At 61.3% G+C, this 57,671-nt stretch carries 45 protein-coding genes; 26 read left to right on the forward strand and 19 right to left on the reverse strand.

The genetic code is table 11. The features are described from left to right. The coding region (locus K8U03_13370) for a hypothetical protein (protein MCE9605880.1) at positions 1-297 on the forward strand (297 nt) is incomplete at its 5' end. 1,843 nt (positions 298-2,140) lie between these two features. Here K8U03_13370 and K8U03_13375 read toward each other — a convergent pair. After that, on the reverse strand, positions 2,141-2,482 hold the full coding sequence (locus tag K8U03_13375; GenBank protein MCE9605881.1) for a hypothetical protein: 342 nt from the start codon (positions 2,480-2,482) through the stop codon (positions 2,141-2,143). A gap of 2,420 nt (positions 2,483-4,902) precedes the next feature. Here K8U03_13375 and K8U03_13380 point away from each other — a divergent pair. Then, on the forward strand, positions 4,903-5,943 hold the full coding sequence (locus K8U03_13380) for a MoxR family ATPase (GenBank protein ID MCE9605882.1): 1,041 nt from the start codon (positions 4,903-4,905) through the stop codon (positions 5,941-5,943). A gap of 88 nt (positions 5,944-6,031) precedes the next feature. Here the strand turns inward: K8U03_13380 and K8U03_13385 are convergent, their stop codons facing one another. Both K8U03_13385 and K8U03_13390 read right to left on the reverse strand, forming a co-directional pair. Next, the gene (locus K8U03_13385; protein MCE9605883.1) at positions 6,032-6,349 is read right to left on the reverse strand and encodes a P-II family nitrogen regulator; all 318 of its coding nucleotides are present in this window, start codon (positions 6,347-6,349) and stop codon (positions 6,032-6,034) included. Positions 6,350-6,405: 56 nt separating this feature from the next. Further along, complete coding sequence (locus tag K8U03_13390) at positions 6,406-6,792, reverse strand: (2Fe-2S)-binding protein (protein ID MCE9605884.1); 387 nt, start codon at positions 6,790-6,792, stop codon at positions 6,406-6,408. A gap of 313 nt (positions 6,793-7,105) precedes the next feature. Between K8U03_13390 and K8U03_13395 the strand changes: the two genes are divergently transcribed. The 5 genes from K8U03_13395 to K8U03_13415 all read left to right on the forward strand — a co-directional run bounded on the left by K8U03_13395 (position 7,106) and on the right by K8U03_13415 (position 11,127). Continuing rightward, entirely contained in the window at positions 7,106-7,375 is a 270-nt protein-coding gene (locus tag K8U03_13395; protein ID MCE9605885.1) for a hypothetical protein, read from the forward strand. A 162-nt stretch (positions 7,376-7,537) separates the two neighbouring features. Then, positions 7,538-8,515 (forward strand): ABC transporter ATP-binding protein, encoded by a 978-nt coding sequence (locus K8U03_13400; protein ID MCE9605886.1) that lies wholly within the window; start codon positions 7,538-7,540, stop codon positions 8,513-8,515. Next, positions 8,505-9,395: an ABC transporter permease subunit gene (locus tag K8U03_13405; GenBank protein MCE9605887.1), complete on the forward strand. Its 891-nt coding sequence runs from the start codon at positions 8,505-8,507 to the stop codon at positions 9,393-9,395. The genes K8U03_13400 and K8U03_13405 overlap by 11 nt, the downstream gene beginning before the upstream one ends. Beyond that, a complete protein-coding gene (locus K8U03_13410; GenBank protein MCE9605888.1) occupies positions 9,392-10,348 on the forward strand; it encodes an ABC transporter ATP-binding protein in 957 nt (318 codons plus the stop codon). The genes K8U03_13405 and K8U03_13410 overlap by 4 nt, the downstream gene beginning before the upstream one ends. Next, on the forward strand, positions 10,345-11,127 hold the full coding sequence (locus tag K8U03_13415; GenBank protein MCE9605889.1) for an ABC transporter permease: 783 nt from the start codon (positions 10,345-10,347) through the stop codon (positions 11,125-11,127). The genes K8U03_13410 and K8U03_13415 overlap by 4 nt, the downstream gene beginning before the upstream one ends. Here the strand turns inward: K8U03_13415 and K8U03_13420 are convergent. Further along, the gene (locus tag K8U03_13420; GenBank protein ID MCE9605890.1) at positions 11,124-12,122 is read right to left on the reverse strand and encodes an endonuclease/exonuclease/phosphatase family protein; all 999 of its coding nucleotides are present in this window, start codon (positions 12,120-12,122) and stop codon (positions 11,124-11,126) included. The genes K8U03_13415 and K8U03_13420 overlap by 4 nt on opposite strands. A gap of 136 nt (positions 12,123-12,258) precedes the next feature. Here K8U03_13420 and K8U03_13425 point away from each other — a divergent pair, with 136 nt between their 5' ends. After that, the gene (locus K8U03_13425) at positions 12,259-13,476 is read left to right on the forward strand and encodes an iron-containing alcohol dehydrogenase (GenBank protein ID MCE9605891.1); all 1,218 of its coding nucleotides are present in this window, start codon (positions 12,259-12,261) and stop codon (positions 13,474-13,476) included. Positions 13,477-13,632: 156 nt separating this feature from the next. Then, complete coding sequence (locus K8U03_13430) at positions 13,633-20,085, forward strand: hypothetical protein (protein MCE9605892.1); 6,453 nt, start codon at positions 13,633-13,635, stop codon at positions 20,083-20,085. 104 nt (positions 20,086-20,189) lie between these two features. On the opposite strand, the gene gatB is transcribed toward K8U03_13430, so the two are convergent. Genes gatB through rpmB form a run of 4 tightly spaced genes read right to left on the reverse strand, consistent with a single transcriptional unit; the run spans position 20,190 to position 24,065 of the window. Further along, entirely contained in the window at positions 20,190-21,671 is a 1,482-nt protein-coding gene (gene gatB, locus K8U03_13435; protein ID MCE9605893.1) for an Asp-tRNA(Asn)/Glu-tRNA(Gln) amidotransferase subunit GatB, read from the reverse strand. A 44-nt stretch (positions 21,672-21,715) separates the two neighbouring features. Then, positions 21,716-23,248, reverse strand: coding sequence for an aspartyl/glutamyl-tRNA amidotransferase subunit A (locus K8U03_13440; GenBank protein MCE9605894.1), 1,533 nt, complete (start codon positions 23,246-23,248; stop codon positions 21,716-21,718). Between the two features lie 42 nt (positions 23,249-23,290). Then, entirely contained in the window at positions 23,291-23,611 is a 321-nt protein-coding gene (gatC, locus tag K8U03_13445) for an Asp-tRNA(Asn)/Glu-tRNA(Gln) amidotransferase subunit GatC (protein MCE9605895.1), read from the reverse strand. Between the two features lie 43 nt (positions 23,612-23,654). Then, positions 23,655-24,065 (reverse strand): 50S ribosomal protein L28, encoded by a 411-nt coding sequence (gene rpmB, locus K8U03_13450; GenBank protein ID MCE9605896.1) that lies wholly within the window; start codon positions 24,063-24,065, stop codon positions 23,655-23,657. A 273-nt stretch (positions 24,066-24,338) separates the two neighbouring features. Here rpmB and K8U03_13455 point away from each other — a divergent pair, with 273 nt between their 5' ends. The 3 genes from K8U03_13455 to K8U03_13465 all read left to right on the forward strand — a co-directional run bounded on the left by K8U03_13455 (position 24,339) and on the right by K8U03_13465 (position 28,164). Then, entirely contained in the window at positions 24,339-25,703 is a 1,365-nt protein-coding gene (locus K8U03_13455; GenBank protein ID MCE9605897.1) for a TlpA family protein disulfide reductase, read from the forward strand. Positions 25,704-25,924: 221 nt separating this feature from the next. Next, positions 25,925-27,037, forward strand: a complete 1,113-nt coding sequence (locus K8U03_13460) for a hypothetical protein (protein MCE9605898.1) — start codon at positions 25,925-25,927, stop codon at positions 27,035-27,037. A gap of 203 nt (positions 27,038-27,240) precedes the next feature. Continuing rightward, positions 27,241-28,164 (forward strand): hypothetical protein, encoded by a 924-nt coding sequence (locus tag K8U03_13465; protein MCE9605899.1) that lies wholly within the window; start codon positions 27,241-27,243, stop codon positions 28,162-28,164. Between the two features lie 114 nt (positions 28,165-28,278). On the opposite strand, the gene K8U03_13470 is transcribed toward K8U03_13465, so the two are convergent. Next, positions 28,279-29,115, reverse strand: coding sequence for a TatD family hydrolase (locus K8U03_13470; GenBank protein ID MCE9605900.1), 837 nt, complete (start codon positions 29,113-29,115; stop codon positions 28,279-28,281). Between the two features lie 88 nt (positions 29,116-29,203). Continuing rightward, positions 29,204-29,461: a hypothetical protein gene (locus K8U03_13475; protein MCE9605901.1), complete on the reverse strand. Its 258-nt coding sequence runs from the start codon at positions 29,459-29,461 to the stop codon at positions 29,204-29,206. 224 nt (positions 29,462-29,685) lie between these two features. On the opposite strand from K8U03_13475, the gene K8U03_13480 reads away from it, so the two are divergent. Further along, entirely contained in the window at positions 29,686-31,410 is a 1,725-nt protein-coding gene (locus tag K8U03_13480; GenBank protein ID MCE9605902.1) for a hypothetical protein, read from the forward strand. Beyond that, on the forward strand, positions 31,400-31,885 hold the full coding sequence (locus tag K8U03_13485) for a hypothetical protein (protein ID MCE9605903.1): 486 nt from the start codon (positions 31,400-31,402) through the stop codon (positions 31,883-31,885). Before K8U03_13480 ends, K8U03_13485 begins: the two co-directional genes overlap by 11 nt. 42 nt (positions 31,886-31,927) lie before the next feature. Here the strand turns inward: K8U03_13485 and K8U03_13490 are convergent, their stop codons facing one another. Beyond that, a complete protein-coding gene (locus tag K8U03_13490) occupies positions 31,928-33,367 on the reverse strand; it encodes a hypothetical protein (GenBank protein ID MCE9605904.1) in 1,440 nt (479 codons plus the stop codon). A gap of 488 nt (positions 33,368-33,855) precedes the next feature. Between K8U03_13490 and polA the strand changes: the two genes are divergently transcribed. The 8 genes from polA to K8U03_13530 all read left to right on the forward strand — a co-directional run bounded on the left by polA (position 33,856) and on the right by K8U03_13530 (position 43,846). Then, entirely contained in the window at positions 33,856-36,747 is a 2,892-nt protein-coding gene (gene polA, locus K8U03_13495; protein ID MCE9605905.1) for a DNA polymerase I, read from the forward strand. A 24-nt stretch (positions 36,748-36,771) separates the two neighbouring features. Then, positions 36,772-37,401, forward strand: coding sequence for a dephospho-CoA kinase (gene coaE / locus K8U03_13500; protein ID MCE9605906.1), 630 nt, complete (start codon positions 36,772-36,774; stop codon positions 37,399-37,401). 310 nt (positions 37,402-37,711) lie between these two features. After that, positions 37,712-39,181: a transcription termination factor Rho gene (gene rho, locus K8U03_13505; GenBank protein ID MCE9605907.1), complete on the forward strand. Its 1,470-nt coding sequence runs from the start codon at positions 37,712-37,714 to the stop codon at positions 39,179-39,181. A 27-nt stretch (positions 39,182-39,208) separates the two neighbouring features. Further along, positions 39,209-39,676, forward strand: coding sequence for a 6,7-dimethyl-8-ribityllumazine synthase (ribH, locus tag K8U03_13510; GenBank protein MCE9605908.1), 468 nt, complete (start codon positions 39,209-39,211; stop codon positions 39,674-39,676). Positions 39,677-39,749: 73 nt separating this feature from the next. Beyond that, positions 39,750-40,163, forward strand: a complete 414-nt coding sequence (nusB, locus tag K8U03_13515) for a transcription antitermination factor NusB (protein MCE9605909.1) — start codon at positions 39,750-39,752, stop codon at positions 40,161-40,163. A 90-nt stretch (positions 40,164-40,253) separates the two neighbouring features. Beyond that, positions 40,254-41,177: a signal recognition particle-docking protein FtsY gene (ftsY, locus tag K8U03_13520; protein MCE9605910.1), complete on the forward strand. Its 924-nt coding sequence runs from the start codon at positions 40,254-40,256 to the stop codon at positions 41,175-41,177. 593 nt (positions 41,178-41,770) lie between these two features. Then, positions 41,771-42,991 carry a porin gene (locus tag K8U03_13525; protein MCE9605911.1) on the forward strand — a complete coding sequence of 407 codons (1,221 nt, stop codon included), beginning with the start codon at positions 41,771-41,773 and terminating at the stop codon, positions 42,989-42,991. A 507-nt stretch (positions 42,992-43,498) separates the two neighbouring features. After that, a complete protein-coding gene (locus tag K8U03_13530; GenBank protein ID MCE9605912.1) occupies positions 43,499-43,846 on the forward strand; it encodes a P-II family nitrogen regulator in 348 nt (115 codons plus the stop codon). 92 nt (positions 43,847-43,938) lie between these two features. Here K8U03_13530 and K8U03_13535 read toward each other — a convergent pair whose 3' ends face one another. The 4 genes from K8U03_13535 to K8U03_13550 all read right to left on the reverse strand — a co-directional run bounded on the left by K8U03_13535 (position 43,939) and on the right by K8U03_13550 (position 47,630). After that, positions 43,939-45,258: a 6-phosphofructokinase gene (locus tag K8U03_13535; protein MCE9605913.1), complete on the reverse strand. Its 1,320-nt coding sequence runs from the start codon at positions 45,256-45,258 to the stop codon at positions 43,939-43,941. A gap of 519 nt (positions 45,259-45,777) precedes the next feature. Next, positions 45,778-47,118 (reverse strand): acetyl-CoA carboxylase biotin carboxylase subunit, encoded by a 1,341-nt coding sequence (gene accC / locus K8U03_13540; protein MCE9605914.1) that lies wholly within the window; start codon positions 47,116-47,118, stop codon positions 45,778-45,780. A gap of 147 nt (positions 47,119-47,265) precedes the next feature. Next, a complete protein-coding gene (locus K8U03_13545) occupies positions 47,266-47,385 on the reverse strand; it encodes a biotin/lipoyl-binding protein (GenBank protein ID MCE9605915.1) in 120 nt (39 codons plus the stop codon). Next, complete coding sequence (locus K8U03_13550) at positions 47,382-47,630, reverse strand: hypothetical protein (GenBank protein MCE9605916.1); 249 nt, start codon at positions 47,628-47,630, stop codon at positions 47,382-47,384. The genes K8U03_13545 and K8U03_13550 overlap by 4 nt, the downstream gene beginning before the upstream one ends. A gap of 366 nt (positions 47,631-47,996) precedes the next feature. Between K8U03_13550 and larB the strand changes: the two genes are divergently transcribed. Both larB and K8U03_13560 read left to right on the forward strand, forming a co-directional pair. Continuing rightward, positions 47,997-48,770, forward strand: coding sequence for a nickel pincer cofactor biosynthesis protein LarB (gene larB, locus K8U03_13555; GenBank protein ID MCE9605917.1), 774 nt, complete (start codon positions 47,997-47,999; stop codon positions 48,768-48,770). 14 nt (positions 48,771-48,784) lie between these two features. Next, positions 48,785-49,657 carry an NAD(P)H-hydrate dehydratase gene (locus tag K8U03_13560; GenBank protein ID MCE9605918.1) on the forward strand — a complete coding sequence of 291 codons (873 nt, stop codon included), beginning with the start codon at positions 48,785-48,787 and terminating at the stop codon, positions 49,655-49,657. Positions 49,658-49,667: 10 nt separating this feature from the next. Here the strand turns inward: K8U03_13560 and K8U03_13565 are convergent, their stop codons facing one another. The 4 genes from K8U03_13565 to K8U03_13580 all read right to left on the reverse strand — a co-directional run bounded on the left by K8U03_13565 (position 49,668) and on the right by K8U03_13580 (position 55,162). Beyond that, positions 49,668-51,044, reverse strand: coding sequence for an ABC transporter permease (locus tag K8U03_13565; GenBank protein ID MCE9605919.1), 1,377 nt, complete (start codon positions 51,042-51,044; stop codon positions 49,668-49,670). Next, positions 51,044-51,760 carry an ABC transporter ATP-binding protein gene (locus K8U03_13570; protein ID MCE9605920.1) on the reverse strand — a complete coding sequence of 239 codons (717 nt, stop codon included), beginning with the start codon at positions 51,758-51,760 and terminating at the stop codon, positions 51,044-51,046. The genes K8U03_13565 and K8U03_13570 overlap by 1 nt, the downstream gene beginning before the upstream one ends. Positions 51,761-51,802: 42 nt before the next feature. Next, entirely contained in the window at positions 51,803-53,158 is a 1,356-nt protein-coding gene (locus tag K8U03_13575; GenBank protein MCE9605921.1) for an efflux RND transporter periplasmic adaptor subunit, read from the reverse strand. A gap of 183 nt (positions 53,159-53,341) precedes the next feature. Next, positions 53,342-55,162 carry a Ppx/GppA family phosphatase gene (locus K8U03_13580; protein ID MCE9605922.1) on the reverse strand — a complete coding sequence of 607 codons (1,821 nt, stop codon included), beginning with the start codon at positions 55,160-55,162 and terminating at the stop codon, positions 53,342-53,344. A gap of 235 nt (positions 55,163-55,397) precedes the next feature. Here K8U03_13580 and K8U03_13585 point away from each other — a divergent pair, with 235 nt between their 5' ends. Both K8U03_13585 and K8U03_13590 read left to right on the forward strand, forming a co-directional pair. Then, positions 55,398-56,363: a bifunctional riboflavin kinase/FAD synthetase gene (locus K8U03_13585; GenBank protein ID MCE9605923.1), complete on the forward strand. Its 966-nt coding sequence runs from the start codon at positions 55,398-55,400 to the stop codon at positions 56,361-56,363. A 43-nt stretch (positions 56,364-56,406) separates the two neighbouring features. Then, a complete protein-coding gene (locus tag K8U03_13590; protein MCE9605924.1) occupies positions 56,407-57,387 on the forward strand; it encodes a DHH family phosphoesterase in 981 nt (326 codons plus the stop codon). The last annotated feature ends 284 nt before the right edge of the window (positions 57,388-57,671 follow it).

Consider the following 57,671-nt stretch of genomic DNA (forward strand, 5'->3'; position numbering starts at 1 on the left):
GACCGAAGCGGCGACGAACACCGTGCCAAGGCCGCGAGCGAGCCGTTTACGCTCGAAGTGACCGACGAGCAGGGCCTTTACGAAGCAATGGCGGAGACGGACCAGCGCTCGGCACGTAAGATGGACGAGATCATTCAGAAGCAATTGTTGATGACCGGTCGCCCCGCCGGCACCGCGACCCCCGCTCCGCAACCTACTTCGACGAAGCCGGGGACATCCCCCACGGCCTCGCCGTCTGCGACTACTGCTCCCCCTGCAGCGACCCCCACATCCCAAGGAACGGGAGGAACGCCATGAACCATCCTCGAACGACTCCGGACTTCGCCCGCCGCACGCTGACTGCGCTCACCGGCTGCGCGATGCTGTACGGCAATCTCGCTCCGAGCCTCGTTTCGCTTTCACCGGCCAGGGGGCAAGAGCCGGCTCGCGGGCAAGCCGTCGCGGTCGACGATCTCCGTCGCAAGCAAGAGACGCAGCAACGGGCCGCCGAACTAGCACGCGAGCTGGTGCTCAACCTGCTCGACGTCCAGCTGCAGCAGTTGGAAGAGAACGGGCTGGCCGATCGCCCCCTCTATCAAGATGTGCGGACGATGCGGCAAAACATCGACGGCTTGATCTACGCCGAGATGTCGGAAGTGGTCACGTTGTTGCTCCGCGCGCAGAACGACCAAACCGACAAACGCGACGCGGCCTTTCTCGACGCGCGTCGGAAGATCGGCGAAGTCTTGGCTCGGCTCTTGGCCGAACGGCAGAATCTTTCGCGCCGGTTGCGCACCGCCGAAATCGGCGCTCAGGTTCGGCGACTGATCGAAATGGAAACCGTGATTCGCGACGTCACGATGGCCCTGCCGTCGCAAACGCGCGAGCAGCAAGAACTGCAGCAGCTTTCGACCTTGGCCGATCAACGGGACGCGCGCAAGCTGTTCGACAAATTGTTGGAAACGCTGAGCGATGCGCGTGGCTGGGGCGGGGAGATCGGCCGCACTGCGGAAGACGGCCTCTCGTTGCTCAAGGCCGCCGATACGGCCGGCCACCTCGACCAAGCCTCGGCAGGCATCGAGATGGGCCGCTTCTCCGTGGCCGTCGAACACGAAACGGCCGCTATTCGCGGGTTGCAAGTGCTCTTGAAGAAGGTCAAGGAAACGCAAGGGCTCATCGAAGCCGACCATAAGGCGGCGCTCGAGATCGTGCGCGATCTGATTCGCAAGCAAGACGAACTGCAGGAATCGACCAAGACCGCTAAGCTTGATGATCCGACGACCGAGAACTTGCTCAAGCGGCAAACCGCGCTCGGCAAAGAGCTCGAGCGCTTGTCCGATATGCTGCTCGACAAACCGACGGCCGCGCCGCTCGTCGAAAAGGCGAAGCTCGCCTCCGAGACCGCGACGGTCGAGCTGTTTAATCAACAAGCTCCCGAAGTCGCTAAGGCGCAAGACACCGTTCGGGCGAACCTCGCCGCGATCGAAAGACAGCTGGAAGCGTCGACCGCTGATTTGCCGGAAGATCGCGATGCCGCGGCGCTCGCCGAGCGCATTCAAGATCTCGAGCGGACGAAGGCCGCCTTAGCGGAGGCCCGCGCCGAGATGGCTCCGCACGTCGCTCCGACGGCGAAGACCTCGTCGCCGGAAACCAAAGCCGCGCTCGAAAAGACGGCCGTGAACCTCGCAAAAGCGAGCGAGGATCGCGACTTGCCGAAAATGGTCGAAGCCCGGCTCCGCGAAGCGGTCCGAACGGCGCGCGACGCGAAGAAGTCGCTCGACGACCCGATGCCGAGCGAATCGCAAAAGAAGGCCGATGTCGCGAAAGCGGACGCTGCGATCGAAACGGCGCAAGCGGAAGTCGAAGCCGCGCTGGCCGACGTCAAACGGGCTCAGCCCGCGCTCGCCGCCGGTGAGCTTTCGCGCGCAGCAGAAGTGCTCGACCGCGCCGCCGCCGCCGAACGGGAAACGGCCCGCGCGGCCGTCGCCGAATCGAAGAAGGCGAAGCCCGACGAAGAAACGGTGCTTAAGCTCGCCACCGAGCAATCGCTGATCAAGGCCGTGACCGCGGACGTCGCCAAGGCGACCGAAGGGATGAACCCCGAAGCCGCCAAGGCCTTGGCGGAGGCGCAGGACTCGGCCGATAAGGCGGAGAAAAATCTTCAAGCCGCCCTCTCGCCGGAAGCGCGGGCACAAGCCGAAGCGAGAGCGAGCAAGCTAGCCGAGTCGAAGCCGGAAGAGACCAACCCCGACGAGGCTAGACCAGGCGAGAACAAACCAGGCGAGAACAAACCAGGCGAGAACAAACCAGGCGAGAACAAACCAGGCGAGAACAAACCAGGCGAGAACAAACCGGGTGAGAACAAACCGGGTGAGAACAAACCGGGTGAGAACAAACCGGGTGAGACCGCAATGGCGGCAGCCAACAAGCCCGGCGAAGCTAAACCAGGTGAGAACAAACCAGGTGAGAACAAACCAGGTGAGGCTGCGATGGCAGCTGACAAACCGGCTGAGTCTGCGTCTGGCGAGCCGAAAGCACCGAACGAAGCACTGAAGGCCGCTGCCGAGCAAGCCGAGGATGCGGCGAAAAAGCTGACGGCCGCCGCGGCGACGCTTCGTCGTCAGGCTGCTGAGGAAGCGATGAAGCTGGTGCGCGAATCCGATAAGCAATTGGCCGACATCCGTCCGACCGCGCAAGCCGTCGAGCAGGCTGCCGCCGCGCCGAAACCCGAGAATGCCGAAGCTCAAGCGGCGTTGGCGGAGACGAAGAAAGTGCTCGCCAAAGCCGCGGCCGAACAGATGCGCGCCGCGGGCAAGCCCGAGGCGGCGGCGAGTCGCGAGTTGTCGGATAAGATCGAGCAAGCCGCGGCGATGCAGCGCAATGCGGACGCCGCAGCGGAAGAAGGTGCCGAAGGGGAAGGGGATGCGCCGCTCGCCGCCGTGACGGCCCAACAGCAAGCAGCCGACGAAGTCGAGAAGCTCACGGCTGCCGCAGCCGGACGTCCGGAAGCGAAAGCGGCCGAAGCTCAGCGTCGGCCCGATCCGCTCGGCGAGCAGCTTCGCGCGGCGCAACAAAGCGCGCAGCAAGCCGCGAAGCAAACGCTCGAAGGGAAAGAAACGGCCGCGGCTCAGTCGCGCGCCGAAGCGGCTCAAGCCTTAACGAAAGCCGCCGAGATCGCCAAGGCGGAAGAAAAGAAAGCCGCAGAACAGCCGGCCGGCAAGCCCGACGCCCAGGCCCAAGAACGAGTCACCGCGGCGCTGGCCGAAGCGAAGAAGACCGGCCTGCCGCAAGCACCGTCGGTCGGCGAGTCGCTGGAGAAGGCCGAGAACCAATCGATGGCCGCCGCGCAATCGGCCCCGCAAGCCGGTAAGCAAGCGGAAACGGCCAAGGCCCAAGAAGCCGCGGCGAAGAACATCGAGACGGCGCAGCAAGCCGTCGCCGAAGCGCAAACGAAGCTCGCTGCGGCCGTAGCGCAGAAGATGCAGCAACAAGCGGCAGCCGCCGAGAAGCTGGCGAACCAAGCCGCGAAGCTCGACCCGAGCGCAACGGAAGCCTTGCGAGAAGCGCAAGCCGCGGCCGCCGGTGCCGCAGCGGAAGCGAACCCCACTCCGGAAATGGCCGCGGCCGACGAACGCCGAACCGGCCAAGCTCTGCAACGCGCGGCCGCCGATCTCGCCGCGCGCGAACAGGTCGTCAAGCGCGATCAAGCTCTCGCGCAGGCGCTCCTCTCGTCGCTCGCCGAACAGCAGCAAGCCGCGCAGGACATCGCTGCCAATCGGACGGCGCTCGCGCAAGCCACGCCGCCGCCGGCTCCTCCGGCCGCCGCTCCTGAAGGACCGCCGAACGGCGAGCCGCAAGAAGCTCCGCCTGCAAGCGGAGCGCCGCAAACTCCTCAAGCACAGCCCCCTCAAGCGCAGGCGGCGCAACCGGCGGCTCCTCGGCCGCAAGCCCCGCCGTCGCCTGCCGCGGCCGATGCCGCACGTAAGTTGAACACCGCGATGCAGTCGTTCGCGCAGGCCGCGCAAGTGACGGGCCAAGCGGCGCAAGAAGTCGCCGGTCAAACGCAAACCGCCAATGCCGCACTCGCGCAGGCCCTGGAGAAGGCCTCGGAACTGACGCCGCCGGCGCTCCCGGAAGCGATCGGCGAACCGGCGATGCCGGCTAGCGGTGAACCTGCCGTGGCGGCCGCTCCCGCACCGGCATCGCCTGCCGCCCCCGAAGCGGCCCCGCCGGCGGACTCGCAACCTACTGCTCCGCCGACGGCCGCGGCGCAACCAGCGGGTGCGCAGCCGGACGCTTCGCAAACTGCCGCAGAGGCTACTCCTTCCGCGCCGAAATCAGCGGCTTCGTCGACTCCCGCCGCGCAGATTCCGCAAGCCGGCGCGCCGCAATCGGCTCCGCCCACGGCGATGGGCCGCAGTCTCGCGCCGCAATCGCCCGAAGAGACGGCCCGCATGATGGCCGGTCCGCAAGCGCTCGAGCAGATGGCGCAAGTCGAACAAGCGGCCGGCGCGCCGAAGTCGGCAACTTCGCCGAGCAGCACTCCACCGAGCGCTTCGCAACAAGCGCAGGAAGGGCAACAGAGCACTGCGAGCAAGCAGTCGCAACAGAAAAGCGAGCCGGCTTCGCGCACGACGAAAGCCCAAGAATCATCCCTGGCCTCGGTGCAAAACTCCGGCCGTTCGGAGAACGACGCCGCGCTGAAGGGAGACCTTAAGAAGAACGACGAACCTTGGACGACGAAGCTCCCCGCCGAACTACGCCAAGCCATCCGAGCCGAAGCCCAGCGCCCGGCCCCGCGCGGCTACGAAGAACGTCTGAGAAACTATTTTAAGAACATCGACTAACGAACGAGCGTGCCGCTCGTTTCTTGTTTCGTATTTTGATTTTTCACTTTCGACTTTCATCCTGAGGATCGCTTCCGTGACCGCTGAGACTTCGCCTGCTATTTCCGCCGATGATGTCGCCGCCGTGGCCCGTTGCGAGCAGGTCTACAACCGCCTGCGCGATGAACTTGCGAAGACGATCATCGGGCAAGACGAAGTGATCGAGCAGGTGCTCGTCGCCATGTTCGCCGGCGGTCATGCTTTGCTCGAAGGCGTGCCGGGGCTCGCGAAGACGTTGCTCATCAACTCGCTCTCGAAGGCGCTCCATCTTTCGTTCAAGCGCATCCAGTTCACGCCCGACCTCATGCCGAGCGACGTGACCGGCACCGAAGTGATTCAAGAGAATCTCGAAACGCGGGCTCGGGAGTATAAATTTCTCCACGGGCCGCTCTTCGCCAACATGATCTTGGCGGACGAAATCAATCGTACGCCCCCGAAGACGCAAGCCGCGATGCTCGAAGCGATGCAAGAGCGGCAAGTGAGCGCGGGAGGCAAAGTTTACATGCTGCCGGCTCCCTTCTTCGTCCTTGCGACGCAGAATCCGCTGGAGCAAGAAGGAACCTATCCGCTTCCCGAAGCGCAGCTCGATCGGTTCTTGCTTTATGTTCGGATGGGCTACCCGACGCCTGCGGCCGAATGGGAGATCGCGCGCCGCGTGACGAGCGGCAAGCTCGGCGGCATCCAATCGGTCATCTCGGCCGAAGAGATCGTCGAGTATCAACAGCTCGTGATGCGCGTTCCGGTGAGCGATCAGGTGCTCGGCTACGCTTGGGCCCTGGTGCGAGCCTCGCGGCCGAACACGCCGGAAGCTCCCGACTTCGTGAATCGGTGGATGAGTTGGGGGGCCGGCCCGCGCGGCGTGCTTACGCTCATCTCCTGCGCCAAAGCTCGGGCCGTGCTCTACGGCCGGATGCACGCCTCGATCGGCGACGTGCAAGCCGTGGTGAAACCTGCGCTCCGGCATCGCCTCGCCGCCAACTTCGCGGCCCAAGCCGCAGGGAAGGGGAGCGAAGAATTGCTCGACATGCTTCTCAAGGTGGTGCCGGCCGATAAGAAGTACGAGAAGCCGGCAGCGTAGGAAAACTAGAAATCAGAATGAGAAACCAGAAGAGGGATGCCGAGTTCGGTGTCTTATTTCTGGTTTCTCCCTTCTAGTTTCTGATTTTCTAAAAGCTGATCTCGCGCAGCTGGCTCTTTACCGGGAGCACGAAGATCTTGCCGTCTCCCATGCGTCCCGTGCGGGCCGCATCGACGACTTTGCGCAAGATCTCTTCGCAGCGAGCGTCGTCGACCCAGAGATCGATCTCGACCTTCGGTAGAAACGCGAGCGAGTATTCGCTGCCGGCGTATTGATCGAGATAGTTCTTCTGCCGGCCGAATCCCTTCACCTCGCGCACGCTGATGGCTTCGAGCGGGGCCCGCTTGAGGCTTTCGAGCACCTTCTCGGCGAGATACGGTTTCACGACGGCGACGATCTGTTTCATAGCTGCGTTCTATTCGCGGCACGCGAGATCGATCGAGTCGGACAAGTCGTGTGGGGTTAGCTGAAGAAGTTCTCGCCGGTCAGGTTCATCGGCGGCTTCGTCTCGACCGACATATCTCCTTGCACCGTCGTGCGGCAGGCGAGCCGCATCGTGTCTTCGTTGCCGATATAGGCGAACAGCGCCGGGCCGAGCGGGTTGTATTTGAACGTCACCTTTTCGACCATACCCATCGCGCCGGCGTTTTCCATTCCCTTCACGATCTTCACGCGGCAGGTGCCGCAGTGGCCGAAGCCGTGGCAGTTGAAGACTTCGTTCAGGCCTGCGCCGAAGCCGTTGAGGCCGCCGTAGAGCTTCACGCCGGCCTTCATCGCTTCGTTGCGAAGGTTGGCGCCGACCGGAACTTCGATCTGTTTCTTCTCGTTGACGAAATTGACGATCAGCATAAGCGCTCCGCGACGACTCCGGAAAAAGGGTTTCTTCGCGAGACTGCCGCGAGCGACATCCGCGAGGAAAAACTAAAGTTTCCGCGGCCTCATGGGCACCGTCGCGGAAACCGAATATCTTAATGAATCTAATCTACCGCACGGGTTTTGAAAACCTCTAACGGGGATGCCTTCAAGTCTTGAAACCGCTATTTTCGTAGAGACTTACGCCGCAGACTCCCGTTTGCCGATCGACCGCCGCCGGGCTGCTCGCCGGCGCGCGGCGGAAATCGCCCGACCTCGAACACGGATGTTTCAGAAAGGAAACCGCCTCATGGCCGAACGTAGTAAGTATCAAGAAAATATCATCAAGAATTATTACAAAAATGCAGGGGCGATTTCTCTGCAGCGGTTGAGCGAACTGGTCACGGACCTGTATCTGGCGGAGGGAAAGGCCCGCGCCGGCGTTTGGAAGAAAATTCAAGCGACGCTCGAAAAGCTGAAAGTCCCGGCGTCGCGCATCGAGCATGTGATGAAGGCCGACAACCCGACCTTGCTGGCGAAGTTGCTGGAAGAATTGCTGGCGAAAGACGACGCGAAATAAGTCGGTCCGTAGTTTGAGTTCTTCGTTCGTGGTCGAGGCCGAGGGTTGCCTCGGGTCGTTCGTCGGCGACAATGCTTAGGCCCCGGTGCTGAGGTGCCGCTACCTAGGTGCCGGAGCCGTAGCGATCGCAATACGCCGAACCACGAACGACGAGCCGAATTCATGTCCGAGCCGTTGATCGATATTCGGGACGTCAGCTTTTCGTACGGCACGGTTTGCGCGCTGCGCGATGTGACGCTGCGGATCGAGCCCGGCCCGATCGGCATCGTCGGCAACAACGGAGCCGGTAAGTCGACGCTTTTGAAGATCCTGCTCGGCTTGCTTCGTCCGACGAGCGGCACCGGCCTCATTCTCGGTTGCGAGCTCAGTCGGGGCGGGGCGGCCTTGCGAGGGCTCGTCGGTTATATGCCCGAAGCGCATGCCGTCGTGGCGATGCTCAAAGGAGTCGAGTTCGTCGCGCTCTCGGGCGATCTCTATGGCATGCCCCCGCGCGATGCTCGCCGCCGCGCGCATGAGGTGCTCAACTACGTCGGCCTCGGTGAATTGCGCTATCGCCGGCTCGATGAGTACTCGACCGGCAACTTGCAGCGGCTCAAGCTCGCCGCTGCGCTCGTACACGACCCGCAGCTCCTCTTGCTCGACGAGCCGACGAACGGCCTCGATCCGGCCGGCCGCGTCGCTATGCTGCGCACTATCGAAGACCTCATCGCCGAGACCGGCAAGAGCGTGATCCTTTGCACGCATCTGCTCGGCGACATCGAGCGAGTCTGCAAGCAAATCGTGGTCATGCATCAAGGGACCGTCGCCCAGGCCGGCACCCTCGAAGAGCTGCGCCGGACGTCCGGCGGCCGTTATACGCTCGCGTGGCAAGCGGACGACGATCGGTTCGTGCTCGCGCTGCGAGGCGTGGGAGTCGAAGTATCGCCGGCGGCGGAAGAACCCGAGGCGCACGATCGCCGTTCGGCGAAGCTCACGGTGCCGACCGGATGGCGCACTGGGCGGTTCTTCGAGTTGGCGCAAAGCTCGGGTGCCGTGTTGCAGCAAGTTCGGCCGGAGCAGGAAGACCTCGAACAGCTATTCTTTCGCGTGACGCAGCCCGAGCGCGCTGCCGCAAGCGGGAGCGCCGCCGATGGGCATTGACGCGGCCCACTACCACGCGTGGAACGGCAAGCTCCGCAGCCCTTGGCGCGCGACCGCTGCGGTCGTGCGCACGACTTTGTTACAGGCGATTCGTCGGAAGGCGTATTGGTTTATCTACGCGGTCGGCGTGTCGCAGTTTCTCGTCTATTGGGCCGTCATCTACGCGCTCACGCAGATGCAGATTCCGCCGCAGGCACAGCAAGGAATGCTCGACACCTTCGGCTTCAGCACCGAAGCGGAAGATCCGCAGAACACCGGCTATCTCGATTTCATGGAACAGCAGAGCATGGTCGTCATGATCTTGCTCGCGTTTTGCGGCAGCACGATCATCGGCGGCGACTTTCGCGACGGCGCGTTGCCGTTCTATCTTTCGCGCCGCATCGATCGCCGTCACTACATCGCCGGCAAAATCCTTGCGACCGCGGCGCTCGTCTGGTTGCTCACCGTGGTTCCGGCGCTGTTGCTCTTTCTGGAGTACGGCCTGTTCACTACCTCGCTCGACTATTGGAGCGAACATTGGCGCGTCGTGCCGGCCGTGCTCGGATACGGCGCGGTGCTTGGGCTCGTGCTCGCCATCTGGCTCGTTGCGCTGTCGGCCTATCTGCAACGTCTCGCACCGATCGCCGTCACGTGGTCGAGCTTGTTCGTCTTGCTCGGTCGGCTGGCGCTCATGCTGCGCGATGCGTCCGGCGATCGGCATTGGCTACTGCTCGATCCTTGGCGCGATATCCGTCTTGCCGGCCGACTCTTTTTCGGCATCTTTCGTTATCGGTCGGATGCCGATCTCAGCTTGTGGGCCGCCGCGCTTCTCGTGGCGACGTCCCTCGTAGCGCTCGCGGCTCTCGTGCGGCGCGTGCGTGCCGTCGAGGTGGCGACATGACCGCTTCGCCGCAGCCTGCCGTTCCGCACGCAAGCGTGGAGCTCGTCTACGAGAACGTCACGAAGTTGTACGGCGCCGTGATCGGTGTGAACGATATCTCGCTTCGCATTCGGCCCGGCATTACCGGCCTTCTAGGTTCCAACGGTGCCGGAAAGTCGACGCTGATCAAGCTTGCCTCAGGCAGGCTTCGGCCGACGCAAGGTCGCGTGTCGCTCGGCGGTTTCGATGCTCGCTCGACGCGCGCAAAGCGGTTGCTCGGGTACTGCCCGGACGTGAACGACTTCTACGAAGAGATGACCGGCCGCGAGTTCGTGCGCACGATGACCCGACTCTACGGCTATTCGCTGAGCGAAACGAAGCATCGCACCGAGCAGGCCCTCGAACGCGTCGGGATGTGCGATCGGGCCGAGCGTCGCATCGGCGGCTGTAGCCACGGCATGCGCCAGCGGATCAAGCTCGCCCAGTCGATCGCGCATGATCCTCGCGTATTGCTGCTCGACGAACCGCTCACGGGCATCGATCCCGGCGGCCGGCGCGAGATCAACGAACTCCTGCGGCAACTCGCCGTCGAGGGGCTGACGATCTTGGTCTCCAGCCATTTGCTCGGCGAAGTCGAGCAGCTTTGCGATCGCTTGGTCGTCGTCGCGCAGGGCCGGCTCATTGCGGAAGGCTCGCTCGCGGAATTGCGCAGGCTATTGGAAGACGAACCGTTGACGATTCGCTTGGAGTCGCCGCAGGCGCGCCGACTGGCGGCGTTGGTCGTTGCCTTGCCCGACACTTCGCATGTCGAGGTCCGTGAAGAAGCGATCACGTTACGCACGGCCAATCCATCGCGTTTCTTCGCTCAGTTGACCGAACTCGTCGCCTTGCATGAGCTCGATGTCGATCGCTTAGAGACGCTCGATGCCGGAGCGGAAGCGGTGTTTGGTTATTTGCAGCGGAGCACCTCATGAGAACGCTCCGCGCCTTCACGACCTTAACGCTTCTCTCGTTTCGCCGACTCTTCTGGTCGATCGGCACGCTCATGCTACTGTTTCCGCTCGCCGCCAGCGGACTGTTTATCACACGCCGCCATTACTTTTCGCGCTTCGATGCGGCGGGCACGTTTGATGTTCGATCGTTCAACGATTTCAGCGGCTTCCTGCTGACCGTATTCGCGGCGTTCCTCGTGCCGCTCTGTGCGCTTGCGTTCGGCACGGCGAGTCTCGGCGGCGATCGCGAAGATCGGACGCTGTTGTTTCTGTTGGTCCGTCCCTTGCCGCGCGGTTTGATTCTTGCGGCGAAGTTTCTTGCGACGTTGCCGCTCGTGCTCGGCTTTACTTGCGGGAGCTTTTGGATCTATTGCCGGCTTGCAGGACCCGTCGGCCAAGCGGCATACGGCGCATATCTGCCGGCCATCGTCTTTATGTCCGTGGCGTATGCGGCGTTGTTTTTATTGTTCTCGGTTTTATTCCGTCATCCCGCCATCGCCGCGCTCGTCTATGCGGCCTTCATGGAAGTCTTGTTGGGAAACATTCCCGGCATCATCAAGCGAGTCGCGATCAACTACTACGGTCGTTCGCTGATGTACGACGCCGGCGTCGAGCACGGCCTGACCGCACCCGACACGCAATGGTTCGACCCTCTCTCGGCGACCGATGCCCGCACGGCATTGCTCATGATCACGATCATCGCCTTGGCGCTCGCTTGGTTCGTATTCCGAACGCGCGAGTATGAAGAACAGCCGAATTAGCGCTCGGCCGTAGGTTCGATGGCGAAGTCCATCTCGATAGGAAGATGGTCGCTGCCGATGTCGGGTCCGACCCTCCGCCCGAGTACCCGTACTTCCGACGAGACGAGGAAGTGGTCGATCGTGATCCGGAGCGGCTGCGGCACGTTCGTCGGCCAGGTCGCTTGCAGGCCTTGGCCGAGGCGTGAATCGCGTAGCGTGGTTCTCGCCAGCAAGTCGGTGAAGTGCGGCGACCAACCGGTCGTGTTCAAATCGCCGGCGACGATGATCGGCCCGGTCGATTCCCACACCATCCGATTCAGAGCCGCGAGCGCTTGGTTGCGAGCCGCTGAATTGTGTGCGCCGGCCGGCGGCAACGGATGCACTCCGAAGATCTTCAACGACCGGTCGCCGATCGGAAGACGCGCTCGGACGATCGGCAACCCCGCCGCCTGATCGAACCGTGCTTCGTCCAACGGCCGTTTCGAGAGGAGCCCTACTCCGAAAGCATCGCTGCGCGAAAGAAAGTGCGACTCGGGATACTCCGGCTTCAACACTGCGAGCGCGGCTTTCCACTGGTCGGTCAATTCCAACAGCACGACGATGTCGGGCTTTACCGTCCGCACGTAGTCGACGACTTCGGCATGCGCTTGCGAGTGCGCGAAGAGGTTGATCGAGACGATGAGCAACCGCGGCGTGTCCGGCGGCATGGCGCCTTCGTCGGCGACAGGAAGATAATACGGCGCGATGAACCAGACGTTCACGAGCGCGAGCAGAATCGCAAATGCCGCCGGCCTGTATCGCAGACCGGCCAAATAACAAGCACCTAAGACCAACAGCGCCGCGGCATAGTGGGCCCGAAAATGGGTCGTCAGGTCTAGCAACCAATGCCATCGCGCCGCAAACGTGGCCGTGGTTGCGAACAAGCACAGTAACGTCGCGACACCGATCGCGAACCAAGCGAGCAGTCGAATGCTCGCGGCGATCGTTCTCGGTTGTGTCGCTTCGTGATCCGACATCCGACATTTCTCCTGCGCACCATTCGCTTTGAATCGCACTATTCTACGAACTATCGTTGCTCTCGAAATTGCAAAAGGGGATACTTTTCGTTCGGCTCTTCGGCCCATCTCGCAACGCCTTGAGGAACCTCGCACGATGCGCACCACTTGGACTTTTCATTCCGCCGGCCAATTTCTCTTCGGGCCCGGAGCCGTGAGGCAACTCGGCGACGAAGCACGCCGCTTGGGCCTGTCGCGGGTGTTCATCGTCACCGATCGGATATTAGTCGCCGCAGGCATCGCGGCTGCGGTGCTTAAGCCGCTCGAAGCGGCCGGCATCGCGTTCGAAGTGTTCGACGGCGGCGAGCCGGAGCCGTCGCTCGAACTGGCCGAAGTCGTGTTGGATCAGGCTCGCGCGTTTCGCCCCGACGGCATCATCGGTCTCGGCGGCGGCAGCAACATGGACTTGGCGAAGCTCGCCGCAGCGGTTCTCGCACATGGCGGCACCTCGCGCGATTACATCGGCGAAGATAAAATTCCCGGGCCGGTCTTGCCGCTGATCTGTATCCCGACGACGGCCGGCACCGGAAGCGAGGTGAGTGCTTCCTCGGTGATGACCGATAAGGCCGCGCAATTAAAGGTCGGCATTCTCAGCAACTACCTTCGGCCAAAGCTGGCTCTGGTCGATCCGGAACTCACGCTGTCGTGCCCGAAGAAAGTGACGGCCGATAGCGGTATCGATGCGCTGACGCATGCGATCGAAGCGTTCACGGCGGTCGACAACGCCGACTTTCCGCTTCCCGCCGGCGAGCGGTCGACCTACCAAGGCCGTCATCCGTTCGGAGACATGTTCGCCGAAAAAGCGATCGCGCTCGTCGGTCGGCATCTCGTCCGTGCTTGCGAAGCGCCGCACGATCTGGAAGCCCGCGAAGGGATGGCGCTCGCCGCGACCCTCGGCGGCATGGCGTTCTCCAACGTCGGCGTGGCAGTGGTGCATGCCTTAGAGTATCCCGTCGGCGGTGCGGTTCACTGCTCGCATGGAGCCGGCAACGGCTTATTGCTCCCTTACGTGATGCGCTACAACCTGCCGTATCGCCGGCGCGAGTTTGCCCGCATCGCGGAACTCTTGACCGGTGACGCGCACCAGCGCGGCGCCAGCGTCGACGAAGCGGCGGCGGCTGAAGCGGCGATCGCCGAGGTCGAGCGATTGCGCGCGGCGATCGGCATTCCGAACCGCTTACGCGAGATCGGCGCTCGACCTGACCAGCTTCGCGGCTTCGCGGAGAAAGCGTTCGGCGTCAAAAGAATTTTACGGGTCAATCCTCGCGTGCCGACGGTCGACGATCTCGAAGCGATCCTGCAAGCGGCGTATTAACCGGCTTATTCAACGACTTCGACGATGTTGAACCGGCCGCCTGTCGTAACGGTCGAAACGATCGTGCCGCCAGTGCTTTACGACCGTCGCGCGGGGAGTGCGAACTACAATTGTGCTGAGTTGCGACGGTCCGTATCTCGTTAAGGAATCCGTACGTTGGATTGGTTGCTGCCGTTTTTCATCGGTCTCGCGGTCATTGCTGCGATCGGTCACGGAATCTGGGTTCTGTGCGCCGCGATCCTGCGCGCGCTATTCACAGGTTCGTCCAACGAGCCGACGGCGGCTCCGTTTCCTGCGACGCCGAAGTACCCGGACCAATGCCCTGAATGCACGAAGCCGTTTCCGGGTCCGCGCGCGCGTTGCGATGTGTGCGGCTGGCCGAAGCAAACGCCACAGCCGGAAGAGAAGAAGCGGCTGGCATTGGAATCGCTTCGCCGTCGCGCGCTCGATTTTCGTCGCAAAGAATGGCTCGATCCGGAATCGTTTCACCTCATCATACGCTCGCTCGACGAATCGCTCCATCCGATCGTCGTAGCGCAAGAGGTCGTGGCGCAAGAGATAACGAAGCCCGTCGCCGATGTCGGCGCGAGCCCGATGGCGCCGCCTCCGGCGGAAACGATTCCGCTTGCGTCGGTCGACGAGGTCGCGCCGGCCGCCCCTCCGGTGGTGCCGGAGTTAACCCCTGCGCCGCCGATCGCTACGCCGCCGGTTCCTGACAAACCGAGCGAGCCGACTCACTCGACGTACGATGTCGCCGAGGTAACGGCACGTCGCGCCGCAGCCTTCGCCGCTTCGATGTTTCCTCCGCCGCGCAAAGCCGAAGCACCATCTTCTCCGGCGGCTTCGGCTCTTGCTTCTGCGCCGGCTGCTCCTCCGCCACCGGCCGTTCCGCATAAGCCGTTCTCCAAAATCTTCGCGTCGTTTCTCGAAGAGAAGAACATTCGCTGGGGGGAATTGATCGGCGGATTGCTCATCATCTGTTCGTCGATCGCGCTGGTGCTCAGCTTTTGGCAGCCGATCTCCGAGCGGCCGCTGCTGAAGTTCGGACTTTTCAACGGCGTCACGGCCGCGCTGTTCGGCATCGGGCTCTATGTCGAACGTCGCTGGCGGCTCCCGACGACGACGCACGGCATTCTGCTGATCGCCGTGTTGTTGGTACCTCTCAACTTCTTGGCGATCGCCGCCTTCACGCTCGAAACTCCGCCGACCGACGCACTAGCCATCGGCGGCGAGTTGCTTTCGATCGCCCTGTTTGCTTGGCTCACGGTCGCGGCCGGCAAGATCTTGGTCGGTCCGGCGGGTTGGCATCTCGCGGCGGGTGTCGTCGGTAGCTCAGCGCTCGAGCTGATCGTCCGCCGCTTCGCCGTGGCGGAGAGCTCGACGGAACTCCTGCTTGCGCTCGGCCTTCCTCCGGTGCTCTGCTTCGCGCTGCCGACCGCGATTTGGGCCCGACGTCTCGACCGCACGGCCGAAGCGACGAGCACCTTCGGCGAGGCCGAAGCGAATCAGTTATTTAAGATCGCCGGCACGACCCTCTTCGCCGCTCTCTTACCGATTTGTATTCTGCTCGCAAAGACCGGTCACGTCGCGACGACTCTCACGCGCATCGCGCCGCTCGTGAGCTTGTTCGGTGCTCCGCTCTTGGCCGTCGGGCTCGTCCTGTGGCGACGTTTGACCGTGCCCGACTTGATGAAGGAGCGGGTCGCAGGGACGGCGGTCGCGACGGCCGGAGCGATGGCGATGATCGCAGCCGTGGCGCTCGGTTGGCCGATGCCGGCCGGCATGTTTCCGACGGCGGTCATCAACGCCATCGTGTTCACTTGGGTTGCCGTGCGCTGCGGGATTCCCGCGGCGCATCTGCCGGCTGCACTTTGCCTCGCGGCGGCGTACCTGCTCGGGTTTCATGTCGTGCGCGGGGGAGTCGCTTGGTACGGCGACGATCCGCATGCAACGCTCGGCGTGCTGCTGTCCGCCATTAGCGGCACGGCGCTGGTCGTGCCCGCCGTGCTCTTCGCGCTTCCTGCGTTGCTGTTCGTCGCACGGCGAAGCGATGCCGAGAGCATGCCGCGGGCGTTCGCCAAGTGGTATGCCGCGGCCGGCGGTCTTACGGCCGTCGTCAGTACGGCGCTCGTGGGATACTTCGCGTTCGGCGTCTTGAACGACGACGCCTACGCAACTTGGGTCTTTGCAGTATACTCCGTCGGTATGATCGCGGCCGCGACGATTACCGGTCGCCAGTCGCTCGGATATCTCGGCTCGGCACTTGGTTGGGCCGCTTTGGTGCAGGGGATCTGCTTCCGCTACATCGGCTCATGGTCGCACGCCGAAGCCTGGAGCTACGCGCTGCTCGCGCACGCGACCATTTCGCTTATCGCGATGCGCTGGATCGCCGGTCGCGGCGGTATCGTACGAAGCGGTGCAGCACTTAGTCCTCAAGCTTACCAGGGCGCGGCGACTCCTCTCTTCGTCGGTGCCGTGTGGACGAGCGCGTTCGCCGTGCCGAGCCTTATGCTGATGGCATATACGGGGCAAACCTTGCCCGCTGCGATCGGCTTCGCTTGGCTTACGGCCGTGTGGGGCTTCATCGCATGGTGGGTTGCGTCTCCCGTTTCCTTTGCGTTCTTCCAAGCGGCGGGCTTCGTTGCCGCGATCGAAGGGAGCCACTTCGCGCTCCAGCGGCAAACGTGGTTCGATGAGCTTACTGGTTATCCGCGCATCCTCGACCCGCGCACTCTTGCCGTATATGGAATGACCGCTGCCGGGCTGTGCGGCATTTGGCTCGGCCTGCGGCTGCTGCGGCGAACTGCGGCGCGGCTGGTGAACGCTTCGGAAGTCACAGTCGATCGGGTCGTGCTCTGCGGATCGATCGGCCTCGTCGTAGCGCTCGCGTTCGCGGCGCTCTTGCCGGGAGTGTGCCAAGAACTCTCGCCGCAAAACAGCGCATCGTCGGCACACGGCAACGTGCCGCCGCTTGCGCAATTCGAGCTCTTCGGCATCCCGCATGCGTCGGCATACGGGCAGCACGTTTGGTTGTTCACGGCTCTCGTCGGCGCGGTTGTCGGGCTCGGCATGTGGGAACGCTTCGCGCGGCGCAAGCTACTCGCGCTCGTGATCGTGTCCGTCGCGGCTTCGATGTTGATCGCCGCTCGCTGGGAAACGGAAACGGCCGCTGCATCGGCATTGCGCTGGAGCGGCGTGCTGCTGTTTGGGCTCCTTTCATCGCCGCTGTGGTTCCGCGGGCCGACGCTCGCCGTCGTCGGACGCTGCCGTTGGCCGAAGTGGAACACGCGCGGGCCGAGCCTCGTTCGATTTCTGTTCGGCTGGTCGCTGGGGCTCTCGCTCTTGCCGTCCGTATTAGCGACCTCTTTCATGGTCTGGTCGGCGCTCGAACGCCGGCACGCGACGTTCGATCTGTCGGCCGCACTCGTTGCCGCGATCATCTTCGTCTTTATCGGGCTCGCGCTCTCCGTGCAACTGACCGCGATTCGGCGTCCGTTCGATGGTGCCGCCGAGCGAGTCGCCGGCAGGTCGTGGTCGCTGCTCGGTGCGCGGCTTTTGGTGCTGTCGGGCATGGCACCGTTGGCGGCGATCGTCGTTTCCGTTCTGTTCGAGGCGCTGCAAGCCTCGCCGATCGTAGGGCCTGATCCGGCATCGTGGTTCGTACGCATCGGCGTCGTGAATTCCTACGTGTTGCCGCTGCTGTTGTTGGCCTTGGCCTTCCTATTGCATGCGTTGACACGACGTTCGGCAGGCATCGCCTTCGCGGCGGCGTTGGTTTTGAATTTGGGTGCGACGGTCGGCTACTTGCTCATGCACGCCCCGACCGGCTTGCCGCTCGACGACGCGCTCTGGTTTCGCTTGGCTCATCTCAACGCTTCGGTATCGGCGCTATTCGCCCTGGCTTGGACGTTCTTCATTCTCGCGCGTCGCAAAGGATCGACCGACGAGGCCGGCGCCGCTTCCTGGCTCACGACGCAAACCGCACTCGCCGCGGCGATCTTCGCGCCGGCGATCGTCGGTCCGGTCGCGCAACTCTTCGCGGACCTTTATGGTCCGGCGAGCATGCCGAACATCGTCGCCGACCGCTGGGCTTGGGGCGCGTTTGCCCTCGTCCTTGCGGCTGCCGGGCTTTGGTTCCGCGCGGCGCGCGAACCGATTTCCGTGGCGGCCTGGAGCTTGTCGGCGCTCGGTGTCGTTTCGCTCGGTGCGCTGGCGACGATCCCGCATCTGACCGGCGATCTCGAAGCGTTCGATTTTCTCGTCGGTGGTTGGATTTTCGTCGCGTTCGCGCTCGTGGCAGGGGGCATCTGGGCCGAGCGACGGAGCTTGCCGTTCGGGCCGCCGCGCGCCGTCATCCATTGGGCGACGTTCGTCGGCACGGCAGCGTTTCTCGCCGCGCAGTTCGGGTTGATCTCGATCGCATTGCATCAGATTGCCCGCAGCACTTCGCCGGCGCCGCATGCTTTTCTGCTGAGCATGGCGTTCTTGTTCTCGGTCTTATGCATTTTGCTGGCGGCTTGGGGAGCGTCTCGCGCTCGACTCTATGTCGCGGCGTTCGCCCTCACATTCGGTGTGATGACCGTGTGGGTCGAAGGCCTCGGCCAACGTCTGTTCCCCGGCGGCTCCGATTGGATTGCCGCTTGCGTACAACTCATTAGCTGGTCGTTGCCGACGCCGCTGTGGCTCTTCATCGAACGACGATTCATCATCCCGCGCATCGGCGTCGATCGTCGATCGTGGTTAGGGGTTCTTTCACGCACGACCGGCGTGTTGACGTTGCTTGCGTTGATCTTCCTCGCTTGGATCGGACTTGCGGACGATCTCGACGGTGCGCCGCTAGAAATCGATTCGTTACTCTACGGCGCGGCGACGGTGAGCGTGCTCATTGCCGTTGCGACGTCGCTCTGGGATGCCGGAGCGAAGTACTCGGTTTTCGCTCTTTATGCGGCGGGGTTGACGACCGTCGGCGTTGCGCTTGATGCGTTCGATCTCGACGCGCGGACGCTGTTTTGGACCGGCACGATGTTCACTTCGGCGTATGCGCTAGGGACGAGCTATTTGTGGAGCCGACGAGCAGGGCTGCGCGTTTTGGCCGCGAAACTGCGCATGCCGCTCGAGAAGTGGAACGCAACCGGCGGCGCAACGACCGACGACGAATCGCTCGCCGGCCAGGGTTGGATGGTCGCGGCGAACTATGGTTTGTCGCTCCTCGTCGTGTTCGCAGCCTATCGCGTGATTCTCACGTTCGATTCGTTTGCGTCGCGATTCGGTGCGGCTCAAGCGGTGTTCGGTGTTGCCGTTGCCGTGGCGTTGCTGGCACGTGGGAGTCGACGAAGCTCGCTTCAAATACGAGCCCTGGAGCTCGGCTTGCTCGGTGCGATCGCCGTCGGTTGGGCGATCTTAGAGCCCGGCATGTCGGGCGAGTTCTTGAATCGAGCCGTCTTGGCGGTCACGTCGACGTCGTTGGTCATCGCGTTGTACGGGCTCGGATTCTCCAAGCTGTTGCGGCGAGAAAACGAATGGACCGCCGCCGCGCAGCGCTTGGTTCCGCGACTGATCGTGCTCGCGGCGTCGGGACTCGCCCTCGTGCTTGCGGCCGAGGTTTACGAAACGACGGAATACGGCCACGTGGAAATCGGCCCGACGGCGATCGGTGCGGTAGTCGTGGCGCTGGTCGGCTTAGTCGTCGCGGCGATCACGGCGGCGCTGATTCCGGGGCGTGATCCGCTCGGGCTCAGCGAGCGCGGTCGGATGGGATACGTGTACGGCGCGGAAGTGATCCTCGCGCTGTTGTTCTTGCACGTACGGTTGTCGATGCCGTGGTTGTTTACGGGATTCATGCTCCGCTATTGGCCGGTCGCGGTAATGGTCCTCGCGTTCGCCGGCGTCGGACTCGCAGAAGTGTTTCGCCGTCGCAAGCAAACCGTGTTGGCCGAACCGTTGGAGCGGACCGGCGCGTTCTTACCGTTGTTGCCCGTCTTCGGCTTCTGGGCCACGCAGACCGAGGTTCACTATTCGCTGTTGCTGCTCGCCGTCGGGCTGTTGTATTCGACGCTCGCCGTGATGCGTAAATCGTTCGGCTTCGGCATCCTCGCGGCGCTCGCGGCCAACGGCGGCCTGTGGTACTTCCTCGGCAATCAAGAAGGACTCGGTTGGTTGGAGCATCCGCAGATTTGGATTATCCCGCCGGCGCTCTGCGTGCTCATCGCTTCGCATTTGAATCGGAGCCGGCTGAAGGAAGAACAGATCAGCGCCTATCGCTACGGTTCGGCGGCGACGATCTACGTCGCTTCGACGGCCGATGTGTTTCTCAACGGCGTGGCGGAAGCTCCGCTGCTGCCGTTGTGGCTCGCCGGGTTGGCGATCGTCGGCATCTTCGCAGGGATCGCGCTGCGCGTGCGCGCGTTTCTTTTTCTCGGCACGGCGTTCCTCTTGCTGGCCCTGATGACGATCATCTGGCATGCCGCTTACGACTTGGAGCAGACGTGGATTTTCTACGTCGTCGGCATCGTCGCCGGCGTGTCGATCATCGCGCTGTTCGCCGTCTTCGAGAAGAAGCGGCACGAGATCTTAGGGATCGTCGAAAAGCTGCGCGAGTGGGATGCGTAGTAATTACATGTCCGTGGGGCGACGATAGGGGCGCCCCTCATCCGGCCTTCGGCCACCTTCTCCCGCGGGGAGAAGGGTTTGTGGGGGCTCTTGAAGGGCTGATATTACGGCAGTTTGGCGATGATCTCTAGGCAAAGGTCGCGAATGCGGGCTGGGTTGGCGTTGGGATTTTTCTTCTTCGCCTGACCGACGAAGGCGCCGGCCGCTTGCATCTTGCCGGCCTTTACGTCGGCGACGAGCCGTGGGTTCGCCGCCACGAGTTCTTCGCACAGGCTCACCAAGGCCGACTCGTCGACCTTCTCGATTCCCAGCGCGGACATCGCCGCCGCGGCGTTCTCGCCGTGGTCGAACATCCGCTGCAAGACTTCACGTCCGCGGCTGGTGTCGACGTCGCCGGCCTTCACTTTCAGCAGTAGCTCGGCCAGCGCCGCAGCGCGAACCGGGTAGCTCTCGATCGTCAGGTCGCGCTCGCTCATTACGCGCAGCACATCTTGCTGGAGCCAGTTCGAGGCCATCTTGCCGTCGCCGCACGCCGCGGCAACTTCCGTGAAGTAGTCGACGAACTTGCGCTCTTGGTTCACGATCACTTCGCTGTCGTACGGCGTGATGGCGTAGGTCGTTTCGAGGCGCGTGCGTAATTGAGCCGGGAGTTCGCCGAGCGTGCGGCGAACCTCTTCGATGCGCTCCGGCGAAACGGTGACGGGCACGAGATCAGGATCGGGAAAGTAGCGGTAGTCGCTCGATTCTTCTTTGGCGCGCTGGCTGCGAGTCACGCCGGCCGTGTCGTCCCAACCCCGGGTTTGCTTGAACACGCCCGGATCGCCGAGTTTTTTTCCCGTCTCTTGCCAGTCCGCGTATTGTCGTTCGGCTTCGTAGCCGATCGCCTTTTCGACGGCGCGGAAGCTATTCATATTCTTGATCTCGACGATCGGCGTCGCGATCTTTCCTGCCGGCGTATCGATGTGCAGGTTGACGTTCGCATCGACTCGCAGGCTGCCCTCTTGCATGTTGCAATCGGAGACACCGAGATAAGTGAGCAGCAGTTTCAATTCAGTAAGGTAAGCCTTCGCTTCGGCAGGCGAACGCATGTCGGGCTTCGTGACGATCTCGAGCAGCGGCGTGCCGGTTCGATTCAGATCGATCTTGCTATCGGCCTTACCGGCTTGCTCGTCGTGCATGCTTTTGCCGGCGTCTTCTTCCAGGTGTGCGCGGAAGATGCCGACGCGCTTCGTTTCGAATCGTCCTTTGGAGTCGCTGATTTCGAGATGGCCTTCGCTGCTGAACGGCAGATCGTATTGGCTGATCTGATACCCCTTCGGCAAGTCGGGGTAGTAATACTGCTTCCGGTCCCATTTGGTGAACGGCGCGATCGTGCAATTCAAGGCAAGCGCCGTTTGCAGGCCGAGGTCGAAAGCACGGCGGTTCATCACCGGCAGCGTCCCCGGGTTGCCGCTGCAGATCGGGCAGGTCTGCGTGTTCGGAGCCGCACCGAACTTCGTACTGCAGGAGCAGAAGAGTTTCGTACGGGTTTGCAGTTGAACGTGCGTTTCCAGGCCGATGACGATCGTGTATTTTTCGGACGACATAAGTTTTGAGCTTCGCGAAAGATCGCCGGAAGAGGAAAGCGAGGCTAGAGCTTCGGCCGGCGCTGGTGCCAGTCCGTGGCCGTTTGAAACATGTGCGCAGCCCTTAAGAGCTTGTCTTCGGCGAGCGGTGGGCATTGCAACTGAAGGCCGATCGGAAGCCCCGCAGGGCTCGCGCCGCAGGGGATCGAGATGCCGCCGACGCCGGCGAGATTCGCGCTCACGGTATAAAGGTCGACTAAGTACATCGCCATCGGATCGGCGACCTTCTCGCCGATCTTAAACGCCGGCGACGTCGTCACCGGGCCGGCGATCAGGTCGACTTGCCGGAAGGCCTCGTCGTAGTCTTGGCGGATCAGCCTGCGCACCTTAAGCGCCTTCAGATAATAGGCATCGTAGTAGCCGGCCGAGAGAGCGTAGGTGCCGAGCATGACGCGGCGCTTCACTTCCGGACCGAACCCTTCTGCGCGACTCTTCCGATAGAGCCGGACGAGCGAGGTATCCAGCTGCTCGGCTTCTCGCTTGCGTCCCGCCGCCAGAAGTTCTTTCCGTTCGGCATCGAGCTCGGCGACGAGCTTCGCTTCGTCGGTGCGCCGGCCGTAGTGCACGCCGTCGTAGCGGGCCAAATTGCTCGACGCTTCGCACGGCGCGATGATGTAGTACACGGCGACGCCGTACTTCGCGTGCGGAAACGAAATCTCTTTGACCTTCGCGCCGAGCGATTCATACACCTTGATCGCCTCGCGCACGGCCCGTTCGACGTCGCCGTCGAGCCCGGCGGCAAAGTGCTCGCGCACTAGGCCGAGCGTGAGTCCTTGAAGGGGCTCGCGAACCGTTTCGGTGTAACGTGGAGCAGGCTCGGCGATGCAGGTCGAGTCGAGCGGGTCGGGACCCGCGATCGTTTCCAACAGCAGCGCGGCATCTTCGGCCGTGCGCGTCATGGGCCCGGCCTGATCCAAGCTGCTGGCGAAGGCGATGAGCCCATGCCGACTGACTCGCCCGTAGGTCGGCTTCAGGCCTGTGATGCCGCAGTGAGCGGCCGGTTGGCGGATCGAGCCGCCGGTATCGGTGCCGATCGAAAGGCACGCCATGTCGGCAGCGACGCACGCCGCCGCACCGCCGCTCGAGCCGCCGGGGGTGCGTGTGAGATCCCAAGGGTTTTGCGTCTTGCCGAGGGCTGAGTTTTCCGTCGAGCCTCCCATGGCGAACTCGTCCATGTTCGTCCGACCGAGCAGCACCGCATCGGCCGATTTCAACCGCGCGACGATCGTGGAGTCGTACGGCGCGCGATAGTCGGCGAGCATCTTCGAGCCGCAAGTCGCGAGATCGCCCTGCGAGCAAAGCAAATCTTTTACGGCCACCGGCAGGCCCGCGAGCTTGCCGAGCTTTTCGCCTGACTTGCGTCGAGCGTCGATCGCGCGGGCTTGTGCGAGGGCTCCGTCGACATCGACCCGGAGAAACGCGCCGACCTTAGGGTCGATCGCTGCGATGCGCTCGGCGTAGGCTTTCGTCAGTTCTTCGGACGAAACTTTTCCGGAGTGGAGAAGCCCGAGAAGTTCGGTCGCCGTTTGTTCGTGCAGAGCCACGGGATTGCGCTTTCTGTGCAGAAACGCCGCGGCAGGCTATTCACCAAGCACGGCGGGGACCAAATAGAATTCGCCGTCGGAATGGGGCGCGTTGGCGAGCAAGGCGGCTCGCTCGGCCAGGGCGCGTTCCCCGGAGTCGGCGTCGTCGCTCGACCTCGGCACGTCGTCGCGGAAGACGTTAGCCGTCGGCAAGGCATGCGCCATCGGTTCGACGTCGTCGGTGTCGAGCTCTTTGAGTTGTTCGACGTAGCCGACGACGGCCGTGAGCTGCGTCGTCAGAAGATCGAGCTCCGCCGGCGTCAGCGATAGGCGGGCCAGAAGCGAAACCTTTTCGACGTCGTTTCTAGTGAGGCTCATACGCAGCTACGCTCAAACGGCGTCGTTCAAACCCAAGCTTGCCTTACTTGGTCGGCTTGCCGCCCTTGGCTTTGTCGGCGGGCTTCTTATCGACGCCCTTCTTTTCGGTCGCCTTGGCGGCTGCCGGGGCCTTCCCCTTGGCGTCGACTTTCTTGACGTCGGCCTTTTTCGAGTCGGTCTTCTTGATGCTCTCTTGCTGAGCAGGCAAGCGGAACGGCTTCGCCTTGACGAGCTTCGTTACCATGCCGCTGCGGATGCATTGCGTGCAGACGAGGACGGTCTTATTCGTGCCGTTCTCGGTAACGTGGAGCCGTTGCAGGTTCGGCTTGAACGTGCGGCGCGTGATGCCGGTGACTTTCGTACCGACGCCCCCCAAATACTTCGCCTTACCGCGGATCGTCACTTGGTTACCGACGCGGGGGCCTTTCCCGCAAACATTGCACACGCGAGCCATCGCCGTACTCTCCGAGTCGTTCAACTTCAAAATTCTGGAAACCGCCAGTATAGCCGAATGCGTTTCGGCTGCAAGGCGGGTCGAAATCGAACCCGACGTCCCGATCTATACCTGCCGGGACCTGCCGGGCGATGGGGAGAAATCCGCGATTCCGTGCCTGAAATGAAGGCTTTTCGCGGCGTCGCAGAGCATTATCCGATCGTCAACGATTCTCCCGATTGTTAAGCTGGCAAAAGCGTTTCCCTTCTTCGCTGAATCATCACTAGGTGCGGCATGTCGTCCTTACTTTGCGGCGTTCTTTGTTTGCTGGCGGCCGGGCCTGAGCTTCAGCCTAAGCTCGCACCGGCCGTGCAGTTGCACTACCAAGGGACCGTCGCCCAGGTCGAGCGCGATAGCTCGGCCCGAACCGCGAGCAAGCAATTCGACCTCACGCTCCTGATCACTTCCTACAGCCCGGACGCGACCGACTATTACTGGCTGCTCGACGAACGGGGCCAAGGGAATTTCAGTTGGACCGAGCATTTCGGCCGCTGGTCGCAGAACACCGAGGGAGCCGTCGGCGATCGGCAAGGGCCCGCGCTGCTCTACGACTACGGCGACGGCAAGCATGTGATCTCGCTCTCCGCGCCGCGCTTCCTCTTGGCCGACGGAGCCGAGGTCGGCACGAAATGGACGAAGGCCGACATCGACTACGAGGTCGCGAAAGCGCAGGCGATCGAAGGGCGTGCAACCTGGGTCGTCGAATCGCGGAACCAGTTCGGCCCGATCAGTCGTATGTGGGTCGACCAAGCCACGCAACTCATCTTGCAACAAGAAGAGCGCGTCTTCATGAACCAGGGAACCGAATACCGCTTGGCGCTGAAGCTCGCCGACGTCGAAGTCGCGGACGAGGCGGAGTTTCGAAAAAGAAGCGATGCCTACGCGGCGCTCGTCGCGCTGCGCGGCAAGCTCAAGCGGCCTGCACGCACGACCGACGAGCAACTCACGGCCGAGCAATTGAAGCTATTGGAAGCGAATCTTCCGGCGGCGAAGTCGGCCGTCGACGATGGGGCCCTGGCGCGCATCGTCGGCTCGGCCGAGCGCGATCTTAAGCAACAGACGGGCCGGAACCAAGCGCTCGACGAGATCATCGCCAAGCAGCTCGGCCGCAAAGTGGAATCGTTTCGACTCTCGGGCCTCGACGGTGCTGCGCTAGCCGATACCGACCTCGACGACAAAGTCACGGTGCTGCACTTTTGGGACTATCGCGACGAACCGCTCAAGGAGCCGTACGGGCAGGTCGGCTACTTGGAGTTTCTCTACGCGAAGCATCGCGAAGCGGGTTTGAGAGTCGCCGGCATCGCGGTCGACGGCCGCTTCCAGCAACCGGCCACGACGAAGCTCGCGGCGGCCAGTGTGCGCAAGTTGAAGAACTTTATGAACCTCAGCTACCCGATCGTCTTCGACGGGGGCGACCTGATCCGGCAGTTCGGCGACCCGCGCCTCGTCGGCGGCCACTTGCCGCTGTTCGTCGTGATCGGTCCGGATGGCAAGATCGTGCACTATAAGGTCGGCCACTACGCGCTCGACCGCGATGCCGGCTTAAAGGAATTGGATGCCGCGGTGAGGAAGTTGCTTAAGCCGGAAGACTCGAAGTAGTCGAACCGGTTCTTTTCCTGGCGCGACTTCGCTGCTGCATGCAACGCGCTAGCCGCTTTGAGAATCTCTTAGCGCGGCGCCGGTCGATGCGCGCGAAGAAGCCGACCCGATTGGCAAGTTTCGCCGTAATACGCTATCTTGTCGGGCTTGGGATGGAGTCTTGCGATGGAGCGAGATCAGCTACGAACATACGTGTTCCGTTTTCGGTAAAGGATTGTGCCATGAAGACGTTCGGGACTGGGATGGCGATCGCGTGCTTGGCACTTGCGGTCGGGTGCGGTAAGAGCGATCCGGCGGCGTCGAAGGAAGGGTCGGCCGGAGCGTTGGCCGCGGCTGCCGATAAGCCGGACGTCTACGTGCAGGCGCTGCTCGACTCGATCGAAGCAGGCGACTCGAAGGCTGTGTGGAACGGCCTGCCCGCGAAATACCAAGCCGACGTGAAGGCGATCAAAAATGAATTCGCCGGCAAGGTGGATCCTGAAGTTTGGAGCAAAGGCTTCGTCGTCGCCGACAAGCTCGCGCAAACGCTGAAGACGAAGAAAGAATATCTGCTCGGGAGCCCGCTGCTGGCGGGTGCGCCTCCGCCCGTCGTCGAGTCGCTCAAGAACAATTGGGACACGATCACGGCGATGGTCGACTCCGTCGCACAGTCGGAAATCAAAACCGTCGATGGCCTGAAAGCGATCGATCCGGGGAAGTTTCTTGAAGTGACGGGCAATAAGCTGTTGGTCGGCGGCATGAAGATCGCCGAGACGACGAGCCCGGAAGCGGCCGGCGAAATCAATAAGGTTCGCAAGGCGAAGGTGTCGCTCGTGAAGGTCGAAGGGGACAAGGCGACCCTTAAAGTCGAGACCGAAGGAGAGCCACCGAAAGACGACGTCGTCTTCAAGAAGATCGACGGCAAGTGGCTTCCGGGCGAGATGGTCGACGGCTGGGACAAGCAAGTCGCCGCGATGAAGGGGGAGCTCGCCGAGATGAAAATCACGCCGGAGCAAAAGGCCCAATATCTGCAAGGGATCGGTATGGCCGAGGCCACGATCGACGGCTTGCTCGGGGCGAAAGATCAGGCCTCGTTCAACGGTCAGCTAAGCGCCGTGATGATGATGGCCTCGATGTTCGGCGGCTTGGGTGGCCCACCGCCGGATGCCTTGGGTTCGCCCGGCACTCCCGGCGGCGTTCCGGTCGGCGGGCCGGAAATGAAACTCGGCGGCCCAGGAAGCTTTCCACCGCCGGGAAGTCTGCCGAAGCCGAGCGGCACGATCGTTTCGCCGACGTTGCCGAGCACCGGCCCGACGCTGACGATTCCCGAGCCGAAGTTGCCGGCGCCGAAGTAGTTTGCGGATGAGTTTTTCGTGAGCTGCCCTCCTCTATGAGGGGACGGCAAGATTTTTATCGTCGATCGAGCGATCTTTTTCGGCTCGTCGGCGTACGCTAATAGTCGCCGCCGCCCGGCTACGGTAACGTGAGGGCGCGCTTGCATCGCCCCCAGCTGGATTTGCTTCTCCACTTCTCTCTATAGTTGTTAAGGAATGCGTATATGAAGATGTTGTTGGTTCGGTTGACCGCCATCGCGGTCTTGTTCGCCGGCATGCTCGGCAGCGTCGCTCCGGCGACTGCCGCCGAAGCACCGGACGTCTATTTTCAGAAATTGCTGCACGATGTCGGAGCCGGCAACGGCGCGGCGCTCTGGAAGGCTCTTCCGGAAGATTACCAAGGCGACGTCGAAGACCTCGTCGAAGAATTCGCGAAGAAGATGGACGCCGAGATTTGGGACGGCGGATTCAAGACGATCGCCAAGCTCGCCAAGGTCTTGAAGGAAAAGAAAGAATTCGTATTCGGCTCGGAATTGCTGAAGGGAGCCCCGGCGAAACAAAAAGAAGAAGTCCAGAAGAACTGGGATGCGATTGTCGAAGCGTTGCAAACGACCGCCACGTCGGACATCAGCACGCTCGCCGGCGTGAAGGAGCTCGACCTCGAAGAGTTCTTCGAAGAAGCGGGCAATAAGGTCGTCGGCGGCGTGTTGAAGGCTTCGGAGAATTCCAATCCGGATGCCGCCGCAGGGATCGAAAAGTTCCGTAAGGCCAAGGTCACGCTCGTCAGCACCGAAGGAGACGATGCGGTCTTGAAGCTTGAAACCGAAGGAGAAAAGCCGAAGGATCAGAAGTTTACCCGCGTCGACGGCAAATGGCTGCCGGCGGAACTGGTCGAAGGTTGGGACGACGGCATCGAAAAGGCCAAGGCCCAACTCGCCGCGTTGAAGATCGCGCCGGAACAAAAGGCGCAAGTCATGCAGATCATGACCGTCGTCGATGGCTTGCTCGATCGTCTGTTGGCCGCGAAGGACCAAGCAGCGTTCGACAAGGAAATCCAAGGGATGATGGCGTTCCTGCCGATGTTCGGCGCAGGCCCTCCGGGCGGTGCTGCTCCGGCCGCTCCAGCTGCTCCGAAGTCCAGCCCGTAAGCGGTTCCCTTCGTCGGAAGAAACAACCAGGGCCGCGACCTCGCTTAGGCGAAGTCGCGGCCCTTATTTTTTGGAGCAAACTTAAGCTGCCGACGTTTGCACGGCGGACGCACGCTACTTCATCGCCGCGACGGGCATCCCTTCCGGCGGTGTGAAATTGAAGTTGCGGCTTTGGCTGAAGAACTCGACCGGGTTGTCGTACACGATCTTGCGAATCAGCGATTCCGGGTGCCCGCGACGACGCATCGCCATGATGAAGTCGGGCACGGCGGTCGGCTTCGAGGGACCCCAATCGCCGGCCGAGTTGACCATCAGGCGTTCGGGTCCGTAAAGCTCGACCATATCGACGGCTCGCTCCGGCGTGCATTTACTGACGGGATAGAGGGTCATGCCGGCCCAGAAGCCTTCTTCGAGCACCATGCGAACCGTGTGTTCTTCGACATGGTCGACCAAGACGCGGTCGTGCTGCAAACGACGATCGTCGCAGAGCATGTCGACGATCATGCTCGTCCCTTTGAACTTGTCTTCCAAGTGGGGCGTGTGAATCAGAATTTGCTCGCCTCGCTTGGCCGCGAGGTCGAGGTGTTCGAGAAACACGATCGATTCGTTCTTCGTGTTCTTATTCAGGCCGATCTCGCCGACCCCCAAGACGCCGGGCATGTCGAGAAACTCCGGCATCATCGCGATCACTTCGCGCGATAGCTTGACGTTCTCCGCTTCCTTGGCGTTGATGCACATCCAGGTGAAGTGCTGCAGGTGGTACCAGCCGGCGCGCTTCGGCTCGAACGATGTGAGCTGGCGAAAGTAGTCGCGGAAACCGTCGACGCTGCCGCGATCGTAACCGGCCCAGAACGCCGGCTCGCTCATGGCGACGCAGCCCATCTTTGCGAGCGTTTCGTAGTCGTCGGTCGTACGGGAGACCATGTGAATGTGCGGATCGATGTAATACATAATTGCCGGCGTACGGGAGTAAGCGGGATCGGGTTTTGAGGGATGGAAATCGAGCGAGAGCGCCACGAAGAGGCACCGCAGCGGGGGGCTACAGCTCCCACTTCTTGCGCCAAGCTTCATCGTACGGCAAGGAAAAGAGCAATTGCACTTGCTCGGCCCGCTTGGCGCCGACGGCGTCGAGGGCCGTAAGTCCTTGATGGATCTGCTTCATGCGCGGGTCGTCGGTAACGCTGCCGTCGGCTCGTTCGAGGCGGTCGAGACAGGCGGCGAGCTCCAAGATTTTGGCCCGAACTTCGAGGAAGTCGCGGTTGAGGATTTGGGGCGCGGTGAGCGGAATCGGCAGCATATCGGTTCCTCGACGGCACAAGGCGGGGAGCGGCGGCGGGAGTTCGGTCGGTTTCTTTAGTCAGTTTCCGCCGGAGAGCCCCCGAAATCAAGCGATGCCGGCGTTTTCGATCCCCCTTCGACTCGGATTAACCACATCATGAGAAAATTTCCGAACCTTTAACGGGTCTTTAAGTCGATGACGAGGGAAGATACGCCCTGTTAGCGGGATGCTGGGAGCTCCGTGTGACCGTCGGTTTACAGGCCACTTTCCAACTGCTGTCGAAGACGGAAAACGAAGCGGCGGTCCCGCTTCTTTTGGCCGCGTTGGATTCCCCTGCGCCGCGCATCCAGTTGGCGGCCGTGCGTGCGATTCTCGAACGTCGTTCGCCGGCCGGCTTACGCGAGTTGGTTCGACGTCGTAGCTCGATCGACGAGGCTTGGAAAAAAATCATCCAAGACTATCCCGGCAGGTTACTGCCGGCCATGCGCGACGCCGTACTCAGCTCCGACCCGGTACTTGCGCAAGACGGCTGTCTCGTCGCTCGCATGTTTCGCGAATACGACCTGATTCCGACGTTGATCTTGGCTTTGGAAGACGATGCGAATCCGAACCGCGATGCGGCAGCCGCGGCTTTGACCGACTTGGCGGACGAGTTGTATCAAGATCTCGCTTCGATCCGGGAAGATCGTCGTCGTCGCGATCCGCAAATCTCGCGACGCAACGCTACCACGGCGCTCGAAGCGTCGCTCCAGCGCTACGGCCGGCATCATCGAATCGAACCGGTCGAGGCATTTCTGCAATTGGCGACGCGCGACAACGCCGAGCTCGGACGCATTCTGGCCGACCCTCGCGCTTCGATTTTCACCGCCATGCTGCAAGTGATGCACGGCAGCGAACGGCCCGGCGTAATTCGCCTTTTGCTCGGCTTTCTCGATGACGTCCGTCCTCCGTCGGCCGGGCTTACCTCGCTCTTTCGCCGTACCGATCGTCGCACGATCGATAACTTGCTGAAGAAAATCGGCAGCGAGCCGAGCTTGATTGCGCGGGCGAATCTGAAGCAAGTCGAAACGATCGCATGGCTTTCCGATCACGCATTGCTCGAGAAGCTGGACGCGGCTCAGCAACATAGCGTCGTGAAGATGACGGTTCTTTCCGGCCTGCGGCGCGGCGATATTCTCACCGTCTTGGAATACTTCGTCTCGCACGGCAAGCCGACCGGCCGCCGAGCCGCGGTACAGGCACTGACCGAATACACCGGCGCCGACGTCAACACGATGGTGTTGCGAGCGCTGCGCGATGAAGATCCGCAGACCAAAGCACACGCGCTCGGACAACTCCGCCGACGAGGCATTCCCGGGGCTCTGACGACGCTGATCGACTCGCTCGACAGCGAACATCGCCCGATCTGCGAAGCGGCTCGCGCCAATTTGGAAGAGTTCAGCTTCCGTCGCTTTCTTCCCGCTTTCGAGCTGTTGGAGGAAGACGTTCGGCGGACGACCGGCGGCTTGGTGAAGCGGGTCGATCTCACGACAGCGGCCCAGTTGCGCGAAGAAATGGAATCGCCGCAAGGAAAGCGACGGATGCGGGCCCTGAAGATCGTTATGGCGCTCGACATGGTTGCCGAGATGCAAGCCGACGTCATCGCGCGCGCCTCGGACGACGATCACCTCGTCCGGGTCGAAGCGGTGCGAGTATTGTCGATGGCCCATTCGCTCGACGCGCTCGCCGTGCTGCAAGAGTTGCAAAGCGACTCCAGCTTCGCCGTGCGCGAAGCGGTCGCCGGGGCGCTGGAGCAATACGTCGTTGCACCAGCGAAAACACAGCCGGTCAATTCCGTCGGTCCCGTTGGTGGACTGCCGATCGCACCGGCTGCGCCGATCGAGGGTTCCACGTTTTCGCCGCTTGGTGCGCCCGTGAACCCGAACGCGTTCGGTGGCTTGCCGCCCGGAGGTTCCTATGTCGGGTAACATGTCGATCGCGTTCTGCGGCCTCGATTTTTTCTCGCCGCTCTTCGCGGAAAAGAACCTGTTTCAACGCTTAGGAGATCGCTTCCGATTCGAAGACGCGCAGCTCGACACCGGTGACCTAGTCGCAGCCGTTTCGATCGTCGCGGTCGGGGCGGCGACGGTTTGGTTGATGGCTTCCTATTTGCGCCGCTCGGAACGCCCGAAGGCGATCGACAATCCCCGGAAGCTATTCAACGAGCTTTGCCAAACGCATCACTTGGAGCGACACGAATGGGCGTTCTTGCGCTCGATCGCCGACGAGATGCAGTTGGAGACCCCGTCGCTGCTGTTCATCGATCCGGGATTGCTCGACGCGGCGATCCTCGACGCCCGCTGGGTCGAAGAGTCGGCGGACTTATGCCGATTCCGCGAAACGATCTTCGGCGAAGAAAGCCCACCGGCGCAAACGACCGAGGGCGTACCGGCAGCCGTTTAAGGAGACCGGTTCAAGCCGGTGAGCGGCAGCTTGGCGATTCGCTTAGTACGCGCTGCCGGCAGCGGCGGGCGGACGACGAAGCTTGAAGACGTCCGACACGCTGCCCGGCGATACCGGTGCGCCGCCATCGGGCCGTTCCGTAGAGCGGAGGTTGTTGGAACCGCCGCCGAACTGCACGGTGCGAGCTTCGCGCTTGAAGCCGATCTGATCGAAGAAGACCGCCATCGGAACGCGTTGCACGCCGAGCCGCTCCGCTTCATCGACGACCCGCTTATAGGCCTCGGCCCCGGCTTTGTCGGCCGGTACGGTGCCGAGCACCAGGTAACGCGTCTCGATCGTCAGCGCACCCTTCAACTCACCGTTCACGATTTCGGAATCGATTTGTCCGCCGGCGCGAGCGACGAGTGCGCGAACTTGATCCATGTCGTCGGAGCCGTTGCCGTCGAGATCGATTTTTCCGGCGAATGCGAAGCGGGTCAGCTGGCCCGGCTCCCAAAGGCTCGTGAAGATGTTGTCGCCGATAAGGATCGGCGTGCGAAGATCGTCTTCGACGATCCGGGCTTCGGCTAAATGGTCGCCGAGGAGCTCGATGACTTCGATCTTCGCCTTCGGAGGAACCTTGCTTCCGGCCGGAATTCCTTGCGCCTGCACGCTGAACGAGAGGTTCTTCGGCAAGTTGTCGTAGTTTCCGAGGTTGATCCAAACCGTGCGAGCCGTCGGGTTGATGCGCGTGATTTGGCCGTCGTAGGTCGCGGCATACTGCCGGTCGTTGATCTTGCTGATGAATTCGTTCTTGATCTTGAGAGCGTCGCCGACCTGCACGATGGCGACTTCCTTATCGTCGATCGTCTTTTGCATCGTGGCGCGAAGTTCGTTGATCTCTTTGTTCTTCGCCTCGGCGACCGTCGTGGCTTCCAATTGATAACGCTTGACGTCTTCTTCCGCTTTCGTGAGCTTCGTTTGGATGTCGACCTTCTCTTTGTCCACCTTCTCGGCTTGCATCTTGAATTGATCGACCTGGGCTTGGTAGGTCGCTTCGAGAGCCGACTTTTGCTTCTCGACGGCCGCTACGCGGATCTTTTCTTCATCGAGCGAAGCATTGCGCTGCTCGAGTACGGTGATCGCCGCGGCCAAGCTTTCGGAGTAGGTCGCCGTGTTTGCTTCGGCGGAAATGGTTTTCAGGCGATCGCCGTAGCGCTTCAGATCGGCTTGGTACTTCGCTTTGATTTCAGCCACGTCGAAGCGGGTATCCGACGCTTTTTCCTTCATCGGGAAGAGAATGTCCTTAACCTCGTTCAACTCCCCCTGAACGGCAAAGAAGGATTCTTCGTTACTCTTGGCGACTTTGTCGGCCTTCTCGTAACGCTGCGTCATTTCGCCGGCTTCTTTTACGAAAATCACGGCCGTCGCCATCGAGATCACCGTGAGGATCACGAAGATGATCACCGCGACCGTCATGCCTTGATTCTGGTTGCTGGCCATAGCGTTGAATCCTGAACCGCGAAGGAGATGGTAGAGCTACGATCCGACGACGGGTGAGAACCCCTAGCCGAATCGGATTAATGACTTATTTTGCGCAATCGGAAGAAATGGTAACGACGACTGTCCGTTCGGGAACGAGCAACGCAAGACGAGGGGCGTCGGAACACATTCCGCCGCAATCATCCTCGGCAAAGCAAAACCCGTTCCTGATCCTTTGCCGCGACGTTACGAAAATTCGTAAACTTAAGTTTAAGCAGGGTGTTAGGACCGGTCAAAACAAATGTGGGTTGAAAACAACCGCCGGGCAAACGATGCCGAAAAGCGACAGGGTAGGGGGCTTCGAAGCGACGCCTGACCGCTAGGTTGACAGTCGCTTTCCCGTCCCCATACGATGCGCCGAACCGCCCCTTCCCGAGCCAAAAGGATTTCTCCCCCGCATGCCCCCCAGGAAACCGACGAATCGCAAGGATCAATCGCTACTACCGGGCATGGACGAGCCGGTCGCAGCGGCCTCGTCGGTAGCTTCGGCGGCCGATTCCGGCGCTTTCCCCTTTTCCTTACCATCAGACCATAGCTCACCGGCCACGGCAGGGAACACGGAAAACGACGCAACCGTCGAGGAAGAACGACTCCCGCTCGGCACTCCCCCCGACCTGACAGGGAAAACGGTCTGGGTCGTTGACGCGAATTCGCTAATCTTCCAGGTATTCCATGCGATTCCCGAGATGACGAGCCCCCGCGGGGAGCCCGTTAATGCGCTGTTCGGGTTCACGCGCGATTTGCTGTACCTGCTGGAAGTGAAGAAGCCCGACTATCTGTTTTGCGCATTCGATCGCCCGGAGCCGACGTTCCGACACCTGTTGTACGACGCCTATAAATCGACTCGCTCGGAAACGCCGCTCGAGCTGAGCCCGCAATTTCCGCACATCCGACGGATGGCCGAAGCGCTGCGAATTCCGATCGTCGAGGAGCCCTCGTTCGAGGCCGACGACGTGTTGGCGACCTTGGCGCGCATCACGGAAGAGCAGGGGGGGGAGTGCTTCCTGGTGACCGGCGACAAAGATGCTCGCCAGTTGCTCAGCGAGCGCGTGAAGATTTTCAACGTCCGTAAGAACTCGACGTACGACGCCGCGGCACTGCTCGTCGATTGGGGTGTCCGGCCGGATCAAGTGGTCGACTTCCAAGCGCTGGTGGGAGATTCGGTCGATGCGGTGCCGGGCGTACCGCAGATCGGTCCGAAAGCGGCGAAAGAACTGTTGGATAAGTTCGACACTCTCGACGGCGTCTACGCACGGGTCGAAGAGATCACGGCCGCTGCGCGGAAGCGAACCTTGATCGAGCATCGCGACAAAGCGTTCTTAAGCCGCGATCTCGTGCGCCTCGAAAAGCACATGACGTTGCCGATCGATTGGAACAGGGCGAGGTGGCGCGGGATCGATCGAGAGGCGAGCGTTGCGCTTTGCACGGAGTTCGGCTTCCATCGCATCACGGACCAGATGCGAAAAATGCCGGCCGCTTCGATCGGGCATTCGCCGGTGCCGACCGCTCCCGCATGGAAGGCCGACTATCGAACCGTGGCGACGCTCGAAGATCTGCAGGCTCTCGTCGCCGAGATGCGGAAGCAGCATCGCTTGTCGGTCGATACGGAAACGACAAGCGTCGTGCCGACTCGGGCGGAGATCGTCGGCTATAGCTTCGCTTGGGAGCCGGGCATCGCGTACTACGTTCCCGTGCGTGCGCCGGAAGGAGAGCCCCGGATCGATCCGATCGCGGCGGCCGATCTTTTGCGACCGGTCTTGGAAGACCCGAACATCCGCAAGGTCGGGCAGAATCTCAAGTACGATCAGATCGTGTTGCACGGCGCAGGCATCGCGATGCAAGGAGTCGAGTTCGATACGCTCATCGCCGCTTATTTGCTAGACGCCGGCGAGCGCAATCATAATCTCGACGAGCTTGCCCAGCGCCATTTGAATCATACGAATATCACGATCGAGAGCTTGATCGGCACCGGCAAGAATCAGAAACGGATGGACGAAGTGCCGGTTCCGCTGATCGAGAAGTACGCGGCCGAAGATGCCGACGTCGCCCTGCGATTGGTCGAGAAGCTCGAACCGAAACTCGCCGAAGATGGGTTGGAGCCGCTGTTCCACACGGTCGAAATGCCGCTCGTGGAAGTGTTGGTCGATCTCGAACGAACAGGAGTGAAGGTCGATGTGGCGCGCCTGGCAACCTTGAGCGAACATTTCACCGCCGAGATTGCGCGCTTGGAGCAAGAAGTGTTTGCGATCGCCGGCAAGCAGTTCAATATCGCTTCTCCGAAGCAACTGGCCGAAGTGTTGTTCGTCGAACAAAAGCTGCCGATCCTCGCGAAGACTAAGACCGGTCCGAGCACCGATGCCGACGTGCTGGAAGAGTTGGCGCTGCAACATCCGTTGCCGGCGAAGATCATCGAGTTTCGGCAGTTCTCGAAGCTCAAAGGAACCTATGTCGACGCGCTGCCGCTGTTGGTGAATCCCGCGACCGGCCGCGTTCATTGCTCGCTGCATCAAGCCGTAGCCGCGACGGGCCGGCTATCGTCGAGCGATCCCAACTTGCAGAACATTCCGATCCGGACCGACGAAGGCCGGCGAATCCGTTCCGCGTTTCTGCCGGGGCACGACGGCTGGTCGCTCGTCTCGGCCGACTACTCGCAGATCGAGTTGCGATTGCTTGCGCATTGCTCGGAAGATCCCGGCATGTTGGCTTCGTTCGCAGCCGGCGAAGATATTCATACGCGAGTTGCAAGTCAGGTGTACGGCGTGCCGCTCGAAGAAGTCACGCGCGCGCAGCGCGGCATGGCGAAGACCGTCAACTTCGGCATTCTCTACGGTCAGAGCGCGTTCGGCTTATCGAAGGTGCTAGGCATTCCGCAAGAAGAAGCGGCCCGATTCATCGAAGGCTATTTCGCGCAGTATCCCGGTGTCGAGCGGTTCATGATGGCGCTCTTGGTGGAGTGCGCCGAGCGCGGTTACGTCACGACGCTGCTCGGTCGGCGTCGCGCGATCCGCGGGATTCGCGCCGAGAAGTTGGCGCTCGGTGGTTCGCGACAACGGAACCTCGCCGAACGAACCGCGATCAACACCGTGATCCAAGGTTCGGCCGCCGACTTGATCAAGCAGGCGATGATCCATGTCTATCGACGGATCAAGCAGGAACTTCCTAAGTCGCGGATGTTGCTTCAGATTCATGATGAACTACTCTTTGAGACGCCGCCGGAAGAACGAGACCGTTTGGTCGAAATCGCGCGACGCGAAATGACCGACGTGATGCAACTCAGAGTTCCGCTCCAGGTCGACGTCAAGATCGGCAAGAACTGGGCCGAGACCGAAGTCTGGGAATAGCCGCGGCGCGTGATGCCCAAGCACATGACTACCGATCTCGCTTTTCCGTCCGACATGAAAATTATCGGCGTCGTCGGCGGGGTTGCGTCCGGCAAGAGTTTCGTGGCGCGATGCCTTGAAGAACTTGGCGCGGGACGGCTCGATGCCGATAGCGCGGGGCACGAAGTCTTGCGTGAGCCGGACGTCGAAGATGCCGCTCGGGCTCGATGGGGCGATGAGGTCTTTGCCCCAGAGGGGCGAATCGACCGTGCGGCATTGGCGAAACGTGTCTTCCTGTCGACTCCGGAATCTGCCGAAGATTTGGCGTATCTGGAGCAAGTTACCCATCCTCGCATAGCCAAACGTTTACGCGACCAGGCCTTCATCCTCGCTCAAGCCGGGCGAAAAGTGCTGGTTTTAGATGCCCCCGTACTGTTGAAAGCAGGTTGGGACCGGTTCTGTACTCACCTTCTATTCGTCGATTCCACGCTCGAACGGCGGCAGCAGCGGGCCGCCGAGCGCGGCTGGAAGGCCGGCGAATTAGCGGCTCGCGAAGCGGTTCAAGACCCATTGGAGCGGAAACGTAGCAAGTCGACCATCGTCGTCGACAACTCCGGAACGGCCGAAGAAACGAAATCTCAGCTAGCCCGCATCTGGCCGATTCTGCTCGATTAGAATAAAATAGCGAGCTGTCCTATCACGTTGAGCACTTCCGTTCGTAGCCGAACGCGCGACCGCATCATCGCCCCCCTCGCGACCGTCGGCTGACCTTTCCGCCTGCTTCTCCCAATCACTTAGTTTCTCGATCGACTGGGTTTCCACAGTCCAAGTCTCGATCTTTGCGGTTCATTTCCGCAGCCGATCGTAGGCCCCCCATGTTTGCATCGCCGCATTCCCGACCGTTCACTTCCAGCGCAGCATCGATCCCCTCCGCCTTCGCCTTCAGCGCGCGGGCACGGATTGTTCATTTCCGGAGTTCTTCGTCATGACCGAACCTCGCGGCCCGCGACCGTCAGGCCCGTTAAGTAGACGTTCGGGTTCTAAGGTCGATCCCCCGAAATCGCCTCGGCCGGAATCTACTGCGGGGAAAGTCCCTGAAGAGAAAGAGCCGATCAGCCTAGCCGAGGAATTGGCCGAGGAAGCCGAAAGCGATTTCGACGAAACGGATCACCGCTACGAACAGATCAAGCAAGGCGACATCCACATCGCCGAGTTGCAACGAATGAGCATGGGGCAGCTGATCGAGCAGGCCCGCATGGAAAACCTCACCGACTACATGGGGATGAAGAAGCAAGATCTGATCTTCAAGATCTTGAAAGAGCGCGTGAAGCTCAACGGCCTGATGTTCGGCGAAGGGACTCTCGAAGTTCTTCCCGACGGCTTCGGCTTTTTGCGTAGTCCCGACTATCACTACCTTTCCTGCCCGGACGACATCTACGTGTCGCCGAGTCAGATTCGCCGCTTCGGCTTGCGAACCGGCACGGTCGTTTCCGGGCAGATCCGTCCGCCGAAGGAAAACGAGCGCTACTTCGCTTTGTTGCGTGTCGAAGCGATCAACTTCCAAGACCCGAGCCTGCACTCCGAGAAAGTCTTCTTCGACGATCTCACGCCGTTGCATCCGGATAAGCGCGTGCGATTGGAAACCACGGCCGATGAGCCGAGCATGCGCGTGGTCGACTTGATCGTGCCGATCGGGTTCGGCCAGCGCGGGCTCGTCGTGAGTCCGCCCCGCGCCGGGAAGACGATCTTGTTGCAGAAGATGGCGAAGGCGCTGCTGACGAATCATCCCGAGGTGTACGTCATCATGCTGCTCATCGACGAGCGGCCTGAAGAAGTCACCGATATGGAGCGACAGATCAAAGGCCCGAACTGCGAAGTCATCAGTTCGACGTTCGATGAAGTACAGGCCCGGCATATTCAAGTTTCGGAAATGGTGATCGAGAAAGCGAAGCGCATGGTCGAATACGGCCACGACGTCGTCATCTTTCTCGATTCGATCACACGGCTCGCACGGGCCTGGAATGCCGAAGTTCCGCATTCGGGCAAGATTCTTTCCGGCGGCGTCGATGCGAACGCATTGCAGAAGCCGAAGCGGTTTTTCGGTGCGGCCCGCAAGGTGGAAGAAGGGGGCTCGCTGACGATCATCGCCACGGCGCTCGTCGACACCGGCAGCAAGATGGACGACGTAATCTTCGAAGAGTTCAAGGGAACCGGAAACCTCGAAATCGTGCTCGATCGCAAACTGGTCGACAAGCGCGTCTGGCCGGCGATCGACATCAATCGGAGCGGCACGCGCCGCGAAGAAATGTTGCTCGACCCGGAAGAGTACCGCCGTACGTGCGTCTTGCGGCGCGTGTTGAACGAGATGAACCCGGCCGATGCGATGGAACTACTAACGACGCGGCTGGCGAAGACCCGTACGAATGCCGAATTTTTAATGAGTACGAAGTCGTAAGCGGATTCCGAACGGGACGTCACGAATATGCCGAATGTTTTCGAAGGTTCGCTCGACGCAGGTTCGGCCCGGTGGGCGATCGCAGTCGCACGCTACAACGAGCACATCACCACGCGTTTGCTCAACGGAGCCTTGGAGACGTTGCGTAAGCATGGCGCAGCCGACGACGCCGTCGATGTGTTTTGGGTTCCCGGCGCGTTCGAGCTGCCGACCGTTGCGGCACGCGCGGCGGAGTCGAAACGCTACGCGTCCGTGATCTGTCTCGGTGCCGTGATTCGCGGCGAGACGACCCACGACCAACACATCAACACCGCGATCAGTCACCATTTCGCCGAGATCGGCGTGCGAACCGGCGTGCCGGTGATGTTCGGCGTGTTGACTTGCGACACGCTCGAGCAAGCGCTGCACCGCGCCGGCGGCAACGTCGGTAATAAAGGATCCGAGTGCGCCGAAGCGGCCTTGCGTATGGCGACCCTGCTGCGACAAATGGCATAATGACGGATGGGCGACGCTTCGGCGTTTCCGCAATTGACCACTGACCCCCGACCACTGACCCCTCTCGCTCCCTATGTCCCGTCGAAGTCGCGCTCGTGAAGTCGCTCTCCAAGTCTTATTTCAAGACGACCTGAATCCCGGCCACAATCCGGGCGAGGCCGATGCGTTTCTCAAGCGGCGTTTGTCCGCTCCGGAACTCATCGAGTTCGCCCGTTCGCTCGTAGCCGGAGTGCGGCGCAACCGAGCCGAGCTCGACGACTACGTGACCCGCACGGCCGAAAACTGGGGGCTGCAACGAATGGCGGCGACCGACCGCAACGTCCTCCGGCTCGGGACGTTCGAGTTGGTCTACACCGCGACTCCCGGCGCCGTTGCGATCAACGAAGCGGTGGAGCTCGCGAAGCGCTACGGTACCGCGAACTCGGCGCAATTCGTGAACGGCATCCTCGACAAGGTAATGTCGCTACATCGCAAATCGGTCGGCTGACGCGACCGCCGCCGATCCATCTTCGGGTAGCAGGTGCGCCGAGGATCACTCCGGTTCCAGGGAACCGCCTTCTAAGAGAATGAGACACCGATGGGATTTTTCGACAAGCTCAAAGACGGTCTGAAGAAGACGACGAAGCTACTCAACACCGATATCCGCGACTTGTTCAAGTCGCAGGGGCGATTGGTAGACGAGAAATTTCTCGACGAACTTTTCACGGCACTCGTGAAGACCGACATGGGGGTGCCCGCGGCGAAAGAAATCATCGAAGAGATCGGCACGAAGTTTCGGGCCCGCGTCGTCGAGATGAGCGAAATCGTGGCCGATGTGAAGATCAAGCTGAAGGCGCTGATGGCGCAACCGAGCGAACCGATCAAGTTTGCGCCATCGGGCCCGACCGTCGTTATGGTGTGCGGCGTGAATGGGGCGGGGAAGACGACTTCGATCGCGAAGCTGACGCAGATGTTCGTCGGCCAAGGGAAGAAGGTCTTGCTCGGCGCAGGGGATACGTTTCGTGCCGCGGCCGTCGAGCAACTCACGATTTGGGCCGGTCGGCTCGGAGCCGAGATCGTCACCGGCCCGGCCGGCAGCGATCCGGCGAGCGTCGCTCATAAGGCGGTGCAAGCGGCGCTCGAAAAGCAGGTCGATATTTGCATCATCGACACCGCCGGCCGCCTGCAGACTCAGACGAACCTGATGAACGAGCTTACGAAGATTCGCCGGGTTATCAGTAAGCAGATACCGGAAGCTCCGCACGAAGTCTTACTCGTGCTCGATGCCACGACCGGTCAGAACGGGATCAGCCAAGCGAAGCATTTCACTGAAGCCGTGCAATGCACCGGCATCGTACTCTCGAAGATCGACGGCACCGCTAAGGGGGGCGTCGTCACGGCGATTCGCAAGCAGGTCGGTCTGCCGGTGAAATACATCGGCATCGGCGAGCAGGCCGAAGATCTGGCGCTGTTCGATCCCGTGCCGTTCGTCGACGCGATGTTCGCCGACACGCTTCCTTAAAAAGAACTCGTGTCGTTAATAGAACCGGGCCGCGACGCCTGCGCACCGCTCACGCGGCTGCCTTACACGGCGACCTCTTTCGAGCCGTCGCGATGGCTGCGTCCGCGGCGTTAATGATTCAGCAATAGCGACTACGCAATTCGTGCGTTCGGGAAGAGAGTTCGCGCCTGCCGGTTCCCGGCGGTTCGTCGCTTCATCCTCTTTCAATCAAGCGGTGGCAGTGCCACGAATGCAACCAATGCTTTCGTGCAGAACGCCTTATTACGGCTGCCGCATCTCGAAACGAGCAGAGGTTTAGGGAGGCGGAATTCCCAACGGATTTTGCGGCGAAAATGCTTGCAGCCCTGAAAGGAACCCCAATGTTTTCGTGATCGTTACAGCTTAACGGAGCCGGGATTTCCGCATTGGGAAAGACGCTAAGTTCGAGACATTCGGATGCATGAGAGTCTCCGGACGTACCGATCCAAACAATATCCGAACGGAATCGACGAGCAAGGCGGCCCAGCGCCGGCCGAGCCGGATCGGACAGTGTTTTATCTCGGGCGTTGGCGGACGACCGGGCGGCCCTTATCCACGGACGGGAGATCTCGATCATGAAGATTTCAGTGAAGGCGCTATTATGGGCGGCATTCTGCATGCTCATTAGCGCAGGAAGTGCGAACGCGCAGGGGACATGGACGGCGAAGGGCTGGCTCGCTCAGAGCTATACGGCCAATCCGGCGTCGCCCCACGACAAGTACAACGGTCCGGTGACATGGACGGATCGTTCGAACGAATACCAGATGAACGAACTGTACATGTATCTCGAACGGAGCACCGACACCGGTGGCGACGGTTGGGATCTTGGTATGCGCGTCGATACCATGTACGGTACGTCGTCGCGGTTCGTCAACCAAACCGGCTGGGAACTGCAAGGCGACGGCACCCAGAACTGGAACGGCAACAACCGTTTCTACGGTCTCTGTATGCCGAACTTGTACGCGGAACTCGCGTACAACGATCTTAAAGTCAAGATCGGTCGGTTCGTGTCGCCCGTCGGTTACATGACCGTCGGTTCGCCGAACAACTTCTTCAATGCCCTCCCGTATACTTACCAATACGGCGAACCCTTCACGCACACCGGCATCATCGGTACCTACACGATGACCGACAAATTGACGGTCGGTGCGGGTGTTACGAAGGGCTGGGATAACGTCAGCGATTCGTACAACCCGACGTTCGGTGCGCTCACGACCTCGACCTACTTATTGGACAGCGGTGCTTCCATCGCGACGGTCCAAGTCTTCTCGAACGAACCATCGGGATCGTCGACCTCGGGGGGCCAAAGCCCGCGCTTCTTGAACACGTTCGTGTACACGAAGCCGTTGACCGAAAACCTCCAATACGTTTTCCAATCGGACTTCGGTTCCCAACAAAATGCGACTGCCGCATCCGGGAACAATTCGGACGGACATTCGGCTAAGTGGTACGGTGCGAACCAATACTTGCTCTATACGATCAACGAGAAGTGGGCCTTCGGTGCCAACTTCGAGTGGTTCCGCGATCAAGAAGGGTTCCGTACGCAACAGTTGAACCTCAATACCGGTACCGGCAGCACCCGTTCGGCTCCTCTTGCCGGATATGCCGGCAACTTCTACCAGATCACGATGGGTCCGAAGTGGAAGCCGACCGAAAACCTGATGATCCGTCCGAACGCTCGTTGGGACTGGTACAACGGCGACCTCGGCAACAACGGTACCCGTCCGCTGCCGTTCGACGACGGCAACAGCGGTACGCAGTTCATCTTCGGTACCGACGTGGTCTTGTTCTTCTAAACAAACCCGTTCGCTGTCCGATCAGATTCCGAGGCCCCGGGTCGCAAGACCCGGGGCTTTTTTCGTTGGCTTCCATCGATGCCCGGCAAGATCGCGGCATCCGGCTGCACGCTTCTTGTTCGGCGTCTGCGATCAAATCGGGCACGGTTTCGAGGCAGGCTATGTCAGTTGAAAAAACGGTTTCCCTTTTCCGCCGATGCTAAGTGCTTGCGTGCCAATGCTTCCCACGGTCGACGCAGAATCGTCGTAAGAGTTTGCCGGCAGATCGGCACGGTGCTTGCTTAATGTCGGCTCGGGCGTGCGATGCGTTGCCCGCGGCAGAGGGCCCTCTGCCGCGGGCAGCTTTTTTTGATACGCAGTCTTTTCCCGCATACACCGCCGACTTCGCTGTTCGACGCGTGACTGGCCTGTGCGAGCGGCTTCGCTGCGGCACTTGTGAGCAATCCCGCGGCTGCCTACGATGGACGTCTTTCGCCCAGCGTCGCAGTCCGAGGATGTGTTTCCACGATGAAATTGATCATCGCGATTATCCAGCCGAGCAAGCTCGAGGCCGTTAAAGCCGCTCTAACCGAAGTCGAAGTCTTCCGGCTCACGGTCATGGACGTCCAGGGCTTCGGCCGCCAGAAGGGCTATACCGAGCTCTATCGGGGGCACGAGTTCTCCGTCAACCTGCTGCGCAAGGTTCAGCTCCAGATCGCCGTGAACGAAGAATTCGTCGAGCCGACGATTCAGGCCGTGATCAAAGGGGGCCGTAGCGGCAACCAGGGAGAAATCGGCGACGGCAAGATCTTCGTCCTCCCGATGGACGACTGCATCCGCATCCGCACCGGCGAACGAGGCCAAGAAGCGATCTAAGCGCAGTGGTCAGTGTTCGGTGGCCGGTGGTCAGTAGGAAAAGCCTTCTTCCAAACTGATCCCTGACCTCCGACCCCTGACCCCTTCCTCCGCTACCTCGAAGGCTCTTCGTTGATATAGGTTTCTAAGAACCGGGCGAGTTGGTGGAAGTCGGAATCTCGTTCGACGAAGCGGACGGTCGTTACCAGCGTCTCTTGATCGACCAACTGCTCGAACGGTACGAAGTGCAGCGCGAATTGGCCGGTGATCGAAACCATGACGCCGCTCAGCCCCTTCTCGACGAGCGCCCGATAGGCTCCGACGCCTAGCTGGCTCCCGAGCATGACATCGAAAGCGTGCGGCCGGGCGCAACGCGCCTCGTAGCCTAACTGCAAACCGACGATCTTTCGCGACTTGCCGCCGGTCGCTTTCTTGTACTCGTCGGCAATGAGCTTCGAGAGGGTGCGGCCGAGGTTTAATTGCGAGATGGCGATGTGCCCGTGATCGTCGCGCGAGACCCCCGCCAGAAAGCGTTGCGGCAAGAGCTCCGCCAAGCCCTCGGCGACGACGATGACTCCGAACTCTTTCCCTTCGCGATCGCGCGCGAGCATCGTGCGCACGATGCGGCGAATGACCTCGTCGACGTTCATGACGTCGCGCGTTTTCGATTCGCCCGTTTCCTCGTCTTTATAGGTTTCTTGCGACCGGTACTTGTCATGAATGTCTTCGACGCTAATGACCAGGCTCGCTTCCCCGGCGATCGCGACTCCGTAGGCCAGCCAACCGGCGCTACGCCCCATCGACTCGACGAGGAAGTAGTTGCGGCCCGCTTCGGCATCGGCCAAAAGGTTGCGGACCTCGCTCGCCAGCGTCTCGACGGCGGTGAAGTAACCGAACGTGAAGTCGATGCCGAGATAGTCGTTGTCGATCGTCTTCGGCAGATGCACGACCGGAATCTGCTTGCTTCCGGCGGGCAAGGTGCGTTGATACATCTGGAGCTTATTGGCGGTCTTCAAGGTGTCGTCGCCGCCGATCGAAACGAGCGCGTCGACACCTAGCGAAACCAACGCCTCGTAGACGGTCTTGAGCGGAGCCGAGCGCTCGGCGTCCTGCAAATGGCTCGGATGCGAAATGCGCTTGCCGGGGTTCGTGCGCGCCGTGCCGATGATGATCCCCTGGCTGCTCCGCGTCCGACGCAAAACTTTGTGCGTCAGCGCAATGAAGTCTTTGCCTTCGGTCATCGGGTTGTTCGGGCCGTATTCCACGAGGCCGGAGTAGCCGTGACGAATACCGATCACTTCCATTCCGTTACGCAAAAACGAAGCGGCGGCCGTCGAGATCACGGCGTTGGCACCCGGAGCAGGCCCCCCCGCGAAGAGAATGGCGACCTTCTTGATCGATGTCGTCAGCGTGCGTGGCGATTGGAGGCTCATGCGATTGACTCTTACGGAACGTTGAAAAATGGAAACTCATCGAATGCCGACAGTCGATTGAGCCGACGATGGTCTAATCAGCGTTGGGCGGGATGCCGAATACACCACGTCAATAGAAAGGTAACGAGATTCAATAGGAACAAATAGAAAGGTATTACCGGATAGATCATCGCGGAAAATTCTTTAATGTCCGATGTCCACTCGACAAGGAGCCACGGTAGTGCCACTGTCGGAATACAAAACCATAACGGACGCCGCAAAATTCCTTCAGGAGCCGATCTCACCGCGGTCCACAGATAAGCGATACCGACGATCGTCGAAAGACTGCAAGAAAAAGAACAGCTTGCCATCCCGGTTTCGAGTGGAAAGGAACGCACAAACCGAAAATAGCATTGAAAATGTAATGACCTGCCACACGACCGGAAACCACCCCCTACGGTGCTGATCCGCCGTCAAGGTACTTTCTGTCGGGGCCGTCATTATCGGCGACTCACCAGGAATTGCTCAAACTGTCGTGCTCTACGTCCAAGTCCGTTCGATGAATCGGGTGTCGACTTCCGCATTCACGAACGCTTGATGTTCGAGGATGTCGAGCAACCGCGGCACGGTCGTCTTGATCCCTTCGATGCGCAATTCTCGCAAGGCGCGCTTCATGCTGGCGATCGCATCGGCCCGCGTCGGCTGATGGACGATGAGCTTCGCGATCATCGAGTCGTAGTGTGCCGGCACGACGTATCCCGCATGCGCGTGCGAATCGAATCGCACGCCGTAACCGCCGGGCACATACATCTGCGTGATCTTGCCCGGCGACGGCTGAAAGTTTCGCGCCGGATCTTCGGCGTTGATCCGGCACTCGAGCGAGTGCCCCTTCGCAACGACTTCGGCTTGCGACCACGGCAGCTTCTCGCCCGCCGCAACACGGATCTGCTGCTTGATCAGGTCGATGCCCGTCACCATTTCCGTCACGGGATGCTCGACCTGAATCCGGGCGTTCACTTCGATGAAGTAGAAGTTCTGATGCTTGTCGACGATGAACTCGACGGTGCCCGCGTTGGTGTAGCTCGCACCTTTGACCATGCGCACGGCCGCTTCGCAGAGTGCGGCGCGCGTCTCCGGCTTCAGAAACGGCGAGGGACTTTCTTCGATGATCTTTTGGTGGCGGCGTTGCGTCGAGCAGTCGCGCTCCCAGAGATGCACGACGTTGCCGTGATGATCGGCGATCACCTGCACTTCGACATGCCGCGGGTTCTCGACATACTTCTCCATGTACACTTCGGGATTTCCGAACGCCGCTTCGGCTTCCGTGCGTGCTTGGTTGAAGGCCGATTTGATCGCCGCTTCGTTGGCCGCTACGCGCATCCCGCGCCCGCCGCCGCCGGCCGTGGCTTTGATCAGCACCGGGTAGCCGATCTCCGCGGCGATCTTCGCCGCTTCGTTTTCATCGGGAATCAAGCCTTGGCTTCCCGGCACGCACGGCACGTTCGCCTTCTTCGCCAATTGCTTGGCCGTGTTCTTATCGCCGAGCTGCCGCATCGCTTCCGGAGAAGGGCCGATGAATTCGAAACCGCATTTCCGGACGACTTCGTTGAAATGCGCGTTTTCCGAAAGAAAACCGAAGCCGGGATGGATCGCTTGCACGCCTCCCACTTCCGCGGCGCTGATCACTCGATCGATCTTCAAATAGCTTTGGTTCGACTTCGCCGGCCCGACGCAATAGGCTTCGTCGGCCATTTCAAGATACTGCGCGCCCCGATCGGCTTCGCTGAAGATCGCGACGGTTTCGATCCCCATCTCGCGACAGGCGCGCATGATTCGCAAGGCGATTTCGCCGCGATTGGCGATCAGGATTCGTTTGAACATCGGATACCGACTCTGGGACGTGGGCAGGCGTGAATGCGAGAGCGACGGAGCTTCGACGAGCGAAGAGAAAACGAGAGCCGGCGGCGGAATCCCCTCGCGGCTTCGTTTCCCATTTACGAACCTAAGCGGTTAAGTTCTTCGAGGGAATCAGCCTTTGGGGTCGATCTTGAAGAGCGGCTGTCCGAACTCGACGGGGGAACCGTTCGATACGAGACACGCCACGACCTTGCCGGTCACTTCGGCCGGAATCTCGTTGAACACCTTCATCGCTTCGATGACGAGTTGTCGGCGACGGGAGCCGCCGCCGCGGCGACGGGAGCCGCGGCCGGAGCAGGGCTCGCCGCCATCGGTTGCGGGCCGCTTACGAACGTCTCGCCGCGCTTGCGGAGGCGAACCCGAACGTCTCCTTCACGAAGATCGATTTCGTTGAGGTCGTGTTCGTTCATCAACTCGATCAAGCGTCGAATTTTCTTTTCGTCGAATACTTCGCCGCCGGTCGGGGAATCTGTCATTTCGTTCTCCGCGTCAGACTTCTAAGGGAATTGCCGGCTGAAAAGGAACTCAGCGAGGAATGGCGGACCATTTTTAGGTAATCCAAGATCGTAATCGCCGCCGCACGGAAACGCCAGTTGGCTCCCGAGAAGAGTCTCTAGGACGATCTTGCACAACCCTTTATGCCCGTTCGAGTTTGGGCGACAATTTAACTCGCTGAATGCTGCGAAGTCAAGATGCGGTAGAGATACCGATCGTGTCGGTTCCCCGTCATCGACCAGATGCTTACGATTCCGTAATGTCGTGGGCCGATCATGGTGCTGATCGACCGTTGCCTGAGATCGGCCCCCCTCGCGTCGTCGCGACAACTTCCTACGATGGATCACATGACCTCGAACTCATTGCGAAACCTCGCCGAACGACTTGCCGCCGGCTCGCTCGGCATCGAAGACTTTCTCGCCGCAGCCTCGGCTTCGACCGTCGCCGATCTCGGCGATGCGCAGGTCGATCTCGACCGGACGCGTCGTTGCGGCTTCCCGGAAGTGGTTTACGGGGAAGGAAAAACGACCGAGCAGTTGCAGAAGATCTTCGCGACGCTCATCGCCTCCGGCGTCGATGTTTTGGCGACCCGTGTTGATTCGGCGAAAGCCGACGTCCTCCGCGAGCGCTTTCCCGCCGGGCGCTACAATGCCACGGCTCGCATCTTCCGCATTCCGCAAGCAGCCCCCACGACGATTCCGTCGAAGTCGGTCGGCGGTCGCGTCGTGATCGTCACCGCCGGGACGAGCGATCTACCGGTCGCCGAAGAAGCCTACGAAACGGCTCTTTGGATGGGGGCCGATGTCCGCCTCATACAAGACGTCGGCGTGGCCGGGCCGCAGCGATTGATCGCGCGACTCCCCGAGATTCGCGGTGCCGACGCCGTGGTCGTGGTCGCGGGCATGGAAGCGGCTCTGCCGAGCGTCGTCGGCGGGCATGTCGATTGTCCGGTGATCGGGGTGCCGACGAGCATCGGCTACGGAGCGAGCCTCGGCGGCATGACGGCGTTATTCGGCATGCTTACCAGTTGCGCGGCGAACGTAACGGTCGTCAACATCGACGCCGGGTTCAAAGGGGGCTATCTCGCCGGTCTCATCGCTTCGCGCAGCCGCCGCGATTAAGCAGGGCGTTCTCCATGCCGCACGAACTACCGCCGGATTTCCCCCGCTTCTCGAAGCGCAAGCCGGACAGCCACAAAGGGACTTTCGGTACGGGCCTGTGCGTCGGCGGATCGGTCGGCATGGCCGGCTCGATTGGTCTTGCGGGAACGGCGATGTTGCGCGTCGGCGCGGGGCTCGCGCAGTTGGCCGTGCCGCGATCGATTCTGAGTACCGTCGCCGGTTACGAGCCGTCGTACATGACGGTGCCGCTCGTCGAAGATGCCGAAGGGCGCATCGCCGGCGAGGCGATCGAGCGCGTCCTCGAACTCGGTGCGAAAGCCACGGCGCTCGCCGTCGGGCCGGGGCTCGGGCGTTCGGCAGAGTTGAATCGCTTCGTTGCGCGATTGTTTTCCGAGTTCTTGAAATCGGCCGTGTTCGACGCTGACGCCCTCAACGCCCTCGCCGATCAGCCCGACGTGTTCGCCGGCGCGCCAGGGGCGCGTATCCTAACGCCGCATCCCGGTGAATTTCGCCGCTTGATCGGCGGTCGCGATCCGGGCCCACGCGCGGCCTTCGTCGACGAAGCCGTAAAGTTAGCGGCGCGAACTCGCGCGGTGATCGTGCTGAAAGGCTCACAGACGGTCGTGACCGACGGCGAGCGCAGCTACGTCAACCGGACGGGCAATCCCGGCATGGCGACCGGCGGCACCGGCGACACGCTGACCGGCATCATCACCGGTCTGCTGTGCCAAGGGTTCGAGCCGTTCGACGCCGCGCGGCTCGGAGTCTTCATCCACGGTCGGGCAGGGGACTTGGCAGCGGCCGAGGTCGGCGAGCCATCGCTGCTGCCGACGGATATTCTGCGGCATTTGCCGAGCGCGATTCGCGAGCTGACCCGGCCGGCGTGAAGCCGCGCGGCTATTCGTAGCGCAGGGCTTGAATCGGATCGAGCCGCGAAGCCTTCCAAGCGGGATAATACCCGAAGACGATCCCGACGATCACGGAGACGCTGACCGACGCGATGACGGCCAGCAACGACGGCTCCGTCGGCCAACGGAAGAAGGTCCGAAAGATCGCCGACGTGCTCCGGCCGCAGAGGATGCCGAACGCCCCTCCGAGCAAGCATAGGATCACGGCCTCGATCAGGAACTGGCGCAAGATGTCGCGCGGCCGCGCTCCGACCGCCATGCGCAGCCCAATCTCGCGCGTTCTCTCGGTCACGGTGACGAGCATGATATTCATGATGCCGACGCCGCCGACGAGCAGCGAGACGAGCGCGACGAAGAGCAGCAAGCTTCCCATCATCTGCGCCGAACTGCCGAGCGCGGCGTTTTGTTCCGTCATGTCGCGGATATTAAAATCGTCGGCCTGGCCGGGACGAATGCGATGTTGCCGGTGCAGCACATCGACGATCTGCCGTTTCGCTCCCGGCATCGCGACGTGCTTCGAAACGCGTACCCAGATCAAATCGACGTTCGTCATCCGGTCGATCTGCGGGTTGTTAGCAATCTGCGAAGTCGACGGCACCGGATAGAGCGGAATCAGCGCACTCGGATAACGCTCGTTCAGCGTATTGACCGCATTGGCCGTGTCCGTCGGGTCGGGCACGCTTTGATTCGTATTCGCGACCGAGGTTCCGGCGACCTTGTATTTGATCGCCGTCCAAGGAGCTATGAGCATGTCGTCTTGGTCGAGGCCCATCATGTTGGCCCCTTTCGGCGTCAGTGTGCCGATCACTCGGAACGGCTGATTGTTGATCCGCACGTCGTGCCCAATCGGGGATTCCCCGCCGAAGACTTCGCGCACGATCGTTTGACCGATCAAGCAGACGGAGACGCCGTTGCGCACGTCTTGTTCGCTGAAGCAGGCCCCTTCGTCGATGTCCCATTCGCGCACATCGAGATACGACGGCGTCGAGCCGTAGAGATAGAACGGCACCCAATTCTTGTTGCCGTAGACGAGCTGCGTGCGTGCGCGTACGACCGGCGCGAAGCTATCGAGAATTTCACCGCATTCGTTCTGCAACGCTCCGACATCTTCGAGCGTGAGGGTCGTCGAGGAGCCGCCGCCGAGGCTGATGCCTCCGCTGGCCGCCGCTCCCGGCTGAATCATGAGGTTGTTGGCCCCCATCCTCGCGATGGTTTCTTGAATCTGCTTCGACGAGCCTTGCCCGATCTCCATCATCGCGATGACCGCCGCCACGCCGATGACGATGCCGATCATCGTGAGCAACGAACGCATCAGATTACGCGTGAGCGATTTGATCGAGAGCCGGAGGGTGTCCCAAAAGAGCATCATGCGTGGTGCTCCTCCGCGACGAAATCGGCATCCACGGGCGTATCCCCTTCGATCAAGCCGTCGCGCATCAGGATGATCCGATGCGCATGATTGCCGACGTTTTGGTCGTGCGTCACGAGAACGATCGTGATCCCTTCTTCGGAGTTCAGCTCTTGAAACAGCCGGAGAATGTCTTTGCTCGTCTTCGAGTCGAGGTTGCCCGTCGGTTCGTCGGCTAAAAGAATTTTGGGTTGATTGATGAGCGACCGCGCGATGGCGACTCGTTGCTGCTGGCCACCCGACATTTGCGATGGCTCGTGATCCAATCGGTCGCCGAGGCCGACGCGGTGGAGCAGCATCTTCGCCCGCTCTTGAGCCGCCGCGGTCGAGATGCGCGAGCCGCCGTATTCGAGCGGCATCATCACGTTGTCGACGGCCGAAGTGCGGGCCAAGAGATTGAAGTTTTGAAACACGAAGCCGATCTTGCGACCGCGAATTCGCGCGAGTTGATCACGATCTAAGTCCGAAATCCGTTCGCCGTCGAGCTCGTAGAGTCCCGAGGTCGGTCGATCGAGGCAGCCGAGCAAGTTCATCAGCGTAGTCTTGCCGGAGCCGGAAGCCCCCATCAAGGCGATCATCTCTCCTTGACGGATATTGAGCGAGACCCCTTTGAGCACGGGCAACTCGACTTCGCCGAGCACATAGGTCTTGCGAACGTCTTCGAGATGGATCAGCGCTTCATTCACGGCCGCCGCCGGCTTGCTCGGAGGCATCGCTTATTCTTTCTTCCCGTTGTACATCCGCGGCGTGAGCGGATTGACTTCGGCGGCCGTAGCGACTTTTCCGCTCGACTCGCCGACGATCACTTCGGCCCCTTCGTTCAAGTCGCCGGCCGTGATTTCGGAGAGGGTGCCGTTCGTAGCGCCGACCGTCACTTCGACCGGTCGTGCGACTCCACCTTCGGAGATCCACACGTTCGATTTTCCTTTTCGCGATTCGCCCGTAGAAGTGCGGCGCTCCGTCGACGCTTGTTCGGTCTTCGGCTTCCAGCGCAAGGCGGTGTTCGGCACGAGCAACGCGCCGCTTTTGCGCATCACTTCGAATTGCAGGTTCGCCGTGAGGTAGGGCTTTAGTTTTCCTTGCGAGTTTTCGACGCTCACGATGACGGTGTATGTCACCACGTTTTGGGTCATCGAAGCGTTCAAGCGGATTTGTCGGACGGAGCCCATGAATGTTTCGCCGGGATAGGCATCGACGCCGAACGTCACCTTTTGGCCGGTCTGAACACGCCCGATATCGGCTTCGTTGACCGATGCCCAGACTTCGACCCGCTTCAAATCCTTCGCGATGAGAAACAAACTCGGAGCGTTGAGGCTCGCGACGACCGTTTGTCCGATATTCACGCGCCGATCGACGATCACGCCGTTGATGGGAGATTGAATCGTCGTATAGCTCAAGTTTTGCTCGGCCCGATTCAGCGAGGCTTGCGCGCTATCGATATCGGCCTTGGCTTCCAATACCGCGGCCTTGCGAGTTTCGGCCGTGCTGATGGCTTGCCCGAGCGCCGCCTTGCCGACGGCCAGCGTGGCAACGGCGACATCGTTCAGCGCTTCATAGGTGTCGTATTCTTGCTGCGAAACGACGTTCGTCTTGATCAGTTTTTTGGCCCGTTCCCAATCGCGTCCGGCTTGCGTGACCTTGGCTTCAAGCTGCTTTAAGTCGGCTTCGGCGCGAGCGACGTTGGCGGTCCCTTCCGTGACTTGCGACACCATCTGTTCGTAGCGCGCTTTGGCTTTAGCGACCAGCGCCTTAGCCAAATTGACCTCTTCGCGATATATCGCATCGTCGATCAACGCGAGCACGGTTCCCGGCTCGACTTCGGAGTTGTAGTCGATCGTCTTCGTGCCGTGAGCTTCTTTGCCGAACGCCACGATTCGTCCCGCGACCTGGGCTCCGACGTCGACGACTTCTTCCGGCTCGATCGTGCCGGTGGAGTTGATCGCGACGACGAAATCGTCGCGCGTCGCCGGGACCGTGCGATAGGCCGTCCCTTGCTGTTCGGACGGCTTAAAAAACCAGTAACCGCCGCCGGCGAGGCCGACGATGGCGAGCGAGATGAGAACCAACTTCATGATGATTCGGAGCAGGGAGGCGTAGGGGCGGGGAGGCGATATCGGAGAGCGCGGCGCTTGCGATGGACGCGCCGAACCCATGACTCCATAACGTATTATTATGACCGGCTCGACAAAGGCCAGGAAGAACAACCGATATTAATCGAACGAAAGATTCGGTTCGGCGAGAGGTGCCCAGCCTTTTTAAGTTCCTTTCGCCTTTCGCTTGGAAGACTTTAATCCTCGCGGCTTTGCGCTTTTCGCCGGCGACGCGGAAGCCGCAGGTTCTGCAGTCGAATCAGTTACGGGAATGACGGGTGCGTCACTTTGTCGGACCTCGTGCTGAGGGTCGAGTTCCGTATCCGGCGTCGGCGTCGTGCTTGGTGTCGGGGCGTTCGGCCCGTCCGTCGTCGTCGATGGGCTTGCAGCTACCTTTCCGGATGCCGGACGATTCGGATCGTGCCAATCGATCGTGAGCGTCGTGGCGAATGCTTTCTCGAATAGTTCGGTGCGGCGCTGCGCGGCCCAAATATCGACGTCCGGGTTTTCATTCGCGAACACATGCAGCGCGAGCGCCGAGTCTTGGCCTGCGAGTTGAATCGCTTGCACATTGCGGCTGTTGCTCCGATCTAAGCCGCCGGCGATGCGCAAGATGCCCGCGAGTTTGCGAACGCGCTTGCGATCTTCTTTCGCCAGTCGGCGGAAGTGCCCATGCTTCTTTTTCGGCAGGCCACCGCGATGGTAGCGGGCCACGTTGGCGATGAGTTCGAGATCGTGCGGCGAAAAGCCGGCGAGTCGGCTATTGAGAATCAGATGGTAGCTGTGTTTATGATGCTGATCGTAATTGATCAGATAGCCGACGTCTTGCAGCCGCGCGGCGGCTTCCAGTATCGGGCGGTCTTTCGTCGTGAGATCGAAGCGGCCGATCAATTGCGAGAGCATCATGCCCGCGAGCTTCGATACTTGGCGTCCGTGCTCGATATCGGTCCGACAGCTTACGGCGAATCGCTCGATCGCCGCTTCTTGATCGTGCGGGTTCTCGCTCGGTCGACCGAGCGAACGGTCGATCATCGTCAGTAACAAACCATCGCGAACGCCACGGTCGTGGATCTGTACGCGGTTGACTTGGAAGTGCTGCATCAAACGATCGATGATGATGACGCCGGCCGGAATGATATCGGCCCGATCCGGGCTCAGGCCCGGCATGTTCTTTCGCGCGCGGAGCGGCATCTTGCGGAGTCGATCGGCCAAATGGCTTACTTCGGCGCGGGTCACTTCGTAGCCGCGCACGTTGGAAAGGGTCTGCCCCTTCGCCGCCGCGACCATTTCGGCCAACGAGGTGAAGGTGCCGCCCGAGCCGATGAGCAGATGGGGCCGTAAGATTGCGTGCTTCGTACGGCGGCGGAGTTCTCGATCGATCCAAGCCGACATGCGGGAGTATTCGTCATCGATCAGGCCGTCGGCGTTCGCGAACATTTCCGTAAGCCGAACCGCTCCCAGCGGCGTCGTGCAAACCGCTTCGACGATGTTGCCCGATGAGAGAATGATCTCGGTGCTGCCGCCGCCGATATCGGCGATCGCAGCGTCGATTCCTTCGAGCTTGAAACCGCGTGCGACGCTGAAGAACGCGAGATGCGCTTCTTGCTCCGCGGAGATTACTTCGATATCGAGACCGACCTCATTCTTGATCCGCTTGCGAAACTCTTCACCGTCTTCCGCCTCGCGCACGGCGCAGGTGGCGATGACGCGCAGTTCTTGTACTTGCGAACCTTCGGCGATGCGCTTCATGCGCGCCAACGCCGAGACGGCGCGTTCGACCGCTTCGGGATCGAGCTTGCCCGTCGAGCTGAGCTTCCCTGCGAGTCGCGTCGTTTCCTTTTCTTCGTCGATCACGCGGTAGTTGCCGTCGCGCAGCGCCTCGGCCACGATGAGGCGCAAACTGTTCGAGCCGATATCGATCGCCGCTAAGCGATGCGACAAATCGGGCGAAAGAAGGATTTGTTGTTGGTCGGGGGAGCGAGTCATGTGGGGGCGATGAATTTTGCGGGAACGTGCGAAGATCGAGTCGGGAACCTGCATTCCGAAGGGCGTATGCATAGCATAACAGACGATTCGCTTGCAGGTGGGGCCGTTCGGTCGAGCGGTCGCTGCGAGACTCGTGCAGCGGTTGACCGCCTCTCGGAGATGGTGATAATTTCGGGTTGCTACGTCGCCGATCGTGAGAATTGCATGAGCTTTTCTCAGGGGAGAAACGAACGAAGTGAAATTGCTCCGCAACCTCGACGAACTTTCGACCGATCTGCGGGGCGGAGCGGTGTCGGTCGGCAACTTCGACGGCGTGCATCGGGGGCATGCTCGTCTTGCGCAGAACTTACGCGAGCAAGCGCAACGGCTCGGCGGCCCGGCGGTCGTATTCACGTTCGATCCGCATCCGGCGTGGATCCTCCGCCCGCGATCGGCGCCGATGCCGCTCACTTGGCTCGATCGCAAAGTTCAGCTTTTGGCCGAGCTCGGCATCGATGCCGTGGTCGCGTACCCGACCGACGAGGCGTTGCTCGGGCTCACGGCGCGCGAGTTCTTCGATCGAATCTTATGCGATGCGCTGGGGGCTCGGGCCCTGATCGAAGGGGCCAACTTCTGCTTCGGTCACGACCGCACCGGGACGATCGACGTCCTCGCGCAGTTCGCCGCCGAAGCGGGGATCGCGCTCGACGTCGTCGATCCGGTGTTGCTCGATGGGGAGGTGGTGTCGAGTTCGCGCGTTCGGCGCTTGGTGTCGACGGGTAAAGTCGACGAAGCCGGCCGGTTGCTGACTCGCCCTTATCGGATTCGCGGCCTCGTCCGGCATGGCGCAGCGCGCGGCGCGAAGCTCGGTTTCCCGACCGCCAACGTCGACGGCGTCGATACGCTCGTCCCTGGGCCGGGTGTGTACGCGGGACGAGCGATCGTCGGGACCGAGGCGTGGCCGGCGGCGATCAACATCGGGCCCAATCCCACCTTCGGCGAGCAAGCGGTGAAGATCGAAGTTCATCTCATCGGCTTTCACGGCAATCTTTACGGTACGCTTTTGGAAGTCGATTTTCTTGCGCCGCTGCGCGAAGTAAAAAAGTTCGACGGCGTCGAGGTATTGAAGGCTCAATTGCAAAGAGACATCGCCCGGACGAAAGAGTTGGTCGCCGCGGCCGCCGATCGGTTTGCGACACCGCTCGACGACACGGCTCGGTAGAAATCTTGCTTCGTTTCAAACCCTTCACGGTTTCGGCAACACAATGATTAATTGGTCACGCTTCGTAGAAGTCGTTCGTACGTCGAAAAGCTTCTTGCTCGTCAGCCACATTCGGCCCGATTGCGATGCGCTGGGGAGCGAGTTGGGGATGTGCGGCGTACTGGAAGCGCTCGGCAAGGAAGTCGTGATCTGTAACGGGCAAGCCACGCCGCCGAATCTGGCGTTCATCGATCCCGCCAAGAAGATTCGCGCTCTCGGAGTCGATCGCACGATCGAGCAGTTGCAATCGATCGACACGATCATGATTCTCGATACGAGCGCCTGGGCGCAGCTCGGGCCGATGTCCGACGTCATTCGGGCAAGCACGGCGAAGAAGATCGTGCTCGACCATCACATGAGCGAAGACGATCTGGGAGCGGAGCCGTTCAAAGACGTCACGGCCGAAGCAACCGGTCGGCTGGTGTACGACGCGGCGCGCGAGCTCGGCGTGAAACTAACACCGGAGATCGCGATGCCGTTGTTCGCAGCCGTGGCGACCGACACCGGTTGGTTCCGCTTCGGTTCGACTTCTTCGCTCACGCTGGATTGCGCGTCGGCATTGATCACGGCCGGCGCACGGCCGGCGCAAATCTACGGTTGGCTATATGAGCAAATGACCTTGGCGAAGCTCCAACTGCAAGGGCGAACGCTCGCCGCAACGACGGCCGAACTGGGAGGCCGACTCGTGCATACACGCATCCTCCGCGAAGACTTCGACGCGACCGGGGCTCTTCCTTCGGACACGGAAGACCTGATTAACCTGACGCTCCAAGTCGCCGGCACCGAGGCGGCTGTGATTCTCGTCGAACAAGCGAGCGGCGATTTTAAGGTGAGTTTCCGAAGTCGCGGGAAGGTCGATTGCAGCAAGGTTTCGGAGCAGTTCGGCGGCGGCGGTCATAAGGCCGCGGCCGGAGCAACCGTGCGTGGTCCGTTCGAAACTGCGCAAGCCAAAGTGCTTGACGCCGTGAAAGCGGCGATGCGATAATTTCACCCAGGCGATCGAAGGTTGCCGTCTCTACGGACTCGCGCTGCGAGAACCCTCGACGGACATGCCGCGATCGCCTAAAATTCCCGCCGCGTACGATTCCCGCCACCGCTTCATGTCCGCCGTATCGCTTCTCTTTTTCCGCCGTGCATTGCCGTAGGGTTGCTCTGATTCGGCTTACTCGAAGTTGAGTAACCGCGTATCGCGTTTCATCGCTAATATCGATCGAGGAATGAGCCGTGGACGATAAAAAATCGCCGTCCGGATCCACCAAACCGTCGCAC

It is taken from the genome of Planctomycetia bacterium (genome assembly GCA_021413845.1).
In the GTDB taxonomy this organism is placed as follows: Bacteria; Planctomycetota; Planctomycetia; order Pirellulales; family PNKZ01; genus PNKZ01.

What these genes read in the sequence shown, in the direction of transcription:
- K8U03_13385 (MCE9605883.1), bottom strand. Translation starts at nt 6,349, where the DNA reads ATGAAACAGATCGTCGCCGTCGTGAAACCGTATCTCGCCGAGAAGGTG.
- K8U03_13390 (MCE9605884.1), bottom strand. Translation starts at nt 6,792, where the DNA reads ATGCTGATCGTCAATTTCGTCAACGAGAAGAAACAGATCGAAGTTCCG.
- K8U03_13395 (MCE9605885.1), top strand. Translation starts at nt 7,106, where the DNA reads ATGGCCGAACGTAGTAAGTATCAAGAAAATATCATCAAGAATTATTAC.
- K8U03_13400 (MCE9605886.1), top strand. Translation starts at nt 7,538, where the DNA reads ATGTCCGAGCCGTTGATCGATATTCGGGACGTCAGCTTTTCGTACGGC.
- K8U03_13405 (MCE9605887.1), top strand. Translation starts at nt 8,505, where the DNA reads ATGGGCATTGACGCGGCCCACTACCACGCGTGGAACGGCAAGCTCCGC.
- K8U03_13410 (MCE9605888.1), top strand. Translation starts at nt 9,392, where the DNA reads ATGACCGCTTCGCCGCAGCCTGCCGTTCCGCACGCAAGCGTGGAGCTC.
- K8U03_13415 (MCE9605889.1), top strand. Translation starts at nt 10,345, where the DNA reads ATGAGAACGCTCCGCGCCTTCACGACCTTAACGCTTCTCTCGTTTCGC.
- K8U03_13420 (MCE9605890.1), bottom strand. Translation starts at nt 12,122, where the DNA reads ATGTCGGATCACGAAGCGACACAACCGAGAACGATCGCCGCGAGCATT.
- K8U03_13425 (MCE9605891.1), top strand. Translation starts at nt 12,259, where the DNA reads ATGCGCACCACTTGGACTTTTCATTCCGCCGGCCAATTTCTCTTCGGG.
- gatB (MCE9605893.1), bottom strand. Translation starts at nt 21,671, where the DNA reads ATGTCGTCCGAAAAATACACGATCGTCATCGGCCTGGAAACGCACGTT.
- gatC (MCE9605895.1), bottom strand. Translation starts at nt 23,611, where the DNA reads ATGAGCCTCACTAGAAACGACGTCGAAAAGGTTTCGCTTCTGGCCCGC.
- rpmB (MCE9605896.1), bottom strand. Translation starts at nt 24,065, where the DNA reads ATGGCTCGCGTGTGCAATGTTTGCGGGAAAGGCCCCCGCGTCGGTAAC.
- K8U03_13455 (MCE9605897.1), top strand. Translation starts at nt 24,339, where the DNA reads ATGTCGTCCTTACTTTGCGGCGTTCTTTGTTTGCTGGCGGCCGGGCCT.
- K8U03_13460 (MCE9605898.1), top strand. Translation starts at nt 25,925, where the DNA reads ATGAAGACGTTCGGGACTGGGATGGCGATCGCGTGCTTGGCACTTGCG.
- K8U03_13465 (MCE9605899.1), top strand. Translation starts at nt 27,241, where the DNA reads ATGAAGATGTTGTTGGTTCGGTTGACCGCCATCGCGGTCTTGTTCGCC.
- K8U03_13470 (MCE9605900.1), bottom strand. Translation starts at nt 29,115, where the DNA reads ATGTATTACATCGATCCGCACATTCACATGGTCTCCCGTACGACCGAC.
- K8U03_13475 (MCE9605901.1), bottom strand. Translation starts at nt 29,461, where the DNA reads ATGCTGCCGATTCCGCTCACCGCGCCCCAAATCCTCAACCGCGACTTC.
- K8U03_13485 (MCE9605903.1), top strand. Translation starts at nt 31,400, where the DNA reads ATGTCGGGTAACATGTCGATCGCGTTCTGCGGCCTCGATTTTTTCTCG.
- K8U03_13490 (MCE9605904.1), bottom strand. Translation starts at nt 33,367, where the DNA reads ATGGCCAGCAACCAGAATCAAGGCATGACGGTCGCGGTGATCATCTTC.
- polA (MCE9605905.1), top strand. Translation starts at nt 33,856, where the DNA reads ATGGACGAGCCGGTCGCAGCGGCCTCGTCGGTAGCTTCGGCGGCCGAT.
- coaE (MCE9605906.1), top strand. Translation starts at nt 36,772, where the DNA reads ATGACTACCGATCTCGCTTTTCCGTCCGACATGAAAATTATCGGCGTC.
- rho (MCE9605907.1), top strand. Translation starts at nt 37,712, where the DNA reads ATGACCGAACCTCGCGGCCCGCGACCGTCAGGCCCGTTAAGTAGACGT.
- ribH (MCE9605908.1), top strand. Translation starts at nt 39,209, where the DNA reads ATGCCGAATGTTTTCGAAGGTTCGCTCGACGCAGGTTCGGCCCGGTGG.
- nusB (MCE9605909.1), top strand. Translation starts at nt 39,750, where the DNA reads ATGTCCCGTCGAAGTCGCGCTCGTGAAGTCGCTCTCCAAGTCTTATTT.
- ftsY (MCE9605910.1), top strand. Translation starts at nt 40,254, where the DNA reads ATGGGATTTTTCGACAAGCTCAAAGACGGTCTGAAGAAGACGACGAAG.
- K8U03_13525 (MCE9605911.1), top strand. Translation starts at nt 41,771, where the DNA reads ATGAAGATTTCAGTGAAGGCGCTATTATGGGCGGCATTCTGCATGCTC.
- K8U03_13530 (MCE9605912.1), top strand. Translation starts at nt 43,499, where the DNA reads ATGAAATTGATCATCGCGATTATCCAGCCGAGCAAGCTCGAGGCCGTT.
- K8U03_13535 (MCE9605913.1), bottom strand. Translation starts at nt 45,258, where the DNA reads ATGAGCCTCCAATCGCCACGCACGCTGACGACATCGATCAAGAAGGTC.
- accC (MCE9605914.1), bottom strand. Translation starts at nt 47,118, where the DNA reads ATGTTCAAACGAATCCTGATCGCCAATCGCGGCGAAATCGCCTTGCGA.
- K8U03_13545 (MCE9605915.1), bottom strand. Translation starts at nt 47,385, where the DNA reads ATGAAGGTGTTCAACGAGATTCCGGCCGAAGTGACCGGCAAGGTCGTG.
- K8U03_13550 (MCE9605916.1), bottom strand. Translation starts at nt 47,630, where the DNA reads ATGACAGATTCCCCGACCGGCGGCGAAGTATTCGACGAAAAGAAAATT.
- larB (MCE9605917.1), top strand. Translation starts at nt 47,997, where the DNA reads ATGACCTCGAACTCATTGCGAAACCTCGCCGAACGACTTGCCGCCGGC.
- K8U03_13560 (MCE9605918.1), top strand. Translation starts at nt 48,785, where the DNA reads ATGCCGCACGAACTACCGCCGGATTTCCCCCGCTTCTCGAAGCGCAAG.
- K8U03_13565 (MCE9605919.1), bottom strand. Translation starts at nt 51,044, where the DNA reads ATGCTCTTTTGGGACACCCTCCGGCTCTCGATCAAATCGCTCACGCGT.
- K8U03_13575 (MCE9605921.1), bottom strand. Translation starts at nt 53,158, where the DNA reads ATGAAGTTGGTTCTCATCTCGCTCGCCATCGTCGGCCTCGCCGGCGGC.
- K8U03_13580 (MCE9605922.1), bottom strand. Translation starts at nt 55,162, where the DNA reads ATGACTCGCTCCCCCGACCAACAACAAATCCTTCTTTCGCCCGATTTG.
- K8U03_13590 (MCE9605924.1), top strand. Translation starts at nt 56,407, where the DNA reads ATGATTAATTGGTCACGCTTCGTAGAAGTCGTTCGTACGTCGAAAAGC.